Origin of the sequence: Haloterrigena salina JCM 13891 (assembly GCF_000337495.1) — an archaeon.
Taxonomy (GTDB): domain Archaea; phylum Halobacteriota; class Halobacteria; order Halobacteriales; family Natrialbaceae; genus Haloterrigena; species Haloterrigena salina.
Genome location: NZ_AOIS01000060.1, coordinates 1 through 54,920 on the forward strand (window position 1 = coordinate 1; position 54,920 = coordinate 54,920).

Annotated in this window: 60 protein-coding genes, 1 tRNA gene and 1 pseudogene; 33 read left to right on the forward strand and 29 right to left on the reverse strand. The window is 65.9% G+C overall.

Annotated elements, in window-relative coordinates; all coding sequences use genetic code 11:
* Positions 1-376 precede the first annotated feature (376 nt).
* The 4 genes and pseudogenes from C477_RS18585 (at position 377) to C477_RS18600 (ending at position 4,063) form a co-directional block, all read left to right on the forward strand.
* Positions 377-1,399, forward strand: a complete 1,023-nt coding sequence (locus C477_RS18585) for a Cdc6/Cdc18 family protein (RefSeq protein WP_008896086.1) — start codon at positions 377-379, stop codon at positions 1,397-1,399.
* Between the two features lie 220 nt (positions 1,400-1,619).
* A pseudogene (locus C477_RS24860) lies at positions 1,620-1,820 on the forward strand (ATP-binding protein); the annotation flags it as partial.
* A gap of 87 nt (positions 1,821-1,907) precedes the next feature.
* A complete protein-coding gene (locus C477_RS18595) occupies positions 1,908-2,372 on the forward strand; it encodes a response regulator (RefSeq protein ID WP_008896088.1) in 465 nt (154 codons plus the stop codon).
* Entirely contained in the window at positions 2,369-4,063 is a 1,695-nt protein-coding gene (locus C477_RS18600; RefSeq protein ID WP_008896089.1) for a bacterio-opsin activator domain-containing protein, read from the forward strand. Before C477_RS18595 ends, C477_RS18600 begins: the two co-directional genes overlap by 4 nt.
* Positions 4,064-4,153: 90 nt before the next feature.
* Here the strand turns inward: C477_RS18600 and C477_RS18605 are convergent, their stop codons facing one another.
* Entirely contained in the window at positions 4,154-4,480 is a 327-nt protein-coding gene (locus C477_RS18605) for a 2Fe-2S iron-sulfur cluster-binding protein (RefSeq protein WP_008896090.1), read from the reverse strand.
* A 32-nt stretch (positions 4,481-4,512) separates the two neighbouring features.
* Positions 4,513-5,895 (reverse strand): geranylgeranyl reductase family protein, encoded by a 1,383-nt coding sequence (locus C477_RS18610; protein WP_008896091.1) that lies wholly within the window; start codon positions 5,893-5,895, stop codon positions 4,513-4,515.
* Between the two features lie 169 nt (positions 5,896-6,064).
* On the opposite strand from C477_RS18610, the gene C477_RS18615 reads away from it, so the two are divergent.
* Together C477_RS18615 and dpsA are read left to right on the forward strand one after the other, a co-directional pair.
* The gene (locus C477_RS18615) at positions 6,065-6,850 is read left to right on the forward strand and encodes a TrmB family transcriptional regulator (protein ID WP_008896092.1); all 786 of its coding nucleotides are present in this window, start codon (positions 6,065-6,067) and stop codon (positions 6,848-6,850) included.
* Positions 6,851-7,008: 158 nt separating this feature from the next.
* The gene (gene dpsA, locus C477_RS18620) at positions 7,009-7,554 is read left to right on the forward strand and encodes a DNA starvation/stationary phase protection protein DpsA (RefSeq protein ID WP_008896093.1); all 546 of its coding nucleotides are present in this window, start codon (positions 7,009-7,011) and stop codon (positions 7,552-7,554) included.
* 24 nt (positions 7,555-7,578) lie between these two features.
* Here dpsA and C477_RS18625 read toward each other — a convergent pair whose 3' ends face one another.
* Both C477_RS18625 and C477_RS18630 read right to left on the reverse strand, forming a co-directional pair.
* Positions 7,579-7,980: a metal-dependent transcriptional regulator gene (locus C477_RS18625; RefSeq protein WP_008896094.1), complete on the reverse strand. Its 402-nt coding sequence runs from the start codon at positions 7,978-7,980 to the stop codon at positions 7,579-7,581.
* Positions 7,981-8,231: 251 nt separating this feature from the next.
* Positions 8,232-9,149: a formyltransferase family protein gene (locus tag C477_RS18630; RefSeq protein WP_049914669.1), complete on the reverse strand. Its 918-nt coding sequence runs from the start codon at positions 9,147-9,149 to the stop codon at positions 8,232-8,234.
* Between the two features lie 137 nt (positions 9,150-9,286).
* Between C477_RS18630 and C477_RS23875 the strand changes: the two genes are divergently transcribed.
* A complete protein-coding gene (locus C477_RS23875) occupies positions 9,287-9,448 on the forward strand; it encodes a hypothetical protein (RefSeq protein WP_008896096.1) in 162 nt (53 codons plus the stop codon).
* A gap of 69 nt (positions 9,449-9,517) precedes the next feature.
* Entirely contained in the window at positions 9,518-10,456 is a 939-nt protein-coding gene (locus C477_RS18635; RefSeq protein WP_008896097.1) for a 2-dehydropantoate 2-reductase, read from the forward strand.
* Positions 10,457-10,770: 314 nt separating this feature from the next.
* Here the strand turns inward: C477_RS18635 and arcS are convergent, their stop codons facing one another.
* A complete protein-coding gene (arcS, locus tag C477_RS18640) occupies positions 10,771-12,528 on the reverse strand; it encodes an archaeosine synthase subunit alpha (RefSeq protein WP_008896098.1) in 1,758 nt (585 codons plus the stop codon).
* 457 nt (positions 12,529-12,985) lie between these two features.
* Positions 12,986-13,363: a TRAM domain-containing protein gene (locus C477_RS18645; protein WP_008896100.1), complete on the reverse strand. Its 378-nt coding sequence runs from the start codon at positions 13,361-13,363 to the stop codon at positions 12,986-12,988.
* 108 nt (positions 13,364-13,471) lie between these two features.
* On the opposite strand from C477_RS18645, the gene C477_RS18650 reads away from it, so the two are divergent.
* Together C477_RS18650 and C477_RS18655 are read left to right on the forward strand one after the other, a co-directional pair.
* Complete coding sequence (locus C477_RS18650; RefSeq protein WP_008896101.1) at positions 13,472-13,945, forward strand: Lrp/AsnC family transcriptional regulator; 474 nt, start codon at positions 13,472-13,474, stop codon at positions 13,943-13,945.
* Between the two features lie 135 nt (positions 13,946-14,080).
* A complete protein-coding gene (locus C477_RS18655; protein WP_049914675.1) occupies positions 14,081-14,416 on the forward strand; it encodes a HalOD1 output domain-containing protein in 336 nt (111 codons plus the stop codon).
* A gap of 159 nt (positions 14,417-14,575) precedes the next feature.
* On the opposite strand, the gene tgtA is transcribed toward C477_RS18655, so the two are convergent.
* Positions 14,576-16,051, reverse strand: a complete 1,476-nt coding sequence (tgtA, locus tag C477_RS18660) for a tRNA guanosine(15) transglycosylase TgtA (protein WP_008896103.1) — start codon at positions 16,049-16,051, stop codon at positions 14,576-14,578.
* A gap of 2,250 nt (positions 16,052-18,301) precedes the next feature.
* Here tgtA and C477_RS18670 point away from each other — a divergent pair.
* Positions 18,302-19,360, forward strand: coding sequence for a hypothetical protein (locus C477_RS18670; RefSeq protein ID WP_008896105.1), 1,059 nt, complete (start codon positions 18,302-18,304; stop codon positions 19,358-19,360).
* A 120-nt stretch (positions 19,361-19,480) separates the two neighbouring features.
* Here C477_RS18670 and C477_RS18675 read toward each other — a convergent pair whose 3' ends face one another.
* A complete protein-coding gene (locus C477_RS18675) occupies positions 19,481-20,035 on the reverse strand; it encodes an NUDIX hydrolase (RefSeq protein ID WP_008896106.1) in 555 nt (184 codons plus the stop codon).
* A gap of 176 nt (positions 20,036-20,211) precedes the next feature.
* Here C477_RS18675 and C477_RS18680 point away from each other — a divergent pair, with 176 nt between their 5' ends.
* Positions 20,212-20,487 carry a PadR family transcriptional regulator gene (locus C477_RS18680; protein ID WP_008896107.1) on the forward strand — a complete coding sequence of 92 codons (276 nt, stop codon included), beginning with the start codon at positions 20,212-20,214 and terminating at the stop codon, positions 20,485-20,487.
* Positions 20,488-20,590: 103 nt separating this feature from the next.
* On the opposite strand, the gene C477_RS18685 is transcribed toward C477_RS18680, so the two are convergent.
* The 6 genes from C477_RS18685 to C477_RS18705 all read right to left on the reverse strand — a co-directional run bounded on the left by C477_RS18685 (position 20,591) and on the right by C477_RS18705 (position 24,377).
* Complete coding sequence (locus C477_RS18685; protein ID WP_008896108.1) at positions 20,591-20,830, reverse strand: DUF7511 domain-containing protein; 240 nt, start codon at positions 20,828-20,830, stop codon at positions 20,591-20,593.
* Positions 20,831-21,034: 204 nt separating this feature from the next.
* Positions 21,035-22,240: a DUF4397 domain-containing protein gene (locus tag C477_RS18690; RefSeq protein ID WP_008896109.1), complete on the reverse strand. Its 1,206-nt coding sequence runs from the start codon at positions 22,238-22,240 to the stop codon at positions 21,035-21,037.
* 154 nt (positions 22,241-22,394) lie between these two features.
* On the reverse strand, positions 22,395-23,126 hold the full coding sequence (locus C477_RS18695; RefSeq protein WP_008896110.1) for a hypothetical protein: 732 nt from the start codon (positions 23,124-23,126) through the stop codon (positions 22,395-22,397).
* Between the two features lie 106 nt (positions 23,127-23,232).
* Positions 23,233-23,376 carry a hypothetical protein gene (locus C477_RS24335; protein WP_008896111.1) on the reverse strand — a complete coding sequence of 48 codons (144 nt, stop codon included), beginning with the start codon at positions 23,374-23,376 and terminating at the stop codon, positions 23,233-23,235.
* Between the two features lie 292 nt (positions 23,377-23,668).
* The gene (locus C477_RS18700) at positions 23,669-23,977 is read right to left on the reverse strand and encodes a hypothetical protein (protein ID WP_008896112.1); all 309 of its coding nucleotides are present in this window, start codon (positions 23,975-23,977) and stop codon (positions 23,669-23,671) included.
* 151 nt (positions 23,978-24,128) lie between these two features.
* The gene (locus C477_RS18705) at positions 24,129-24,377 is read right to left on the reverse strand and encodes a hypothetical protein (protein ID WP_008896113.1); all 249 of its coding nucleotides are present in this window, start codon (positions 24,375-24,377) and stop codon (positions 24,129-24,131) included.
* 123 nt (positions 24,378-24,500) lie between these two features.
* Here C477_RS18705 and C477_RS18710 point away from each other — a divergent pair, with 123 nt between their 5' ends.
* Positions 24,501-24,908: a PPOX class F420-dependent oxidoreductase gene (locus C477_RS18710; RefSeq protein ID WP_008896114.1), complete on the forward strand. Its 408-nt coding sequence runs from the start codon at positions 24,501-24,503 to the stop codon at positions 24,906-24,908.
* A gap of 38 nt (positions 24,909-24,946) precedes the next feature.
* Here the strand turns inward: C477_RS18710 and C477_RS18715 are convergent, their stop codons facing one another.
* From C477_RS18715 to C477_RS18725, 3 genes are all read right to left on the reverse strand, one after another.
* A complete protein-coding gene (locus C477_RS18715; RefSeq protein WP_008896115.1) occupies positions 24,947-25,177 on the reverse strand; it encodes a hypothetical protein in 231 nt (76 codons plus the stop codon).
* Positions 25,178-25,484: 307 nt separating this feature from the next.
* Positions 25,485-25,985 (reverse strand): Lrp/AsnC family transcriptional regulator, encoded by a 501-nt coding sequence (locus tag C477_RS18720; RefSeq protein ID WP_008896116.1) that lies wholly within the window; start codon positions 25,983-25,985, stop codon positions 25,485-25,487.
* Between the two features lie 142 nt (positions 25,986-26,127).
* Entirely contained in the window at positions 26,128-27,195 is a 1,068-nt protein-coding gene (locus tag C477_RS18725; protein ID WP_152423355.1) for a hypothetical protein, read from the reverse strand.
* Between the two features lie 396 nt (positions 27,196-27,591).
* Here C477_RS18725 and C477_RS18730 point away from each other — a divergent pair, with 396 nt between their 5' ends.
* The gene (locus C477_RS18730; RefSeq protein ID WP_008896118.1) at positions 27,592-29,172 is read left to right on the forward strand and encodes an acetolactate synthase large subunit; all 1,581 of its coding nucleotides are present in this window, start codon (positions 27,592-27,594) and stop codon (positions 29,170-29,172) included.
* A gap of 136 nt (positions 29,173-29,308) precedes the next feature.
* Complete coding sequence (locus C477_RS18735; RefSeq protein ID WP_049914671.1) at positions 29,309-30,634, forward strand: glycoside hydrolase family 68 protein; 1,326 nt, start codon at positions 29,309-29,311, stop codon at positions 30,632-30,634.
* Positions 30,635-31,069: 435 nt separating this feature from the next.
* Here the strand turns inward: C477_RS18735 and C477_RS18740 are convergent.
* Both C477_RS18740 and trmY read right to left on the reverse strand, forming a co-directional pair.
* Positions 31,070-31,142, reverse strand: a tRNA-Pro gene (locus C477_RS18740).
* A gap of 90 nt (positions 31,143-31,232) precedes the next feature.
* A complete protein-coding gene (gene trmY, locus C477_RS18745; protein WP_008896120.1) occupies positions 31,233-31,832 on the reverse strand; it encodes a tRNA (pseudouridine(54)-N(1))-methyltransferase TrmY in 600 nt (199 codons plus the stop codon).
* Between the two features lie 209 nt (positions 31,833-32,041).
* On the opposite strand from trmY, the gene C477_RS18750 reads away from it, so the two are divergent.
* Complete coding sequence (locus C477_RS18750) at positions 32,042-32,227, forward strand: HVO_A0556 family zinc finger protein (RefSeq protein WP_008896121.1); 186 nt, start codon at positions 32,042-32,044, stop codon at positions 32,225-32,227.
* 150 nt (positions 32,228-32,377) lie between these two features.
* Here the strand turns inward: C477_RS18750 and C477_RS18755 are convergent, their stop codons facing one another.
* From C477_RS18755 to C477_RS18765, 3 genes are all read right to left on the reverse strand, one after another.
* On the reverse strand, positions 32,378-32,566 hold the full coding sequence (locus C477_RS18755) for a hypothetical protein (protein ID WP_008896122.1): 189 nt from the start codon (positions 32,564-32,566) through the stop codon (positions 32,378-32,380).
* Between the two features lie 9 nt (positions 32,567-32,575).
* Positions 32,576-32,767, reverse strand: a complete 192-nt coding sequence (locus tag C477_RS18760) for a DUF7511 domain-containing protein (RefSeq protein ID WP_008896123.1) — start codon at positions 32,765-32,767, stop codon at positions 32,576-32,578.
* A 287-nt stretch (positions 32,768-33,054) separates the two neighbouring features.
* The gene (locus C477_RS18765; RefSeq protein WP_008896124.1) at positions 33,055-34,170 is read right to left on the reverse strand and encodes a S1C family serine protease; all 1,116 of its coding nucleotides are present in this window, start codon (positions 34,168-34,170) and stop codon (positions 33,055-33,057) included.
* A gap of 172 nt (positions 34,171-34,342) precedes the next feature.
* Here C477_RS18765 and C477_RS18770 point away from each other — a divergent pair, with 172 nt between their 5' ends.
* The 5 genes from C477_RS18770 to C477_RS25070 all read left to right on the forward strand — a co-directional run bounded on the left by C477_RS18770 (position 34,343) and on the right by C477_RS25070 (position 38,175).
* Positions 34,343-35,716 (forward strand): tRNA pseudouridine(54/55) synthase Pus10, encoded by a 1,374-nt coding sequence (locus C477_RS18770; protein ID WP_008896125.1) that lies wholly within the window; start codon positions 34,343-34,345, stop codon positions 35,714-35,716.
* Between the two features lie 83 nt (positions 35,717-35,799).
* Positions 35,800-36,543: a ribonuclease HII gene (gene rnhB, locus C477_RS18775; protein WP_008896126.1), complete on the forward strand. Its 744-nt coding sequence runs from the start codon at positions 35,800-35,802 to the stop codon at positions 36,541-36,543.
* A 108-nt stretch (positions 36,544-36,651) separates the two neighbouring features.
* A complete protein-coding gene (locus C477_RS18780; protein WP_008896127.1) occupies positions 36,652-36,885 on the forward strand; it encodes a hypothetical protein in 234 nt (77 codons plus the stop codon).
* Positions 36,886-36,956: 71 nt separating this feature from the next.
* Positions 36,957-37,970: a sodium:calcium antiporter gene (locus tag C477_RS18785; RefSeq protein WP_049914677.1), complete on the forward strand. Its 1,014-nt coding sequence runs from the start codon at positions 36,957-36,959 to the stop codon at positions 37,968-37,970.
* Between the two features lie 97 nt (positions 37,971-38,067).
* On the forward strand, positions 38,068-38,175 hold the full coding sequence (locus tag C477_RS25070) for a DUF7563 family protein (RefSeq protein WP_449404405.1): 108 nt from the start codon (positions 38,068-38,070) through the stop codon (positions 38,173-38,175).
* A gap of 226 nt (positions 38,176-38,401) precedes the next feature.
* On the opposite strand, the gene C477_RS18790 is transcribed toward C477_RS25070, so the two are convergent.
* Together C477_RS18790 and secF are read right to left on the reverse strand one after the other, a co-directional pair.
* Positions 38,402-40,027 carry a preprotein translocase subunit SecD gene (locus C477_RS18790; RefSeq protein WP_008896129.1) on the reverse strand — a complete coding sequence of 542 codons (1,626 nt, stop codon included), beginning with the start codon at positions 40,025-40,027 and terminating at the stop codon, positions 38,402-38,404.
* Positions 40,024-40,908, reverse strand: coding sequence for a protein translocase subunit SecF (gene secF / locus C477_RS18795; RefSeq protein WP_049914672.1), 885 nt, complete (start codon positions 40,906-40,908; stop codon positions 40,024-40,026). Before secF ends, C477_RS18790 begins: the two co-directional genes overlap by 4 nt.
* Positions 40,909-41,028: 120 nt before the next feature.
* On the opposite strand from secF, the gene C477_RS18800 reads away from it, so the two are divergent.
* On the forward strand, positions 41,029-41,361 hold the full coding sequence (locus C477_RS18800; RefSeq protein WP_008896131.1) for a hypothetical protein: 333 nt from the start codon (positions 41,029-41,031) through the stop codon (positions 41,359-41,361).
* Positions 41,362-41,409: 48 nt separating this feature from the next.
* On the opposite strand, the gene C477_RS18805 is transcribed toward C477_RS18800, so the two are convergent.
* On the reverse strand, positions 41,410-41,883 hold the full coding sequence (locus C477_RS18805) for a DUF5812 family protein (protein ID WP_008896132.1): 474 nt from the start codon (positions 41,881-41,883) through the stop codon (positions 41,410-41,412).
* Between the two features lie 175 nt (positions 41,884-42,058).
* Here C477_RS18805 and C477_RS18810 point away from each other — a divergent pair, with 175 nt between their 5' ends.
* From C477_RS18810 to C477_RS18830, 5 genes are all read left to right on the forward strand, one after another.
* Entirely contained in the window at positions 42,059-42,364 is a 306-nt protein-coding gene (locus C477_RS18810) for a hypothetical protein (protein WP_008896133.1), read from the forward strand.
* Positions 42,365-42,401: 37 nt separating this feature from the next.
* Positions 42,402-42,872, forward strand: a complete 471-nt coding sequence (locus C477_RS18815) for a response regulator (RefSeq protein ID WP_008896134.1) — start codon at positions 42,402-42,404, stop codon at positions 42,870-42,872.
* A gap of 326 nt (positions 42,873-43,198) precedes the next feature.
* Positions 43,199-44,014, forward strand: a complete 816-nt coding sequence (locus C477_RS18820; protein ID WP_008896135.1) for a TrmB family transcriptional regulator — start codon at positions 43,199-43,201, stop codon at positions 44,012-44,014.
* Between the two features lie 63 nt (positions 44,015-44,077).
* Complete coding sequence (locus C477_RS18825; RefSeq protein WP_008896136.1) at positions 44,078-45,379, forward strand: hypothetical protein; 1,302 nt, start codon at positions 44,078-44,080, stop codon at positions 45,377-45,379.
* A 66-nt stretch (positions 45,380-45,445) separates the two neighbouring features.
* A complete protein-coding gene (locus C477_RS18830) occupies positions 45,446-46,570 on the forward strand; it encodes a CPBP family intramembrane glutamic endopeptidase (RefSeq protein WP_008896137.1) in 1,125 nt (374 codons plus the stop codon).
* Positions 46,571-46,600: 30 nt separating this feature from the next.
* On the opposite strand, the gene C477_RS18835 is transcribed toward C477_RS18830, so the two are convergent.
* A complete protein-coding gene (locus tag C477_RS18835) occupies positions 46,601-47,059 on the reverse strand; it encodes an NOB1 family endonuclease (protein WP_008896138.1) in 459 nt (152 codons plus the stop codon).
* A 4-nt stretch (positions 47,060-47,063) separates the two neighbouring features.
* Positions 47,064-47,309 carry a PRC-barrel domain-containing protein gene (locus tag C477_RS18840; protein ID WP_008896139.1) on the reverse strand — a complete coding sequence of 82 codons (246 nt, stop codon included), beginning with the start codon at positions 47,307-47,309 and terminating at the stop codon, positions 47,064-47,066.
* 279 nt (positions 47,310-47,588) lie between these two features.
* On the opposite strand from C477_RS18840, the gene infB reads away from it, so the two are divergent.
* Positions 47,589-49,388, forward strand: coding sequence for a translation initiation factor IF-2 (infB, locus tag C477_RS18845; protein ID WP_049914673.1), 1,800 nt, complete (start codon positions 47,589-47,591; stop codon positions 49,386-49,388).
* A gap of 84 nt (positions 49,389-49,472) precedes the next feature.
* Positions 49,473-49,664 (forward strand): hypothetical protein, encoded by a 192-nt coding sequence (locus tag C477_RS18850; protein WP_008896141.1) that lies wholly within the window; start codon positions 49,473-49,475, stop codon positions 49,662-49,664.
* Between the two features lie 9 nt (positions 49,665-49,673).
* Here the strand turns inward: C477_RS18850 and C477_RS18855 are convergent, their stop codons facing one another.
* Complete coding sequence (locus C477_RS18855) at positions 49,674-50,111, reverse strand: cyclophilin-like family protein (protein WP_008896142.1); 438 nt, start codon at positions 50,109-50,111, stop codon at positions 49,674-49,676.
* Positions 50,112-50,137: 26 nt separating this feature from the next.
* Positions 50,138-51,040, reverse strand: a complete 903-nt coding sequence (locus C477_RS18860; protein WP_008896143.1) for a PH domain-containing protein — start codon at positions 51,038-51,040, stop codon at positions 50,138-50,140.
* A gap of 241 nt (positions 51,041-51,281) precedes the next feature.
* Here C477_RS18860 and C477_RS18865 point away from each other — a divergent pair, with 241 nt between their 5' ends.
* From C477_RS18865 to C477_RS18880, 4 genes are all read left to right on the forward strand, one after another.
* Positions 51,282-51,707 carry a hypothetical protein gene (locus C477_RS18865; RefSeq protein WP_008896144.1) on the forward strand — a complete coding sequence of 142 codons (426 nt, stop codon included), beginning with the start codon at positions 51,282-51,284 and terminating at the stop codon, positions 51,705-51,707.
* 151 nt (positions 51,708-51,858) lie between these two features.
* Positions 51,859-53,553, forward strand: a complete 1,695-nt coding sequence (gene pyrG / locus C477_RS18870; protein WP_008896145.1) for a glutamine hydrolyzing CTP synthase — start codon at positions 51,859-51,861, stop codon at positions 53,551-53,553.
* The gene (gene guaA / locus C477_RS18875; protein ID WP_008896146.1) at positions 53,553-54,470 is read left to right on the forward strand and encodes a glutamine-hydrolyzing GMP synthase; all 918 of its coding nucleotides are present in this window, start codon (positions 53,553-53,555) and stop codon (positions 54,468-54,470) included. Before pyrG ends, guaA begins: the two co-directional genes overlap by 1 nt.
* Positions 54,467-54,793, forward strand: coding sequence for a DUF7126 family protein (locus C477_RS18880; RefSeq protein ID WP_008896147.1), 327 nt, complete (start codon positions 54,467-54,469; stop codon positions 54,791-54,793). The genes guaA and C477_RS18880 overlap by 4 nt, the downstream gene beginning before the upstream one ends.
* Positions 54,794-54,920: the final 127 nt, after the last annotated feature.

Consider the following 54,920-nt stretch of genomic DNA (forward strand, 5'->3'; position numbering starts at 1 on the left):
GTCGAACCGGTATCCGTCTCGAGTGATTGACGGATCGGCGACGTTCGCTGGCTCGGTCGGCCGCCGACTTCGAGCGCGTTGGACCGACCGTTTCTCGGTCGGATCGGCCGGTCGGTGATCACTGCTATCGAAGACGGGTTCACTCCGTCGGTCGACCGGACTCGAATCCGTCGAACGGCCGCGTTCGCATCCGCGAGCGACCTACCGTCCGGTAGACTTCCCAACTCGGCGTCGCTCGAGTCTGTGGCTATTGGCCCGTAACGAGCTAAAACGACCTCCATAAATCACATGCGACGATATAGAAAATCCGGTCGTTTCGGAAGTTTCGGAATCGGGACGGCATCGTTTACAACGGCCGACGTGTAACCGGGTCGGTGTGATCGTCGACGGTCGCGTCCTGCGCGAGGATTTCGTGCCCAGCGAGGTGGTTCACCGCCACGACGAGGTGAACCTCCTCTCGGAGTCCCTGGAGCCGCTGCTGTCCGATCGGCGAGCCGATCCCGCCTTCCTGTTCGGACCGACTGGCGTCGGGAAGACTTGCATCGCCAGGTACGCGCTCGGTCAATTGCGCGAGCAGGAGCCGTCGATCGACGTCGCCTACGTCAACTGCTGGCAGGAGTACACCCGATTTCGAGTGCTCTACGGCGTCCTCGAGGCGGTCGGCCGGACCGTCGACATCCACCGCTCGACGCCGAAGGACGAACTGTTCGATCGGTTGCGCGAGACGGACGCCCGGCCCGTGGTGGTTATTTTAGACGAGGTCGACCAGCTCGAGGAGACGGCCGCGCTCTACGACCTCCACCGGCTGGGGCACGTCTCGCTGGTGTTGATCGCCAACCGCGAGGAGGAGTTGTTCGCGAGCTTCGACGACCGGGTTCGCTCGCGGCTGCGGGCGGGGACCCGCGTCCGGTTCGACCGCTACGGGACCGACGAACTGGCCGGGATCCTGGCCGAACGGGCGGAGAAGGCCCTCGAGCCCGGCGCCGTGAGCGACGGCCAGCTGCGGACGATCGCCGACGCCGCGTCGGGCGACGCCCGCGTGGGGATCGGCATCCTCCGGTCGGCCGCCCGTCGGGCGAGCCGACGGGGACTCGAGTCGGTGACCGACGACGTCCTCGAGGCGGCGATTCCGGACGCGCGGACGGCGATCCGGCGCGAGACCGTCGAAGGGCTGATCGAACACCAGCGCGTGCTGTACGACGTCATCGCCGAGGCCGGCGAGATCGACCCGGGCGACCTCTACGAGGAGTACGAGCGTCGTGTCGACGACCCCAAGACCGAGCGGACGCTGCGCAACTACCTGACGAAGATGGTCCACTACGACCTGATCGAGGCCGTCGGCGAGCGCCGCGGGCGGACCTACCGACTCGTCGGCGACGACGCGGTCGGCCGCGAGTAGCGGCCGGCTTCGCGTTCGAGGACTTCGTCGCGACGACACGTCACGACCGGTGAGTGTACGCACCACATTTATACCCGGCAATCGACTTGTACTGTACTACTTGTATGGGGTGTTTCGACCAGCCGACGGGCCAGTTCCGGTCTCGCGTCCGCCGGCCGGAGACCGTCGCCGAACGCGGCCAGCGAACGCTCGAGTCGTCCGACTCCGATTCGCTTCCACTGTGGCTGTCGCCGGCGATTCGGACCGGCCCCGCCAGGCGGTCCGGTACCCGCGTGCCCACGCGAGTGCGGACGCCGGTCGGCAGACCCTACGTATATCTGTGTTCGCGGATAAACGTGGACAAGAGTGGACGATTTCAGTTCGCGATCGGGGGATCGGGATCGATCCGGCGGATACAGATCGCCGCTTTCAGGCGTTCGAGCGACTCCGCGGTGGCGAGGAGTCCGAGGAACCGGGATCGTGCCGGCGCCGTCCGAGACCGACACCGCGACTGGAACCACGACCGACCATGAGTGATTCGAGACAGTTCAAACCGGAGCCAGCACAGATCCTGTTAGTCGAGGACAATCCGGGTGACGTCCGACTGACCGAAGAAGCGTTCAAACAGGGCCGCATCGAGAACGACCTCCACGTCGTCTCGGACGGCAACGAGGCGCTGGAGTTTCTCTACCAGCGCGGCGAGTACGAGGACGCGCCGCGACCGGATCTCATCCTGCTCGACCTCAACCTCCCGCGGAAGGACGGCGAGGACGTCCTCGAGGAGCTCAAGGGGGATTCCGAACTGCGATCGATTCCGGTAATCGTCCTGACGAGTTCCCGGGCCGAGGAGGACGTCGTCAGATCCTACGAACTCCACGCCAACGCCTACCTGACGAAGCCGGTCGATCCGGACGACTTCATCGAGACGGTCCGGGCGTTCGAGAAGTTCTGGTTCTCCGTCGTCCGGCTTCCGCCGGAGGGTGAGGGCCAATGAGCGGAACGGACACGCGGGCCGACGCGGACGGAACGACCGCCGAGGTCGATACCCTGGAGATCCTGCTGATCGAGGACAACCCCGGCGACGCGCGCCTGATCCAGGAGATGCTCCGGGGGACCGAGGAGCTCGCCCAGCGGGTCAGCTCCGACGAATCGGCGGGGCGGACGCCGGAGATCAGCCGCGAGAACCGGCTCGAGGACGGCCTCGAGACGCTCGAGGGGTCGCCGGTCGACGTCGTCTTGCTGGACCTGAACCTGCCCGACAGCGAGGGGCTGCAGACGCTCGAGACGGTCCACGACGAGAGCGGGGCGACGCCCATCGTCGTGCTGACGGGCGTCCGCGACCAGCAGGTCGGCGTCCAGGCGATCCAGCGGGGCGCACAGGACTTCCTCGTCAAAGACGAGGTGACCAGCGAGCTGCTGGTGCGGACGATCCACCACGCGATCGAACGGGCCCGACAGGAGCGCGAACGCCGCCGCCAGCGCGAGCAACTCGAGGCGCTCAACCGGCTCAACCGGATCGGCCACGACATCACTCACGCGGTGATCACGACCGAAACGCGGGCCGACTTAGAACAGCAGGTTTGCGACCGGCTCGCCGAGTCCGACGCCTACCGGTTCGCGTGGATCGGCGGCGTCAACCCCGGCAGCGACCGCGTGGTTCCGAAGGCGGCGGCCGGCGTCGAGAACGGATATCTCGACGACATCGAGGTGACCGTCGACGAGGACGACGTGACCGGGCAGGGTCCGTCGGGGAAGGCGATCCGAACCGGGTCGGTGCAGGTGATGAGCGATGCGCAGTCGGACCCCGAGTTCGAGCCGTGGCGCGAGGAAGCGATCGAGCGCGGCTACCGGTCGACCGCGGCGATTCCGATCGTCCACGAGGATCTGGTCTACGGCGTATTGAACGTCTACTCCGAGTCGCCGCGGGCGTTCGAGGGGCCGGAGACGACCATCCTCGCCCGGATCGGCGACGTCATCGCCCACGCGATCACGGCGATCGAGCGCAAGGACGCGCTGGTCAGCGACGCCGTCATCGAACTCGAGTTCCGCGTCGAGGAGTTGGCCCGGCCGCTGATCCGACTCTCCTCGGAGGAGGAGTGTACGATCGCGTTCGAGCAGCTGATCCACGGGGACGAGACGCTGCTCGCGTACGGCTCGGCCCACGAGGTCGATCAGGACGCGTTTCAGGAGGCGGTCGACGAGACCGACGGCTTCGGCGACGTCCGCTTCCTCGCGGTCAGGCGCGACGCCTTCGAGTTCGAACTCGTGGCGCCGGCGGCCGTCTCGCTGTTCGAGACGATCGCGACCCACGGCGGCCGCGTCCAGTCGGCGACCATCGACGACGGCGAGTTCCGCTTCGTCGTCGAACTCCCGCGGGGTCGGGACACCCGCCAGATGATCGAACTCATCAAGGAACAGCGCGACGACGTCACCTACCTCGCCCAGCGGACCCGCGAGCGCGGCGACCGCAACGATTCCGGCTCGTCGTCGGTCCTCGAGGACGACCTCACCGAGAAGCAGCGGGCGGCCCTCGAGACGGCCTACTTTGCGGGCTACTTCGACTGGCCCCGCGAGAGCACCGGCGAGGAGATCTCCGAGCGACTCGGCATCGCGCCGGCGACGTTCAACCAGCACCTCCGGACGGCCGAACGGAAGTTCTTCGATTCGGTGCTCGGCGAGCAGTAGTCGGCCGGATCGCTCGTTCTCGGTTCAGTGTCGTCTGCGGGGTCGCCTGCTGGTCGTCGTTCGATCCGAACGGACGGCTTCCCGCTCCGATTACCCGTCGCGTTCGGCATCGTCGTCAGTCGACGCCTCGATACTCGGGGGATACTCGCCCAGTCGCAGTTCGAGGTCGGACCGCGGGCGCGCCATACAGGTCAGCGCGTAGGAATCCGCTTCCTCGGCGGTAAGCCCTCGCGCCGCGGGTTGAACGACGTCTCCGGCGACGATTTCCGCCGTACACGCGACGCACGTCCCAACTCGACACGAGTACTCCGACGCGATTCCCGCTTCCAGACACGCCTGCAGAATCGTTTCCGTTTCCGATACCTCGAGCGTGACGCCGCTGTCGACGAATTCGACCGTGTGTTTTGGGTTCGTCATCGTGATTCAACGCTCGCGTAAGTCGTTCGGGGCTAGTATTTCCGCTCGGCATCACAGATCGAGTGAAACTCGTCCATGATGGCGTCTCGACCCGTCTGCCATCGTTCGAACGCCGCCGGCGTCTCCGGGTACGACGCGTAGTGGTCGGCCAACTCCGTCGCGAGGTCCCGGACGCGGTACAGTTCGCGCAGTTCCGACCAGTAGCCGAACGTCGAGCGAAGCGTCTCGAGCTTCAGCCCGAGCCCCATCGAGGGCGTACCCGAGCCGCCGATCGCGTCCGCGAGTTGCTGGGCGGGCAGCGAGGCGACGATTCCCGACAGCGTCTCGGTGTCGTACGCCGTTCCCCAGACGTTGTACAGATCGATCACGGCGAACCGCTTGCCGAAGTCTGTCATCACGTCTCGGTTGTACTGCCAGAGGGCTCGCTCCGAGGGATCGCCCGTCGATATCGCCTCGATCGCCGCGTTCGCGGCCCAGTGTCCCGCGTTCGCTGCGCTGCCGATTCCGCCGCCGGTCACCGGATTGACGTGGGCGGCTGCGTCTCCGACCGCCAGATACCCCGGCGCGACGGCGGAATCGTACGGCCGGCGGGTCGGAAGCGCCGCACCGAGCTTGTTTTTGACCGTCGCGTTCTCGAACATCGGTCGTCGCCGGAGATCACGTCGTAACGCGTCGACGAGTTTCATCGGTTCCTCGGTCATCTGGAAGCCGAGGCCGACGTTGATTTCCGTCTCCGAGCGCGGGAAATACCAGAGGTAGCCCAGTTCGTCGGTGGGTTTGAACACGATCGCGTCGTCCCAGTCGACCGGTTCCGGGACCTCGATGATTTCCCGGTAGGCAGAACAGAACTGGGTGTACCGGACGTCCGTGTCGAAGGTCGTCCCCGAGAAATCGGCCCTGTCCTGAAGTATCGACAGCGCGCCGGCGGCGTCGACGGTTATCGGCGCCTCGTAGACGATTTCCTCGCTGTTCCGCTTCGCACGGACGCCCGTTATCCGGCCTTCCGTTTGTCGGACGTCAGTGACTACGGTATCGTATTCGATCGTCGCGCCGAGTCGCCGGGCCTCCTCGAGGAGGATTTCACCGTACCGTTTCCGATCGACGACGGCACCTCGCCCGCCGAACTCGACCTCGAGCTCCTGCTCGTGGTAGGGGTTCCGAAATACCGCACGACGGATGTTCCGGTTCGTAAACGACCCGTCCTTCAGGTAGTCGACGTCGATGACGTCGGGAAACGCGCTCGCGCCTTTGATCGCGTCACCGCAGGCGATACGGCCCGCTTCGGACTCGCTTTTCCGCTCGAGTACGACGACGTCGAGGCCGGCGTCGGCGGCCGTGGCGGCGGCGAACGTCCCGGCGGTCCCGCCGCCGACGACCACGAGATCGACGCGTCGGTGGGTGCTGGATTCGACCATCGAGTATCCGTAGCTGATCGCGCTGTTCGGTAAAATTGTTGAAATGTAGTGCCACTTTCGGTGCGTTTCTCGGTCCCGAGCGAACGCGACGAGCGTCGAGCAGACCCTGAATCGGCGATCGAACGGAAGATGTCGCAGGTATTTATACGTGGTTCGAGACCGAAATAATATGTCTGCGTTGCGCGAACTCGGCGTATCGAGCTACGAGGAGTCCGCGTATCGGACGTTGCTCGTGACCGGTCCGTCGACCGCCGCGGACGTTGCGACGGCCAGTGACGTCCCGCGAGGGCGGATCTACGACGTTTTGAACGGGCTGAGTGCCCGACGGTTAGTTCGAACGCGATCCGGCGATCCGAAGCGGTACGTCGCCGTGGAGCCGGAGACGGCGGTCGACCGACTTCTGGCGGAGCGTTGGGACGAACTGGTCACGAAGTGGACCCGCTCGCTGGAAGTCGCCGACCGGCTCCGCTCGGACCTCGTTCCGCAGCCATCGCGCGACGGACACTTCTGGCCGGGATCGCTCGGCAGCGACGGGATGCTCACGGCCCTGCGACACCACGCTCGAGCGACCGACGAGCGGGTGCGGATGATCGCCGGGATTCCGTACGAGTACGCCCGAGCGGACGCCCTCCGTTCGGAAACGGACGTCTTCTTCGAGGAACTCGCGGGGGATATCGACGTCGACCTCGTCTGCAGTGCGGGTGTCCTCGAGAAACTCGCGGATTTGATTCCGTCGGCCGCCGCCGATCACGCCGCCGACGTTCGAGTGCGAGGGGTCGCTGATCTGCCCCTCTCGTTCGACATCGTCGACGGGACGACGGCGACGATCGAGGTCCCCCATCCGCGGACGAACACCGATCGGTTCGGCGTGATCGGTCTCACCGACTCCCGGATCGTCGACCGACTCGAGCGACAGTTCCAGCGACTCTGGGACGAGGCGACGCCGGTGTTGTGATCGTTCGAGCCGCCGTCCCTGCCTTCCTCGAGACTCCGTCGATCGTGCGGCTCGCCGCGAGTTTTCGCTACTCGGCTCCCGGTCGGATTTAGGTCGTGCGAAAAATTATAAGAATATTGAAAAGTTATATGTGGGTGGGCGTTCTCTACTAGATCGTAATGAGTACGCAGAAGTCCGTTCAGCAGGAGGCCGGCACCGTCGAGGAGAACGCGCTCAGACTCGAGCCCGAGAAGGCCGAGCAGATCATCGAGGCGCTGAACCGCGACCTCGCGGATTCCTACGTCCTCTACCACCAGCTCCACAAGCACCACTGGAACGTCGAGGGCGCGGAGTTCCTCGATATCCACGTCTTCCTCCAGGAGGTCTACGAGGATGTCGAGGAGGCAGCCGACGACCTCGCCGAGCGGCTCCAAGCGCTGGGCGGCGTTCCGCACGCGAACATGACGACGCTGGCCGAGAAGGCCACCGTCGAGCCCGAGGACGAGGACGTCTACGACATCCGGACGTCGCTCGAGAACGACCTCGAGATGATGGGCGACATCATCGAGAGCAACCGCCAGCACATCGAACTCGCCGAGAACTTCGGCGACCACGCGACTGCCGAGATGCTCCGCGAGCAGCTCGTGACCATCGAGGAACACGCCCACCATATCGAGCACTACCTCGAAGACGACACGCTGGTCCTCGAGTCAGCGACGAACTAACGCAGTCGACGCGAACTCCCGCGACTACTCGACGGACGGCGGCCGTTCGTCCGCTTCCGCTTTTTCCGCGTCGAGCAGCGTTTCGGCGACCCGTTCGGTGACGACCGAACTGACGCTTCCCACGAGTTGCATCGCCTCTTGCCGCGGCTCCGGGAGTTCGAGGACGTCCCGAAAGAACGCCGACAGGACGACGTAGCGCTCGTGGAGCTCGGCGGCCGTCTCCCGCCCGCGGTCGGTGAGCGTCGCCCCCTCGTACGGCTTGTACTCGAGATAGCCCTGGGCCTCGAGCCGCTGGAGGGTCTCCGTCGCGGTCGACGGCGACCGGTCGAGTTCCTCGGCGACGTAGCCGGGCGCGATCGGTTCCTCGCCGTCCGCCTCCCGGGTCGCGCGATAGATCACCAGCAGGTACTGGGGCGCGTCGGTCATGCGCGACGGCGACGGTACTGATCGGCGGGCGGCTGGGTCCCCCTGTCGGGCGCGTCGAGCGAGCGCTCGCACGCCGGCGGGGCCGACGGTCGTCTCGGACTGCGCTTCCGAACCGGATCGCCTTCCATGCGATTTAGGCTTACCTAAAACGTTAAAGTAGTTGCGACTGGCGACCGTTCGATCCGGAACCGTCGAGGACAGGGTTTCGACGGCGTCCATCGGTTCCCGCGAGTCCCGCCACCGATGAGCAATCACTCGTTCGGTATCTCCGTCGTCGGATCGGTCCGTTCGTCCGACGACCGCACCGACTCGAGTCGGCCGGCGAGGTTCCGCAGGAGGACGCGGCTCGAGAAGCGGAGCGTCCGCCGGCGATCCCGGTAATAGAACGGCCCGAGTTCCGCGTCGGGAACCGTTCGGGGCGTGACGGTCGGATCGGACAGCTTCTCGATCCCGTCGGAGAGGAGCCGGATCTGGAGCGCCGCGAGGCGGTCGAAGACGTCCCAGAGCGTCCGGCAGTCGGCGATGCTCGTCTCTTCGTAGGCGACGACCTCGCCGCCGTCGATCGACTCGTTCAGCCGCTGGAGCGTCGTCCCGGCGCGGTCCCGCCCGTCGTGAAAGATCGCCGGCGGTCCCATCCCGCGATAGCGACGGATATCCGCCGGATGGAAGCTCACTACGCCGTGTTCCGGCGCGGTCAGGACGTCGCCGCGGAGCAGTCCGAACCCGAAGCGGACGACGACGTCGCAGCGGTCCGCGAGCCGGGAGACGATCCCCGGCGGGAGTTCGTTCCAGCCGTCTTCGGTCCGCGGCCGACACTGGACGTGATCCGCGTCGGCGAGCGCGTCGACGCTCTCGGTCGCGCGTCGGTGCCACAGCGGCCGCTCGTCGCCGAACAGCCGTCCGAGGCTTCGCTCCGCGAGGACGGCCGTCCACGCCCGCTCCTCGCGGAAGACCTCGACGAGTTCGACGACGTCCGCGAGCGAGAGGTGGTCTTTGCTCTCGTCCCACGACTCGTCCCCGACCGCCGTGCCGGCGGCGTTGTGGACGACGAGCGGAATCTCGACGTCGACGGCGGCCTCGCGGCGGAGTCGCTCGAGCGCGCGGACTTGCCACTCGTAGAGGGACGGTTCCGCCAGTACGCCGACCGCCATCTGCCCACCCCCGGACATGCGGCGGACTACCGGCGTTCTACCCTTTGTTACTCGCGCCATTCTGGCCGAATATTCGTCCGAAATCGGGACACTCCGCGGGAGGGACGGGTTTGGCGACCGAAAGGTCGAGGTGGTCGTCGGGCGTACGCTCGCCCGTGACCGACGAGACCGACGGGGTCGACGACCGCGGTGACGACGACCGCGATAGCGCCGACGTCGCCCGCGCCCGTCGCGAGTGCGACGTTTGCGGGACGTCCGTCCCCGCGGCGACCTACCGCGAGCACCTGCTCAAGGAGTGTCCGGGAGAGCCTCGCTGACCGGCCTCGAGACCGAATTCGATCTCGCGCGCCCGCAATCCCTTTCACCGATCTCTCCGTACGGTCGGTATGAAATTCGCCGTCTTCGGCGCCGGCGGTGTCGGCGGCTACCTCGGCGCGCGACTCGCCGACGCGGGCCACGAGGTCCACCTGATCGCGCGGGGCGACCACCTCGAGGCCCTTCGATCGGACGGGCTGCGACTCGAGAGCGTCGCCGGCGACGCGACCGCCGATCTCCCCGCGACCGACGATCCGGCTGACATCGGTCCGTGCGATTGCGTCCTGTTCTGCGTGAAGTCGTACGATACGCGCGACGCCGCCGGTGACCTCGAGTCGCTGCTCGGCGAGGAGACGGCGGTCGTCTCCTTTCAGAACGGCGTCGACAACGAACGGTGGCTCGCCGAGGAGATCGGCGACGAACGCGTCGTCGGCGGCGTGGCCTACATCTTCTCGACGATCGGGGAGCCGGGCGTCGTCGAGCACACCGGCGGTCCGGCGCGGTTCGTCTACGGCGAACTCGACGGGCGGCGAACGGAGCGGATCGAGGCGCTCGACGACGCGCTGTCGGAGAGCGAGGGCGTCGACGCGGTGCTGGCCGACGACGTCCGCGTCGAACTGTGGCGGAAGTTCGCCTTCATCTGCGCGCAGGCCGGAATGACCGCCGCGACCCGGCTTCCGGTCGGCGAGATTCGGGACACCGACGCCTCGTGGGCGATGTACCGGCGGCTCTTGGAGGAGGTCTGTACCGTCGCTCGGGCGGAAGGCGTCGACCTCCCGGACGGCCTCGTCGACGAGTGGCTCGAGTTCGCCCGGGGGCTGGATCCGGAGATGTCCTCCTCGCTGCAGTACGATCTGACCCACGGCAAGCCGCTGGAACTCGACGCGCTCCACGGCTCGGTCGTCCGGCACGCGGCCGACTGCGGCGTCGACGCGCCGATGAACGAGGCCGTCCACGCGATCCTCCGCCCCTGGGCCGACCGGAACCGGAAGCGCGAGAGCGACTCGTGATCGGCCGCTCGAAATCGGACGCCTCGGAAGCCCATTCGGATCGGTACGATTGCGTCATACCGACCGTTCGCGGGGCTATGGGCTCGTTCTCTCGCAGTGAAACGCAGGGAAAACCCTATCTAAATCGTCGGACTCACAGCGATCAGTGACTGGACAGCGCGGCTCTCGGATCTGGGAGTGTCCGGAGTGTGGCCGATCGGTGAACCGTTTCGTGAACGGCTGTCGGTGTCCGTCCTGTCGGGAGACCGTCGCCGAGGAGTGTGGCTGCGAGCCGGTTCTCACGACCTGACGGTGGATCTCTGCTCGAGCGCGCGCTACTTCTCTTCGACGTGGCGGACTTCGCAGGCGATCCCGCGGGAGCTCTCGCGCATCTCGCGGCCGAACATCTCCGCGCGGCCGACGGCGAAGGCGTTCGGCCCCTCGACGACGACCTCGTCGCCGACCCGGATCTCGTCGTCGGCGTCGACGACGCCCGGCGCGAGCACGCTGCCGTGGGGGACGAAGCCGTCGATCTCGACGCGCTTCGTCGGGGCGTCGCTGTCGACCCACCGTTTCGCGCCCTCGAGCGTGAAGGAGAGCGTGCCGTACTGGGGGACCATCGTCGCGAGCTGGGTCTCCTCGCTATCGCGGACCTGAATCTTCGGGTAGCGACTCGTCGTCTGGATGTCCTCGAAGAGGTCGTCGCCGGCGCCGTCGCCGAGCAGGTAGTCCGCGATGGCGCGGACGGTGTTGTGCTCGCGCTCGCGCTTGGAGTACTTCAGTTCGCCCGACAGCGCCGTCCCGAGGTTCGAGAGGGACTCGTCGTCGGTGGGGTGGCCGCCCTCGGGGACGGTGTACGTGATATCGAGGTCGAGGGCCTCCTCGACGCGGGAGACGATGTCGCGGTAGCCCTCGTCGGGGACGTGGGCGATGATCTCGGGGTAGTCGTTGCGCTCGAGGTAGCGCCGCAGGACCTCGCTCACGAACTGCTTCTCGTCTTCCGACCAGCGACCCGTGACGACGGTGTCGTAGTGCTGGGCCGGATAGGTCGTCTCGAGTTCCTGGGGCACGACGCCGATGGGGCTGGTCATCGAGACGAGGTGGGCGCGCCACTGGATGACGTCGTGGAACTGGCCGTGGCTCTGGGACTCGCTGTACGGCTTCGTCGCCGAGCAGGGGACCAACACCAGCGGGTTCCGGAAGCGGTTCCGGTAGCGCGTTGTCACGCGGTCGGCGTACCGCTGGATCTCGACGCGGCGGAGAGTGTCCGCTGTCGCGGCGGTGATCTCCGCGTCCCGGAGGATCGGCGTGCGCTCCTCTATGTAGCCCCACTCCGAGTCCAGTTCGCGCACGGCGGCGGTGAGCCACTGGTCGTGGCGGGCCTGTCCCTCGACGTAGTCTCGGAGGCGGCCGTCGCGGATGCGCCGGCGGACGATGCCGAGTTCGGCCGCGAGGGCGTTTCGGTTGTGCTCGGCGCAGTCCTCGCGGGTGAACTCCTCGCGGGGTTTCTGGCAGGCCGAACACGAGCACGGGAGTTCCTCCAAGTCCTCGAGGAAGTACGCCTCGTCGGTCGTGAGATAGCGGCCCTCGGTGCCCTTCACGACCGCGGCGGTCTCGTCGAAGAGGTCGACGCCGGCGTAGGCCAGCACGGCGACGTTGCGCGGCGTGGCGACGCCCGAGAAGTAGAGGGCGGTGTCGGTCGGAATCGCCTCGCGGACGTTCACGACGGCCTCGACCAGCGCCGCGCCGTGGCCAGTAATCGACTGGACGTCGGAAACGGCGTAGGCGTCGGTGTCCTGCTCGTCGACGCGTTCGCTCGAGACGACCGCGACGCTGGGGTAGTCGACGTCGGGCTGGTCGACCGCGAAGGACTCCCGGACTTCCTCGGCGGTGCCGCCGGGGAACGCCCGGTGGGGGAGGACGGTGAGCGTCGATTCGTCGCCCTCGGGAAGCTCCCGATCGGCGCTCCACAGCGACCCCGCGTCCTCAAGGACGTCGTCGACGAGCGCGGGGGTCGTGACGGGCGACTCGAGTCGGAGTTCGCCCACGCGAGCGGCCCCGTCGCGCTCGTGGACTTCGAAGTAGTCGGTCATACCCGATATGGACGGGGGAGCGCGAAAGAGGCTGTCGGTCCCGGCGCCGGAATCGCGACCGACTCTCCGTCTCGGCATTGAATGTAATGATTAATAGGCTCGGGAAAATTATATGAACGTCGAGGTCCTTGCCGCTATCAATGACAGAACACTACGAATGTTCGAATTGCGGCTCCGAGCTGCACTACCGAACGACGAAGCACAACGGCTGTCCGAACTGCGGCACCGTCCCGCTTCACAGCGCCGACTGAGAACCCGACCGTCGCGCGATCGATCACGCTGACTGCTGACTGATCCGCGAGTTCGGTGTGTCCGCCGATTGTCGCGGTACCCGATATTCTATTCGACGACGTATGTGAATCGATACCAACGGTCAGGAGCGCCGAGACGCCGGTTTTCTCTACCGCGGTTCTCCGGAACTGCACCGCTCTACGCGGCTCCGCGGAATCGCACCTTTCTACGCGGTTCCACGGAACCGCGCCGTCGCCGACGTGTGGCCGCGGTTGAACGAGAGCACCTCGAGTTCGATCACGTCGCCGACCGAGAGGTCGCCGGGGACCTCCTCGACGAAGACGACGAACCCCTCGATCTTGCAGACGGCCCGCCGCTCGCCGGTGTGGTGTTCCGTGAACTCGTGGACAGCGGCCTCCCTGACGTCGCCGAGATCGACCGGCGGCTCGCGCTCTTGGGCCGCCTCGTGTTTCTCGTAGGACTGCCGACGTCCCGCCGATCGACCGCCCCGGACGCGCTTGCGCAGCCACGATCCGACGACGAGAACGACGAGCACACCCGCGACGAGGGCGAACACACCGACGGGCGACGCGGCGCCGAGCATACGCGAGGGTGGCGTCGCGTTCGCCTTTGCTGTTCCGATGCCGCGCCGTCGGCGCCACGGCGACGGGCCGAACCAAAAGCGCTTGCTGCTGGCCCCGAAACTAGCGCTATGGCGTTCGAACTCGACGAGATCGACAGGGGGATCCTCCATCGGCTGCAGGGCGACGCCCGCCACACGACGGCGGCGGACATCGCCGGCGACGTCGGCGTCACGGCCAACACCGTCCGAAACCGCATCCGACGACTCGAGGAGGCGGGCGTGATCACCGGCTACGTCCCGATCATCGACTACGAGCGGACGGCGAAGTCGATACACATGGTTGTCCAGTGTACGGTACCGATCCACGAGCGCGGCGATTTAGCGGAGACCGCCCTCGGGGTCGACGGCGTGGTCGGCGTCCGCGAACTCATGACCGGACACCGGAACCTCCGGGTCGATCTCGCCGCCGAGAACAGCGAGGAGATCACGACCGCCGTCAGCCGCCTCCAGCGCGCCGGACTCGAGATCGAGGCGGAGGAACTCATCAAAGCCGAGTACCGCCAGCCGTTCGACCACTTCGGAACCGACGCCGTCGATAGCTAACTGCGAGCCCCGATTGATCTCGACCCCGATCCGAAACCGGCGATATTTTTCGGAAACCGAGATGAATGCCGATTGCATTTCGGTAGCCCCGAAATACCCGCTACCCTTTTATGGATGGGAACGGTTGAGTACGACGTGAGTAATTCATTCATCGGTTCGATCGACGACGGGTTCGACGGGGACATCAGCATCGCCGTCGTCACTGCGGTCGCGGCCGAGCGCGACGTCGAGCCGACCGAGCTACCGCCCCTCTACGAGTCGATCGACCCCGATGCCCTGGACGCCCTCTTCGAACCGACGCGAACGAGCGGTCCGCGCCGCGGTCGTCTCGAGTTCACCTACGACGGCCACGCGATCGTCGTCGAGTGTGGGTCCGACCTCGAGATCACGATCGACGGCATCCCGGCAACGGCCGAGCCGATTTCGGCCGGCCGCGCCGATCGACTCGGCGACTCCCCGACCGGCGCCTGAAGCGCCGGTCGACCGCGACGCTGCCGCAGTCTCCGCGTCAGCCGATCGCTGAATTACTGCTTTTCAATCACGTACCGCGGAGAGTCGTCGAAACCGTGTTCGCTCTCCTCGCGATTCGTCACAGCGGCCGTCGACGCCTGAACGGCTCGAGGGCGGCGATCAATCCGACGTGAGATCGATCAACTCGACGGACTCGGGAACGCGCTCGAGGACGCCGGCGGGCCAGCCGCGGTGGCCGAGCGCGAGGTCGGTGTCGGGGTTCACCTCGGCGAGTCGCGCGACGCCGTCCGCCGCGGCCGACAGGGCCGCGCGGTCGGTCCGCTCGGGAACTTCGGCCGTGAGCGGGTAGGACCGCGAGAGCGCCCGCGGGAAGGGACCGAACGGCGGTTCGACCCGCCAGGAGTCGTCGAACTCGTCGCCCCGGGCCGGCTGTCCCTCGGTGAGAAACAGCGAGTCGGGGACGGAGAGGCGCTCGAGGCGCCGGTGGTGGCGGACCACCTCCGGCCGGCGGGCGCTTTCCGACGAGACGTGGAAGAACGCGCCCTTCGAGACGGGATCCGATCGCTCGAGTTGCTCGGCGTGGTCGAGCAGCGCTCGGTAGCCGTCGAGCATCGTCGGGTGCGAGCGGGCGCGTTGCTCGACCAGTTCCAGCAGGTTGCCCGCGCGGATGGCCTGTTTGATTCGGCGGATCTCCGCGAACGTGACGTGGAGGTTGTGAGCGGCCAACTCCTCCTCGCGTTCGTCGTCAGGAAGCGCGCGGAGGTCGTCCGGCGAGTGGCTGGTGCAGACGGAACACGAACACGGCAGGTACTCGAGGTCCTCGAGCAGCCGCGTGCCCCGGACCGTGAGGTAGCGGTCGTCGCGGGCGTAGAGCGCGTAGGCGGCGGAGTCGAACAGGTCACAGCCCATCGCGACGCCGAGCGCGAACATCATGGGGTGGCCGGCGCCGAAGAGGTGGACCGGCGCGTCGGCGCCCAGGCCGCGCTTGGCGGCGGCGACGGCGTCGACCATGTCGTCGTACCGGTAGTCGTTCATCAGGGGGACGACCGCGCCGACGGGGAAGACGTCGAGGTCGGTGCCGTCGGCGTGGCGGCCGGCCGCCTCGCGGAGGTCGGGGTAGGTCGATCCCTGCACGGGCGCCGACACGAGCATCTCGCCGGTGTCGACGCCCTCGGCGATCTCGAGGCGTTCCTGGGTCGTCTCGAGTTCGCCCTCGGCGCGGTCGCGAGGGACGTCCGGCGGCGTCGGAATGTCGACGGGCGTGGCGATGTCGGAGCCGATCTCGTGTTGGAACTCGAGGATCTCCTCGGTCGTGACGTCGATGTCGCCGTATTCGGAGAGCTGAAAGGAGCCCGAATCGGTCATGATCGCGCCCGGGAAATCGAGCAGTTCGTGGAGGCCGTCCTCGAGGGCCCGCTCGCGGACGTCGTCGGTCCCGTGGATGATATACGAATTCGTGATGAGGATCTCGGCCCCGAACTCGTCGGCGAGGCGACGAGGGGCGATCGTGTCCAGATTCGGATTGATCACCGGGAGCAACGCCGGCGTTTCGACGGTGACGTCGGCCCGCGGAACGGTAAGTTCGCCGATACGTCCGCCCGCGTCGGTGTCCCGGAGTTCGAAGCACTCGCGCATCGACCGGCCCTTCGGCCGTCGGACGTAAGTCAGTGAAGGTTTGCGACCGATCAGCTGTCGGAACACTATCCGTTTCGGAAACGTCCGACCCGAACGCGCCGGTAAACGTCTCGTTCCGACCGGTCTGATATAATCCGCCATCGCCTGCAAGCACAAGTTCGATTTTACTCACCGAGGTGACAATTACCATCCGATTCGGCTCGTTCGACTCCGGACCCGTGACAGTCATCGATCGGGACAGGTGAACGCGAGATTAGGGACCGTTGCACGGTTCCAACACTGCTTTTCCCCGAGATAATCTCGAAACAGTCGCCTCGTTTTAGCCGGAAACCGGTGGTAGGAACCATCGCAATGGTTTCACGACTACAGAAGCTCGGCGTTGCGTTCGTCGCACTGATGGTCGTACTATCCGGGGGTCCTGCCCTGGCTAGTGCGTCATCGGGCGCGAACGATGACGCCGGAGACATGGGCGACGCCGGAGACGTTGGCGAGTCGAGCGCGACACTCGAGAGCGTGCAGGTCGAGACGCTCGAACTCGATAACGTCACCGTCGAGAACGCGACGATCGAGGAGCTGAACGTCGAGGAGTTCGACGCGAACGTGTCGGCGCTGCAGGAGGAGCTGGACGGAAACCAGACGAACGCCTCCGAAGACGGTAACGCGACCGGCGAAGCGAACCTCACCGACATCCAGTTCGAACAGCTCGAACTCGAGGACGTCGAACTCGAGGAGTTCGAGGAGATGAACGAGTCGGCGAACGACTCGGCGATGAACGAGAGCGAGGACAACGAGTCCGACGGTCTCGGCATCTCCGACGAGGAAGATAACGAGTCCGACACCGCTGCGGCGGTCCAGGAAGACGAGGACGACGGCATCGGTCTCGACGACAACGAGACCGAAGACAACGAGACCGAAGATAACGCGACCGAAAACGAATCCACCGGTCAGAGTCTGATCAACGAAAGCACCGAGGAGGTCACGATCCAGAACCTGACCATCGAGACGATGGACGTCGGCGAGCTGACCGTTGAGGAGCTGAACGTCGGCGAAGACGCCGGGATGAACGCGTCCGCGAACGACTCGACGATGAACGAGAGCGAGGACAACGAGTCCGACGACGGTCTCGGAATCCTCGGCGACGACGAGGAGAACAACACGTCCGACACCGCTGCGGCGATCCAGGAAGACGAGGACGACGGCATCGGTCTCGAGGACAACGAGACCGAAGACAACGCGACCGAGGACAACGAGACNACCGCTGCGGCGATCCAGGAAGACGAGGACGACGGCATCGGTCTCGAGGACAACGAGACCGAAGACAACGCGACCGAGGACAACGAGACCGAAAACGCGACGCAAGAGTTCGAGAACGTCACGATCGAACACTTCGACGTCGACGAGATCACGATCGAATCGATGAACGTCACCTCCGTCGAGGAAGCCGACGCCGGGATGAACGCGTCCGCGAACGACTCGGCGATGAACGAGAGCGAGGACAACGAGTCCGACGACGGTCTCGGAATCCTCGGCGACGACGAGGAGAACAACACGTCNACCGCTGCGGCGATCCAGGAAGACGAGGACGACGGCATCGGTCTCGAGGACAACGAGACCGAAGACAACGCGACCGAGGACAACGAGACGATGATGGACAACGAGAGCGAGGGTGAAACCATCTCCAACCTCTCCGCGTCCTCGATCACCATCGGTAACTCGACCGTCGACACGCTGACGTTCGGCGACGCGAGCGAACTCGACGAAATCGGGAGCGAGGAGCCCGAAGACAACGTGACGGCGAGCGAAGCCAACGAGACGGAAGACAACGCGACCGAGGATAACGCGACGGAAGACAACATGACGGAAGATAACGCGACCGAAGAAGACAACGCATCCGAGAACGACTCCGAGGACGACGGCGGACTGTTTGGCTGATCGGGACGAACGCCGCGCGATCGATTCCGTTCCGATTACCCTGCAATTGCGCTTTTTTTCGGCCCCCACTGATCGCGAGTGGAGACACCGCCCGTCGCCAACGGCGAGCGAACCGCGGGCGCTGTCGACACGTCCAGTCGCCGACGGACGCGGATTACCGGTCTCGACCGGCTCGAGTGCGGGACGAAACCGCCGGTCGACGCGCGAACGAAGGGCTGATTAGCGGCCGCTGGTCGCGTTCAAATGCGGCGTTTCTCCGGGAGAATTCTGTAACAGTCGCCTCGTTTTAGCCTGGCTCGACTGGTACGTCCGATCGTAATGACTTCACGAACGCATTCGGTCGGCGCGGTGTTCGTCGCGGTGGCGGTCGCGCTCGCGGGGGGTCCCGCCCTCGCGGGGGCTGCGATGGGGACGAACGCCGACGCCGGAGACACGAGCGACGCGGGCACCGCGGCGACACTCGAGAACGTGCAGGTCGCGACGCTCGAACTCGAGAACGCGACCGTCGAGAACGCGACGATTGAGGAGCTGAACGTCGACCAGCTCGACGCCGCACAGGAGGACCTCGAGCAACTCAACGAGTCGGTCGAACGGAGCGACGAGGGCGGAAACGAGAGCGGGAACGAGACCGACGCCGGGGGCGAGGACGAGAACGACACCGCAAGCGGTGTGAACATCACCGACGTCGAACTCGAGCGACTCGCGCTCGAGAACGTCTCGCTGACGGACCTCGAGTTCGACGGCGAGCAGGTGGGCAGCGCCGGCGAGAACGCGTCCACCGGGAACGAAACCGGCGAGAACGCGTCCAGCGACGGGGACGCGGTGATCAGCGACGACGCCGAGACGGTCGCCGTCCAGAACCTGACCATCGAGACGATGAACGTCCAGCAGATGACGATCGATACCATCGAAACCGAGGAGGACGGCGGGATCCTCAGTCAGGTCGGCGACTTCATCGGTGACATCTTCGGCGGCGACGACGAGTCGGAGGGCGACGCCGGTAACGCGTCGGCCGACGAGGAGATCGAGAACCTCACCATCGAACAGTTCGACGCCGAAACCGTCTCGATCGATACGCTGTCGATCCAGACCATCGAGGAGGCGGACTCGACCGCGGACGGGAATCAGACCGCGGAGGGAGACAACCAGAGCGAGGACAACGCCTCGGCGATGAACGAGACGACGTCGGACAACGAGACGGCCGATAACGAGACCGGCGAAACCGTCTCCGAGGCCTCCGCGACGTCGATCTCGATCGAGACGATGAACACTGACACCGTCACCCTCGAGGACGCGGCCGACCTCGAGGCCGCCGTGCAGGCGGGAAGCGAAGCGAACGAAACCGTTAGCGGGAACGAGGGGAACGAGACGGAGTAGCACCGGCGCGAGCGACTCGAACGCGAGCGCGTCGGGCCGATCGTCGGCGACGGACGAACGATCGGCCACCCGGCCCAGATCATTTTTGCGACCGTCGCCGGCGATCGACCGTCCTCGAGGCTACGCCTCCGCGTCGAACAGCCGGTGGTACGAGACGGCGAGGACGGTCCGCCCGTCGCGGATCTCGCCCTCGCGGACGGCCTCGAGCAGCTCCTCGACCGCCGTCGGCGCCACGCGAATGCTCTCGTTGTGGTCGAGTTGCTGTTCGGCGGTCGGCCGACAGCCGCGGGCGACGAAGACGTGCAAGACGGCGTCGGCGATGCCGTTGGCCGGTTCGACGGTCACCAGTCGCTCGAGGCTCTCGGCCTCGTGGCCGGTCTCCTCGGCCAGTTCGCGCCGGGCGGCGGCCTCGAGGTCGTCGTCGTCGGGTTCGGTGCCGCCGACGGGGAGCCCGCGGCTGACGCGGTCGACGGCCTGGCGCCACTCCTCGATGCAGACGACGTCACCGTCGGGGGTGAACGGGAGGATGCAGACGCTGGCGGGTTCCGAGAGGTAGTCGAACTCGGTTTCGGTGCCGTCGGGCAGTCGAACGCGTTCGTTAACGACGTCGAAGCCCGGACAAGTGTAGGCTATTTGGCGATCGCGGGTCTCCCAGGCGAGTGGATCCGTCGGCATACCGGGCCGTACGGCCGTGGCTCTCAAAAACGCCCCGTCACGGAAGGCGGACCGAATCCGGACGGTGATAGCGGTCGTTACTGTGTCTATGTCCGACGTTCCGCCGTGACGGCTGTCCGTACTCGCTCTATAACAAAGTCACAGATGAGAGAAGGTCGTCACTCAGAGGGTGATCCATGGATCAGCTAACTGGCTTCCAACGTGACTTGCTGTACGTGATCGCAGGGAAGGATCGGCCGTCCGGTCAGGAGATACTCGACGACATCAACACATACATCGATCAGCCGGTCACCCACGGCCGGCTGTATCCCAATCTCGACACGCTCGTCGAGAAGGAACTCGTCGAAAAGGGACAACTCGACCGGCGAACGAACTACTACGCGCTGACGCCGAAAGGACGACGAGCCCTCCGGCGTCGCCAGGAGTGGGTCGACCAGTACGTCGACGTCTAACCCCTCCTGAGCGCCTTTCATCTCGACACGCCGTCGCGGCCGTCCGTAGCGGATCGACCGTCACCGAGTAGCCGTCGCACCCGGTTCGCCGTCGTTATCTTCGTTACCGAGCGTCCTCGAGATCGACGACCGTCTCCAGATCCGCACTGAGCCACGCCGTCAGCATCGCCTCGGGCGGTTCGTCCCGCGGCACGAGCGTACAGCGATCGCTGTCGGCGCTGTAGCGGACGACGACCGCCTCGAGGCGGACGTCCCGTTCGGGGCCGTCTCGAGGGTCGTCGGTATCGGTCGTCCGCGCGCCGGCCGTGTCGGATTCCGTCCGTGGGTCGGGTATCTCGTCCATGATCGTCCGAAGCGTCAGTGACGCAACACCGTCTATAGGAGCGGCACGGACAAAACGACATCTGCTAGAAACCAGTCACGAACGACCGGTCGACGACGCGTTTCCGGGTACAGCGATCGACGGCGAAAAACGGGACGAACGGCTGCCGAGGACGCCGAAACTTCCGCGCAAAACGGATCGAACGGCGGCGAGTGCGTCCGGTTCTCAGTAGTCGCCCGTGGCGGACTCGTTCTCGGCGTGCCCGTCCGTCTGGTTCATCGCATCGTCGGTCGACTCGTTCGCTTCCGTCGCGTCGTCGGCCGTCACGCTCTCGTTTTCGCCGCTCGAGTCGTCGTCGGCTACCGTCTCGCTGCCCGGTTCGCCGTCGACGGCGGCGAGCACGCTGAACGAGCGGTCCTCGTCGTCCGTCTCGTCGGGCATCGATCCCGCCAGCTCGGCCGTTACCGTCTCGTCGTCCAGCTCCGCGAGGTAGCCGATGGCGAAGGCCGTGTACGCCGTGTCCGCCTCGAGGTCGAGTTCGACGCTGACGACGGGGTCGGGTTGGGAGATTACGTCGACCTCGCCGACGGTCTCGTCGGTCTCGTTGCTGCTGGCGCTCTCGTTACCTGTTTCGGACGTCTCCTCGCCCATCTCGGCGCTCTCGCCGGCCGGGAAGACCTCGAGCGTCTGGCTCCCGGGCTCTACCGGAACGTAGCCGGACGGCTCGGTGAAGGCGACGTCTTCGAAGACTAGCGCACCGGTCTCTCCCTCGGCGATGTCGATCGCCGGGGCGTCCGGAACCGCGTGCACGACTCGGAGCGGGGCCGTCCCCGCTTCGACGTCGTTCGACGGGGAATCGACGAGCAGCAGGACGTCGAACGTGCCCGCGTCGGTCTCGCTCTCGATGTCGCCCATCTCGCCGGTCCCGTCCGTCTCGTTGGCGAGCGCGCTGCCGCCGTCGGAGACGTTCCCCGTCTCGTTGCCGGCGGTGTCGTTGGCTGCGTCGTACGCGGAGACGTCCGTGTCGTCTCCCGCGGCGCCGGCAGACTCGCCCTCGAGTTCGCCGAGAGCGGCGGCCGTGTAGAACTCCGAGTCGACGGCGATGGTTCCCTCGTAGACGGGCTGGTCGTCACCGGCGGCCGTGATCGTGATCGAGTACGTGCCCGGAACGATCTCGAGATACGGCGTGAGGTCCCCGTAGCCGACGTCCGAGAGGATCTGCTGATCGTCGACGTAGACGTCGACGTTCGGCGCGTCCGGCGAGAAGTGGCCGACGCGGATCGCGCCGAGCTCCTCGTCGTCGACCGTCGTTTCGTCGGCCTCCCGTTCGTCGTCTCCGTGTTCGTTGATGGCCAAAGCGGTTCCAGTGATCGCCGATCCGGTACCGACGACACCGATCGCCTTGATCGTCGAACGTCGTGATAGTGTCATACTACGTCGATAAGGGGGGCGCGAAACGGGCAAAAACAGCGCAGTCAGTTTACCTGATTGTCGTCTCGTTTACTCGAGACTGGTCGCTGTAGACGGCCCGTAACGAGCGAAAGCAGCGCCTACAGCGAAGTAGCGGAACCGAACAGCAGATCGCTTACCGATCTCCGCTCAGCGACACCGTCGAGAGATCAGCCTCGAGGTCCTCGACGTGGTCGTTGAACGACTCGACGAACGCGGCCACGTCGTCGGCGAGCCGACGGACCTCGGTCGCTGGCGGGGGGCCGTACTGCGAGATGAGGTAGACGCCGTCCGACCCGCCGACCCGCAGGTAGCTCGCGGTGTCGCCGTCGAACTTGAGCTCCCAGCGACTGCCCGATACCGTCGTCGCGTAGGTGCCGTACTCGCCCTCGTAGCGGTGGAGCTCGCTCGCCATCGCGTTCCCGACGTCGCGGATTCGCTCGAGAATTCGGTCGCGTTCGGCGACCAGCTCGGCCGTCGATTCGATCTCGGGGAACTCGTCCGGAACGTCCGCGAGCAGCCCCTCGAAGGAGCGGACGTACTCGTTGTACGCGGCGACGAACGCCCCGTAGTCGGCCATCGCCGTCTCGAGCGCCTCGGGTTCGGGCGGCTGTTTGCTCGAGACGACGTAGGTCTCCTCGCCCGATTTCGGCTCGAACCGGAGGTACTGGACGTCGCCGGCCTCGTACTTGATCGTCCAGGTTCCGGCGTCGGTCTGGAACGTCTGTTGGCCGTAGTCGCCGCCCTGAAAGACGGCGAGCTCCCGCGCGATCTCGCCGGCGTGGGTCCGGACGCGGGCCGCCAGTTCGTCGCGTCGCTCGGCGACGTCCGCCATTTCCTCGACGTCCGTCTCGAGTCCCTCGGTCATCAGTCGTGAGAGGAACCGGATCCCGATACCAGTTGCGTCTCCGCTCGGTTCGGCCGTCGGACGGCCGCGGCGATCCGACCGGCGACCGGTGACCGGCGTTCCGAACCTACTCGGTCTCGGCGTACTCGGACGCGAACGTCTCCGGTCCCACGACTTCGAGGTCACCCTCGGCGACGAGCGCGTCGAGGTACGTCACCGTTTCCTCGAAGCGGTCGACCACGTCGCCCGCGAGTCCGTGGTAGCAAAGCACGGTGATCCCGCCCAGATCGGCCGTCCGCTCGAGCAGTGCTTCGGGGCCTCGGGGTCGACGGCGCGCGGGTAGCGAGCCGCATCGACGACGCAGCCCTGAACCGGCTGGCCCGCGGCGAACCCGAGGTTGGAGGTCTCGTCGACGAGGTCGAGCGAGGCGGCGTCGTACCGTCCGGCCGGATAGGAGACGAACCGGGCGCCGTCCGCGTACCCCTCGTCCTCGAGTCACTCCCGCGCGTCGGTCAGCTTAGCACGACGGTTGGCGCCCGTTGTGTCCCGTCCGGGTTCCGTTCTCAGCCCTCGTCCTCGCTCTCGTTCGTCGTCCCGCCGGTTTCGTTGTCGGTATCGTTCTCCCCGTCGTCGCTCTCGTTCGTCATCTCGCCGGTCTCGTTTTCCGTTTCGTTGTCGGTATCGTTCCCTTCCCCGTCGACCAGGCCCTCGTCTTCGTCTCGGTCCTGACCGTTCCCCGTCCCCTCTTCGGCGGCCGGTTCGTCGTCGTCGCCGCCGCCGCTCGGGCCGCCACAGCCGGCGACCAGCGCCGTCGCCGCTGTCGCACCCGTTACCCGCAACAGCCGTCGTCGCGTCCGTTGCTGTGGACTCATACCACGTGCAAGCATTCCCCGTCCGATAAGTTCTGAGCCGACACTCGCGTGTGTCGTCCCCTCGACGGCGAGGGCGAACGGCGACGGATCGACTCGAGGAGGTCGGAAGATGAGCCGACCGACGGAATCGGCTGCGCCGCAGCCCGCGGCGTTACCAGGTGCGTCGACGAGGGGACCCCCTGCCGGCGTCGAACCGCTCGACCCGAGGCCCGGGCTCGAAGAAGTCCCCGCGGTCGTCGTAGGCGACCCAGCCCTCGAGGACCATCGTTTCCAGCACGTCCCGGACGAGCCCCGGATCGTAGCCCTCGATCTCGCGGGGCCGGAGCGGGAGACCCCGGCAGACCATCCACTCGAGGGCGTCGTTCCAGATCGCGTCGCGCTCGGGATTGCGCGCGTACATGTGTTAGCTGCGGATTCCCGACGGTAGCTATCAATCTTCCGCCCGTTCCGAGCGTGGATCGACGCGAGCGTGCCTCTCAATGTAGGCAGTATACAAAAGCCGAACGCGAGCGAATCGCCGCCCGTGACAGCAATCCCCGACGCCTTTCACGACCTGTTCGAGAAGCAAACGTTCGCGCACGTCGCGACGCTGACCGGGGACACCGACCCCCACGTCACGCCGGTCTGGATCGACTACGACGCCGACGACGACCGACTCTTGATCAACACCGAACGCGGTCGCCGCAAGGAGCGCAACGTCCGCGAGGACCCGTCGGTCGGCGTCAGCATGGTCGACCCCGAGAACCCCTACCGGCGACTCTCGATCATCGGCGAGGTCGAGGAGGTCACGACCGAGGGGGCTCGAGAGCACATCGACGAACTCGCGCAGCGCTACACGGGCGAAGACGAGTACGGAACGCCCATCGAAACCGAGCGGGTTATTCTGCGGATCCGCGTCGACGAAGTCGTCGACGCACAGGACGCGAGCTGATCGCCGCCAGGTTGTCTCCGCCGTCGACTCCGTCGCCGTTACGCGTCGTCGGTTTCGGTCTCCGGTTCGCCGTCGGACGAATCGGCCGGCGTCGTCTCGTCGGCGGCCGACGGTTCCGAATACTGGCGCCGAGTCTGCTGGTTGAGCAGTTCCACCTCGTGGCTGCGCTCGGCGTGGCGGTTGAAAAACGTCTGGGCGTCCTCGAGCCCCTCGATGAGTCGTTCCGTGTTGCAGGTGTGACAGACGCACCGGTACAGATCCTCACTCATCGATCGACGCTCGTGAGGAGATGGCGGTGACTATCGGCCGGACGTGGCCAGCGACGGTCTCAGGGCGGGGTCGAGTGGCGTTCATGTAGTCAGGTTGCGCCGCGCCGGTCGGGAAACGATTCTCGCTCTCGTCGTAATCGGTGCTTCTGATCAAGGTAGTTGTGTGTGGACGGTAGCTGTATCCGGTTCGGTACGACAGTCATTGTCCACGACTTGTTCGGCAATACAAAAAACCCGTCCCTAATCTATTTGGAAGAAAAGTAGGTACTTATTCTAGTTTGGATTTTCGAAGTTATTCGGGAAGGATTTATTCTCGGAAGTCGCCGGGTCGCTGTTCTTCGCCGACATTCTCGTCGAAGAAGTCGACGGGACGACTCCGCGTCTTCCGCAACAGCCGTTCCCGTTCGATCGTCAGCGGGAGGTCGTCCAGACGGCTCGTGATCTCGTTTACCTCTTCGGTGTTGTTCGCGACCGCCAGCGCCTGAATGTTCTCCCGCGCACTCAGCATCTCGTCGACCTTGACGACCTGGGGGAGTTCGAGCGCCCGCTCGGCGACCTCCTGGCGGTCGTCGGTCGCGGCCGTACAGGAAAACTGGAGGCGGATCGGGAACCCGGCCTTCTCGTAGTCGATGATCGGTACGTAGCCCTCGATGATTCCGTCGTCCTCGAGCTGTTCGATCCGGTTGCGGATCGTCGTATCCGTCACCGGCAGCTGTTCGGCCATATCGACCGGTGTGGTCGCTCGAGCGTTCTGTTGGAGAAGATGAAGGATTCCGTAATCGATCTCGTCGAGTCCGTCGGCAGCCATACTCAGGGTATCCGAGCAGTCGCTAAAGGGTCTTCGGGTCTCGAAGCGGGTAAGCGGGGCGTACGCACGCACCAGAGTGAATCCGCGTGTCGATCGGTGGCGCGTCACAGGTGAAGCCGGAACCGGAGACGCGTCGCGCCGATTACGCGTCGTCGCGGTCGTCCGTACACTTCGTATCGGTGTCGGCCTTCTCCGTGTCGACCGCCTCGCCCTCGTAGGTGACGGTCACGGACGTCTTCCGGTCGTCGAGCACGGTCACCCAGAACGAGTCCGACCCCTTGGCGTCGACGTAGCACTTGCCGCCCTGCTCGTCGCCGTTAACGGTCCAGCCGAGCTTCACGGCCTCCTTGCCGCGATTGCGGACGCAGAACTTGGCTTCCGTCGTCTTCTCGACGCCGCCGTTACCGCCGTCGCCGGCGCCGTTCTCGGCGGTCCGCTTTCGCGTCCGGTAACAGACCGCCTCGAGGTCGATCGTGTCCGCCATCGTCGACTCCCGGCACGCCGCCGTGTCGACGCTGACCGACTCGATCCGCTTCCCGTCGTAGTAGAGTTCGACCGCCGAATCCATCGAGAGGGCGGCGGCCCGGAACGACTCGACGCCGCCCTTCGGGACCGTGACCGTCCCGTAGAGCTTGTCGAGGTCGAACTCCGCGTCCTCGAGGTCGACGCCCTTCTCCTCGGCGAGTCTCTCGAGGTCGATCGTCTGCTTGCCCAGATCGAGCGTCGTGCCGTTGAGTTCGATCCGCTTCCCCTCGAGACGCTCGAGATCGTCGGCGTCGACGTTCATCCCCTGGGATCGGGCGTAGGCCTCGAGCGCGGCCGTATCGTTCTCGTCGAAGTCGTCCGGATCCAGCTCCTCGAGGGCAGCCATGTCGAGGGCGCCGAGCTCGAGCCCGTCGACATCGACCTTCCAGCTGAGCGTTGCTTCCGCCGAGCGCTCGTTCCGGACACGGACCGTCGCCTCGCCGCTCTCGTGGCAGACGACCTCGAGGTCGAGGCCGGCTTTCGTCGCCGCCTCGTCGTCCTGATCGGCGTCGTCTTTTTTGTCGTCGTCGCCGGCTGCCAGTTTCTTCCCGTCGGTCTTTTTCTCGGCCGTCTCGTCGCCGTCGAAGACGCCCGAAACGCCGACGGCGGTTCCGCTGATGGCCGTCCCCACAGCGCCGATTCCGAGCAGACTCTGTCGCCGTGAAAGTAGATCGTCCTCTGACATCGTTGAACTCCCGCAACCCGATGGTCGCGGCTACCGAACACTCGCAGAGAGTCGACTATTGTTATAGCGCGACTGTAGTGTCGAGCGCGCGACGGCTCTCGACGATCGGTTTCGACCGCTGAGCGCGCCGTCGATCGAGTTGTATTCGACCGCGCCTCCCGGAAGAAATCGGTTGCTATCGTCCGTAACGTCCTCCTTCAATTTCGAACCGCTAGTAGGGGAACCGCTCCCCTGCAACATCCCGGACGCGACGACCGGACGCCGCGTTGCCTCTCGGCAGTCCCTACTCGCCGGCGGGCGAGTGGTCCGCCGCTGTAGCAAGCGGTTTTCGTTCGCCCCGCCGACGCCGTGTGTGCAGGGCGGGCGATTAATGACGGCGCCGTGGACGGGACGTCCATGGCGACCACAGCCGAGTTGCTCGTCGACTGTCTCGAGGCGGAAGGCGTCGAGCGCGTCTTCGGCGTGCCGGGCGAAGAGATCGAGGATCTGCTGTTCGCGCTGCGCGAGTCGTCGATCCGCTTTCACCCGACGCGCCACGAACAGGGGGCGGCGTTCATGGCCGACGTCCACGGGCGGCTGACCGGCGAGGCCGGCGTCTGCCTGTCGACGCTCGGCCCCGGCGCGACGAACCTCATGACCGGCGTCGCCGACGCCCAACTGGACAAGAGCCCGGTCGTCGCCATCACCGGCCAGGGGGGCCGCGAACGACTGCACAAGGAGAGCCACCAGGCGCTAGACGTCGTCGACGTCTTCGAGCCGATCGTCGCCTGGAACACCAGGATCGGCGAGTCCGAAATCGCGCCCGAGTCGGTCCGCAAGGCGTTCAAACTCGCCGAGTACGAGAAGCCCGGCGCGACCCACCTCGAGTTCCCCGAGGACGTTGCCGCCGAGGAGATCGATGCGACGCCGATCGAGACGCGCGACCCCGTGCGCCGACCGGACCCGGACGACGAGTCGGCCGAGCGCGCGGCGCGGCTGCTCGAGGAGGCCGAGCGCCCGATCCTGCTGGCGGGCAACGGCGCCGTGCGGACGCGCGCGTCCCAGACCATTCGGTCGCTGGTCGACCGCATCGGGATTCCCGTCGTCGAAACTTACATGGGAAAGGGGGCGATCTCGGACCGCGAGGCGGCCTCGCTGATGACGCTGGATTCGGGGCCGGACGAGGAGGCCGCGCGGGCGATCGACCGCGCCGACTGCGTGATCGCGGTCGGCTACGACATCGCCGAGCACGATCCGGCGGGCTGGAACCCCGACCTCGAGAAGACCATCGTCCACGTCGACTACGAACCCGCGGAGGTCTACCGCCACTACAACCCCGACGTGGAGATCGTCGCCGACGTCGGCGCCGCGCTGGCGGCCATCGACGAGCGCCTGCCCGACGCGGCCTGTTCGCTGTGGTGTGACGACCTCCACGAGCAGTTGCTCGAGTCGGTGACCGAGCCGCCGGCCGCCGGCGATCCGATCACCGTCCGGAACTGCCTGCCGCTGTTGCGCGAGGCCATGGCCGATTCGGACGTGCTCGTCTCCGACGTCGGCAGCCACAAGATGGCGATCGCCCAGTCGTTCCCGACCTACGAGCCCAACACCTGCGTGATCTCGAACGGCCTGGCCAGCATGGGGATCGCCGTCCCCGGCGCTCTGGCGGCCGATCTGACGACGGATGCGAACGTGGTGGCCGGGACCGGCGACGGCGGGTTCATGATGAATGCGGCGGAACTCGAGACCGCCTCGAGACTGGACTGTGGCTTCACGACGGTCGTGTTCAACGACGACGACTACGGTCTGATCTCGGAGAAGCAGGAGGGCCACCGGGGCGAGCACACCGGGACCGAACTGTCGAATCCGGATCTGGTGGCGTTCGCGGAGAGCTTCGGCATCGAAGCGTATCGGCCGGAGGGATGGGACGAGGTGGAGGCGGTGTTTAGCGACGCTGTGCCGTCGGACGAGTTGGCGTTGATCGAGATCGGACTCGAGTGAGGGGAGTGGCACACCGTTACCGACCGCCGGCGAACGAGTGAAGTTTTGATTGTTCAAGATATGATTAAACTATCTTCAACAAGAAATAAAACTGATCGAAGTTACTATTATTTAGTGAGTAAATATTTGGAGTGTAATGTCCGACGAGACTAGTTCAACTACGTTGAACAGGCGAAACGTTCTAAAAACGGCCGGTGCGATCGGCGCGGCCGGGCTCGGGCTCTCGTTCGGTACCGGTTCCGTCGCCGCCGTCGAACCCGGCGACGCGAGCGAGTGGACGGCGGAACACGCGTCGAATATCGAACGCACGGACGCGACCACCGCACCGGTGATCGACGACGGACCGGAGCCGATTTCGGACGACTACTGGATCTGGGACACGTGGCCGCTCCGACATCGCGACGGTTCGATCGCGAAGATCGACGGCTGGCAGATCGTCTTCTCGCTCACGGCGTCGAAAGACCTCGTGCCCGGCGATCGCCACAACGAGGCGACCATCCGCTATTTCTACTCCCGGAACGGCCACAGTTGGCGGGAAGGGGGTACGGCCTTCGAGAACCCGCTCGGCCACCACCAGTGGGCCGGCTCCGCGATGTACGACGAGAGCGAGGACCAGATCTACCACTTCTATACGGCTACCAGCCCGGAACCGGAGTTCCGACAGCGACTCGCACTCGCCAAGGGGGCCTCGTTCGAAACGGGGCCGCGCGGGGTCGAACTGACCGGTACGCAAGCGCACACCATCATCGGTGCGGCCGACGGCGAGCTGTACCAGACGCTGGAACAATCCCGGGAGCAAGGCATCGTCTACGCGTTCCGCGACCCGTGGTATTTCCAGCACCCCGAGACCGGCGAAGACCTGCTCGTCTTCGAAGGGAACACGCCGACGGGAAGCGACAGCCCGTCTGATCCACGAAGCTACAACGGGAACGTCGGCGTGATGCGAGCGACGAACGACTCGCTCACCGAGTGGGAACTCCTCCCGCCGAACCTCGAGGCGATCGAGGTCAATCAGCAACTGGAGCGACCGCACTACGTGTTCAACGACGGGAAGTGGTACCTGTTCGTCCTCAGCCACGAGTTCACGTTCGCGCCCGGCCTCCAGGGCCCCGACGCGCTGTACGGGTTCGTGAGCGATTCGCTCTACGGTGACTACGAACCGCTCAACGGCAGCGGTCTCGTCGTCGCGAACCCCGAGTCGGCGCCCTTCCAAGCGTACTCGTGGCTGGCGATGCCCCACGGGAACGACGTGCTGGTCGAAAGCTTCGAAAACTTCCGCGGGCTCGACGACACGTCGCGGGGCGAGATCAGCCTCGACGAGGTCGGCCACCTCCCCCCGGAGGAACAGAAGGACCTGTTCGGCGGCACGCTCGCGCCGAGCCTGAAGGTGCAACTCCAGGGTAACGAGACGCGCGTCGTGAACGAACTCAAGGACGGTCACTTCATCCCCTCGGGGAACTAACGACCCAGGGACCCCCGATCGTCGCCGAGTCGGCGATGCCGCCCTCGCGTTGCAGAATTGAATCGCGTGTTGAAAGGCAGCCACCGCTTCGGTCACGGGGTTCGTTATTCGCCGTCTCGGTACACTACTGCGCCACGCTTCGCTCCTCGTGTTGTGATGCGGGAAAAGTGGGCCGGCGCAGATTCGAACAGCGCAAACCTCGCTTCGCTCGGTTTGCTGGCTCGAATCGTTGCGGCTGCGTTTCTGCCCGCTCACGAACACGACTCGCTTCGCACGTCGGTTAGAATTCGCGGGCAGATGTGGGCCGGCGCAGATTCGAACCACGGTCGGAGCGACGCTCCTCCCTGATTCGAATCTACGCGCCGTCATCGACTCCTACACTCGGTTACCTCGAGTCGCGTACGCGTCGCTTGAGGTTGTGAAATGCGGGAGAAGTGGGCCGGCGCAGATTCGAACTGCGGTTACGGCCACCCGAAGGCCGAAGGATACCAAGCTACCCCACCGGCCCGCATTTGTGAGTGAGAGTCCCCGATTGTTTAACGCTTCCGAAAGTGTCTATCGCTTCGCTCGGTAGCGATTCGCACACTCGAGTCCCGAGCTAAAACCGCTCGTAGCCCTCGGTGTCCAGATAGTGGTGCGCGACGGTGATCGCCTGATCGGCGTGTAACAGCTCCGGACCCAGCCGCAGGCGCCGATCGACGACGTCCTCGAGCACCTGCTCTTCCTCATCAGTAAAGTCCCGATGGTCGGACAATACGAACACGGGGTCCTCGAGGCCGTCGACGCCGACGTCGACGACGGCGTCACCGTCCTCGTGTAGCTGCACCACGGTCCCGTCGGCGAGTTCCTCGAGCGTTTCCTCGAACCCGCGCCGGTACACTTCGATGCCGGGACTGGGCTCGGCTGGAAGCGCACCGATGGCCTCGTCGCGGTGCTCGAGGGCGGTCCGCACCAGCGCCGCGGTGCTTCGCTCGTCGGGGTTGAGCCGGCGGAGTTCGCTCCCGTCGAAGGTGATCGTGAGCTCGTCCTGGACGACGAGGTGCGTCCGGACGTCCTCGCGGATCCCGTGGGAGGTGACGAACGAGGCGGTGATCGATCGACAGAGCGCGTCGAGGCGGCCGGCCCCGCCCGCGAGGTCGTCCAGCGAGAAGTCGGAGTCGGTCGGGACGTCGTGGCCGATGCAGACGAACTGGCGCATACCGGTACGCGGCGGGCCGCGGGGATAGCCGCCACGGTTCGCCGCGACCGGTCGCCGTCGACCGCTCGTCTCGGATCGAGAGCACAGCCGTCGCAGCTGTAGCCTCCGAATACCGTCGATCCACGCCGCCGTCGTGCGGTGTCACTCCCGTCGTACACTGCATAGGCATGGCCAACCGTTTCCCTCCTCTCGGGAGAGCTATGGTACATATGGCGAAATCACAGTCGTCAGCGACCGACGGCGAAGATCCGCAGTTGATCGCGATCCTCGAAGGCAGACCGTGTCCGTACTGCTCGGACGGCGAACTCGAGCGCGGACGCTACAAGGACAAACAGGCGGCGGTCTGCGACAGCTGCGACACGCCCCACGCCCAGCTGTGGCAGCCGGGCGAGTAAGCGATCAACGCGTCCGCGAGAACCTGCGAGCGATCCGGATACCTGCACTATTTTTGCCGAGTCACGCGACGCACGGACGGTCGAATCGACCGCGCGAATGCATCGAACAGCCGGTATCGAAGTCGTCCCGACGGACGTCACTTCGGCCCGTCACCGCGATCGCGATCCGGAGTAATCGTGGCCGATGATCAGCGCGAGGGCGTGGATCGCGAGGAGGCCGACGACCAGCGAGAGGGAGCCGGCGGAGTCGACGCCGGAGAGAAAGACCGGCAGGTAGGCGACCGGCAGCAGGGTGCCGATCCAGAACCCGGCGGCGGTGACGGAGTTTCCGAGGTGCATCGTCGGGACCTAGCGCATCGATTCGAGCGAGACGAACCCGTCGTCGTAGGCGACGATCCAGGCGGCGTCCAGTTTCTCGTCGCTCGCCTCCCGCGGGAAGATCGCACACTCGTCGGGAGCGTCGTCGTTCTCGATCGTGACGTGATCGAGGTCGGTCAGCGGTGCGTCGGTCGGACGGGCGGTGTCAGCGTCGGGAGTCATACGTGACAGGCGATGGGTGATCGCGCTACCGATAGCTACCGGAGTCTCACCTATTGTTATCGACCTGCTAAACCCCACTGCCTGTTGATTACGGCCGATTGACTCCCAATTCAACCCAGTCGTTCACGAATTTGGGACAGAAACGAAATCTGACTTGTACGGGGCGTCTACACCGGGTTATCGTCTCGACACCGTCGATTACGCTCGGCTAGGCGGTCGTTTCAAACAGTTTTGATCGGTTCATCGTCCCGACGGAACCGGTCGCTGGCGCCCGGCTCTCGCTCGCCTCAGTTGGCCGGGGGTCGCTCCCCGAGCGTCAGCGAGATCGCGGTCTCGTCGCCGTAGCGCCAGCACTCGAGTTCGATCGTGTCTCCCGGGCTGGTCCGCAAGGCGAGGTGGCTCGAGAGCGCGTGGCGGTCGGGGATCGGCTCGCCGTCGATGGCGTAGATGACGTCGCCCCCGACGGGGATCGAGTCGCGCGGGCGGGGCGTTGCGGCCCGGAGGACGCCGTCGGCCGGGTCGCCCGACTCGACGCCGGTGACGATGACGCCGGTCGCCTCGGGGAGGTCGTTGGCCTCGGCGATGTACCGGTCGACGGTCGCGAGGGTGATCCCCATGTAGGAGTGATCGTAGGTTCCGGTCTCGATCAGCGAGGGGACGACTCGACTCGCGACCGCCGACGGGATCGCGAAGCCGATGTTGTCCCCGCCGCCGGCGGTGATGACGCCGGCGACCTCGCCGTCTAGGTTGACCAGCGGCCCGCCGCTGTTGCCGGGGTTGACCGCGGCGTCGGTCTGGATCGCGTTCGAAAACGAGAACGTTCGGTCCGGCATGTCGAGCGTGCGATTGACGCCGCTGACGATTCCCTTCGACATGGAGCCCTCGAACCCGTAGGGGTTGCCGATCGCGAGCACCTCCTGACCGACGACGGAGCGCTCGGCGGCCAGTTCGAGGGGCGTCGCCTCGTCGGGGACGTGATCGACCTTGAGGACGGCCAGGTCGCTGTAGAAGTCGGCGCCGACGATTTTGGTGGCCGACCAGTCGCCGTTGATGTACTGGAGGTCGACGCTGTCGGCGCCGGCGACGACGTGCTCGTTCGTGACGAGGTGGGAGTCGTCGACGAGAAAGCCCGAGCCCTGGCCGCCGCTCCCGTCGCCACCGTACGGGCTTCCGGCGCCCATCGCCCGCACCTGTGCGACCGAGTTGATGACCGCCTCGTAGACGTCGGTGTACGTCGAGCCGTCCGCGCGCTTGTCCGGATCGATCTCCCGCGAAACCGAGTGCGAGGACGAGCCCTCCATCGAGTCGCTCGAGGTGGGTTGGGCGCAGCCGGCGACGGCGCCGACGAGGCCGGTACCGGCGAGCGCGAGGAACTCGCGACGGTCCGGGGTGTGTCCGTTCATAGGCGAGGCTAGCACTCGATCTATTTGAACGTCCGGGCCACTTGAGAGTCCGTTTATCAATACACTATCTCGAGAGGAAATGACGTGCCGGCTGCGAGAGCGATCCGAGCGACGCCGTCCCCGACGGGCCGAAGGGAAAACGTGTTACCCGCGGCCGCCCGATTCCCGTGATATGATCACGGAAGACGCCCGCGCGCTGCTCGAGACGGGGCCGGTCTGTGACTCCTGTCTCGGTCGCCCCTTCGCCGAGCGGAGCTTCGGACTGACCAACGCCGAGCGCGGCCGGGCGCTGCGGACGACGATCGCGATGGAAGACGACGCCGACTTCGAGCCCGACGAGCCCGCCGACTGCTGGGTCTGCGAGGGGTACTCGGGCACCGTCGACGCGATCGCCGAGACCGTCGTCGACGCCCTCGAGGACGCCGACTTCGCGACCTACCAGGTCGGAAGCCGCGTCCCGCCGCTGGTCGAGGAAAACGACCGGCTCCTCCGGGAGGACGCCGGCCTCGAGCCGGACGTCGGCGAGTCGTTCAAGCGCGAGGTCAACCGCGAGGTCGGCCGTCGCGTCGGCGCGAAGACCGGCACCGACGTCGACTTCGACCGCCCCGACGTCCTCGCGATCGTCGACCTCGCGGCGTTCGATCCTCTCGAGGCCCTCGAGTCGGAATCGGTCACGGGCCACGCGGTCGACGTTCAGCTCAACCCCGCCTTCGTCTACGGCCGGTACCGCAAACTCGAGCGGGACATTCCCCAGACAGAGTGGCCGTGCCGGGAGTGTGGCGGCAGCGGAACCCAGTTGAGCGACGACGGCGAGGAACCCTGCGACTACTGCGGCGGCTCGGGCTACATGTACGATACCAGCGTCGAACAGGTCGTCCGTCCCCACGTCGTCGACGCCATGGACGGCGACGAGGGGACCTTCCACGGCGCCGGCCGCGAGGACGTCGACGCCCGGATGCTCGAGGAGGGCCGTCCGTTCGTCCTCGAGGTCAAACGGCCCAAGATTCGCGACCCGGACCCGAAGACCCTCGAGCGCGAGATCAACGCGGCCGCCGAAGGGAGCGTCGAGGTCGAGGGGCTCCGACTCGCGACCTACGAGATGGTCGAGCGCGTCAAGGAACACGACGCGAGCAAGCGCTACCGCGCCGACGTCGAGTTCGCCGAGCCGGTCGACGAGGCCGACTTCGAGGCCGCCCTCGAGGAACTGACGGGAACGACCGTTCAGCAGGATACGCCCCAGCGCGTCGACCACCGGCGGGCCGACCTCACCCGCGAGCGGACCGTCTACGACATCGACGGCGAGTTGGCGTCGCCGACCGAGGCCGAGGTCCGCCTCCACGGCGAAGGCGGCCTCTACGTGAAGGAGCTGATCAGCAGCGACGACGGCCGCACGGAACCGAGTCTGGCCGGCCTGCTCGAGACCGACGCCGAGGTCACGGCGCTGGACGTCTTCGGCGTCGAGGGTGAGGAGGAACCGTTCGAACTCGAGGAGTACTTCCTCGACGAGCCGCGGGACGACGGCGAGGCGGCCGCGACGGACGTCTGACGGGAGCGGACCAACAACGATTTTTCTTCGCGTCGCGACCGAACAGCGCAACGGTTTAGCCGTCGGCGACGGATCTGCGGGGTATGCCATTCGGCGTCGACGAAGCCGGTAAGGGACCCGCGCTCGGGTCGATGTTCGCCGCGGCGGTCCACTGCGAGGACCCCGCGGCGCTCCCCGACGGAATCGCGGACTCCAAACGACTCGCGCCCGAGCGCCGCGAGGAACTGGCGGCGACGATCCGCGAGGACGACCGCGTTCGCGTCGGCGTCGCGGAGATCTCGCCCGCGCGCATCGACGACCCGGAGACGGACATGAACTCGCTTGCCGTCACAGCCCACGCCGAGGCGATTGGGGACGCGCTCGCGGGGCTCGACTTCGAACCGGGCGGATCCGACGCCGACACGCTCGAGGCCGACGCCGTCGAGTCGGCTCCGATCACCGGACTCTGCGACGCCTGCGACACCGACGAGGACCGCTTCGCTCGCCGCGTCAGGGAGGCCTGTACGTCCCTCCCGTCGACGCCGGACTCGCTTTCGGACGCCCTCGAGATCGAGGCCCGCCACGGCGCCGACGACGAGTCGCCGATCGTCGGCGCGGCCAGCGTCGTCGCCAAGGTCGAACGCGACGCCCACGTCGCCGCCCTCGCGGACCGCATCGACGAGTACGAGTCCGTCGGCAGCGGCTACCCGAGCGATCCGAACACCCGCGAGTTCCTCGCGTCCTACGTCGACGAGCGCGGCGAGCTCCCCCCGTTCGCGCGGGAGTCGTGGTCGACCTGCGAGGACCTGCTCGCCGAGGCCCAGCAGACGGGACTCGGCGAGTTCTGAGCGCCGAGCCGTGCCGCTCGAGACGATCGCTGGTGATCGGTCCGGGCCGGAGAAATCTACCGTTCCATATTCGTAACTATTTAATTCACCAGGTATGATATAATCGCCGTGTTTCGATCGATCATCGTCGGGATTGGGGACGTACTGCTCGGACGACTGCTCGTCGTTCTCATGTTGGGCGTGCCGGTGTTCGGCGTCGCGTTCGTGTTGGCGTTCGGAACGGACGCTCTCGTATCGCTCGGCCTCTCGAGAGGAGTCGCCGGCACGATCACTGCGACGATAGCCACTGTGGGAAGTATCGCCGGATTGGCTGCGTTCGCCCACTATCTGATCGACTGGTAGCGACGCCTCTCGTTTGGGGACGTCGCCGACCTGTCGACCGTTTTATGCGCGACGGCTACGCAGCATCGAGCATGCTCGACGTGGTCGGCCTGCTCGCGCTCGCCGCCGTCGGAACGGCCGTCGTCTGGAAGGGAAGCACGTGGCTCGAGACGTCCGCGAACCGCCTCGCGACGGGCTACGGCGTGCCGGCGGTCGTCCAGGGGGCGATCATCGCTGCCGCGGGCTCGAGCATGCCAGAACTGGTGAGCGTGCTCGTCTCGACGCTGTTACACGGCGAGTTCGAGATCGGTATCGGGACGATCGTCGGTTCCGCGGTGTTTAATCTGCTGGCGATCCCGGCCGTGTCGGTCCTCGCGGCCGACGGCGACGGGATGTCGACGGGTCGGGAGCTGGTGTACAAGGAGGCGCTGTTCTACATGCTCGCGGTCGCCTCCCTGCTGTTGACGTTCTCGCTGGCGGTCATCTACTATCCGGCCGCGGGCGCGGGGCTCCAGGGGAATGTCACGCGGCCGCTCGCGCTGTTTCCGCTGGTCCTGTACGGACTCTACGTCTTCACCCAGTACCTGGACACCACCGAGGACGAGACGGCGGCGGACACCGACGTCGCCATCGGGCGGGCCTGGCTCTGGTTCGGGCTCGGGCTGGTACTGATCATCGTCGGCGTCGAGGGGCTGGTCCGGGCCGCGGTCGGGCTGGGCGACGCCTTCGGCACCCCCGCGTTCCTCTGGGGGATGACCGTCGTCGCCGCTGGCTCGAGCGTCCCCGACGCGTTCGTCAGCGTCGCCGCCGCCCGGTCAGGGCGGTCCGCGGTCAGCCTCGCGAACGTGCTGGGGAGCAACGTCTTCGACTTGCTCGTCGCGGTGCCGGCGGGCGTGCTGGTCGCCGGCACCCTGTCGATCACCTTCACGCATATCGTCCCGATGATGGGCTTTCTGATCCTCGCGACGATCGTCTTTTTCACCATTATCCGAACCGATATGCTGCTCTCGGAACGCGAGGCGCAGTTGTTGCTCGGTCTCTATGGCCTGTTCGTCGTCTGGCTGGTCCTCGAGAGCGTCGGCGTGACGACCGTCGTCCCGACGTGAGACGTGGGAGGTGACTCGACGAGAGCCCCGCCGACGTCCCGCTGCATTTGCAGGCGCCCCGCTCTTGCCGTTGGCCGGATCAATTGCAGTGTTCGATATGCCAGTCTGTACTAACTGCGAGAACCCCGTTTCTCTCGACTTCGAGCGCGCCTACGGCGACGACGGAACGGTCGAGTGGTGTCCGCGGTGTCGAGACCGAGCGTGAACGCGGGCGACCTGTTCCTGCCAACACCACAACTGCTTCTCGTCGGTGTCAAGCGAAGCATCGGCTAGCCGGTTCGCGTCTCGAGTGAGCTGCACAGGACACAGTCTTTCACCGCACGTCTCTACGTCAGGAGTCGAAGGTCCTCGAGTGGTACCGATACCCGTTGAAAGCCGATAGCCGCTGAAAACCGACCTCCGTTAAAAAGACCGCTGCGTGTCTGTCTGCGCTACTTGTCCGTCAGCAGCCGCTGGAGGATGTCCCCGTAGGCGGGCCGGGTGATGAGCACGCCGACGAGCACGCCGAGGATGGTGATGATGGCGAACCCGCGCAGATCCCCGAGGCTCAGGACGGCCAGTGGCGACATGGCGATGATCGTCGTCGCCGCGGCGGCGCCGATGACCCAGAACGCCTTCCGGAAGCGGGATTCGAACACCCGCCTCGAGCTGACGTCGCCTTGCTCCATCACCTCGTCGGCGATGATGACGAGGTCGTCTACCCCGGTCCCGACCACGGCGATGAAGCCGGCGACGTGGGAGAGATCGAGCGGCATGCGTATCAGCGCCGCGAAGCCGAGCAGGATGAACACCTCAGACATCGCGGTGACGATCATCGGCGCGGCGACCCGCGGGTTTCGGTAGCGCAGGAAGACGACGCCGCTGACGGTGATCACCGCCAGCGCCCCGATCACCAGCGAGTAGAGCTTGAACTGTTCGGCCAGCGCCGGCGACAGCGAGTAGGTCTGGGCCTCGCCGAAGTCCAGCGGCGCGGGCAACGAACCGGACTGGAGGTTCACCGAGAGCGCCTGACCCTGCTGGGCGTTCTGTGCGCCCATCTGGAACGTGGGGTCGTTCTCCCAGGAGCCGGCGCTCATCGAATTCGCGAGACGGGGACCCATGGAGTGGGCGTCGACGACTTCGCCGTCGATGACCGTGAGCAGACAGTACCGCTCTCCCTCGTGGTCGAAGTTGATGCTCTCGCCGTCGCCGCGGAGCCCACATTGCTGGACGCCGACGTTCGGGTCAGTGAAGCCGAGTTCGTTCAACCGCGACTGGAACTCCGGCGCGGCGTTGCTGTCAACCTGAACGGGAACGACTGTTTCCCCGGTTTCCTGATTGATTTCCGGCGGATCGACCTTTGCAATATCGTCCCCGCTCAGGACCGTTTCGTTCGTGTGGTTGCCGTCCCCGGTCGGGTAGTAGGCCTGCACTTCGACGATCCCTCGCTCGGCGAGCAGTTCTCGAAGCTCGTCGGCGCCCATGTCCGGCGCCTCGGTGACGATGTAGTAGCCGCCGCCGAGCCTGGCCGATTCGTAGACGTTGCCGCCGGAGAGCCCCGCCGCGTTGATCCGCGACTGGATCGTATCGACCATCTGCTGGCGCGTCTCCGCCGTCACGCCCTCGCGGATGTCCTCGTCGGGATCGACCTCGACGCCGGCTTCGGCGAGCGCGGCGGCGAACTCTTCCTCGCTCACGTTCTCGGTGAACAGCTCGGCGTGGGCGTTTCCGTCGTCGTCGACGCTGACGCGGACGTTCCCCGTCTCGAGGCCGGTTTCGTCGTACAGCGTGCGCTCGATTTCGGTCAGCCGTGCCTGATCGACGCTGCCGTTATCCCTGACGGCGCCGGCGTCGATGTCCTCGGCGGTCATCCCGGTGACGGGGGCGCTGATCCGCGTCCCGCCCTCGAGGTCGAGCCCGTACTCGAGGTTCGTCGCCCCGCTGTCTTGGGTCTCGACGTAGTCGTTGCCCCCCATGACGCCGCCGGGGACGAACAGGGAGACCATCGAACCGGTGATGAAGACGACCAACAGCAGTAGCCGCCAGTGTTCCTTGACGAACGCGACCGGACCGGTCATGATCGGATCCCCTCGAACTTGTACCAGCGAAGCAGACTCAGATTGAGCATGTAGGTGTTCATCAGGTCGGCCGCGAGCCCGACGAAGAGGACGATCCCGATCGACGAGAGCAACTTGACGCCGAACAGTCCCGCGGCGACGCCCATGACGAGCATCGCCGCCATCGACGTTACCGTCATCGTGATCCCGGTGCGCATCGCGCGGTGGGTGCTCTCGTAGAAGTCACCCTGGCGACGCAGGATGTGGTTGTTCAACAGGATGTCGGAGTCGACCGAGTACCCGATCAACATCAGCAAGGCGGCGACGGTCCCCAGCGACAGCGAGATGTCGGCGACCGTCATGAACGCAAGCGGGATCACCAGGTCCGAAAACGCGGAGAGGACGATGGCGATCGACGGCACGAACGTCCGGAACAGCAGGAAGGTAATGACGCTCATCCCGACGAAGGCCACGGCGACGCCCAGCAGCGCCGTCCGCTGGGTCCGTTCCCCGAAGCTCCCCGACACCGTCGACTCGAGTTGGACGATGTCCGCGTCGCCGTCCTGTTCCAAGTTCTGCTCGGCCTGCTGGCTCAGCGACTCGAGGTCGGTCGAGGTGAACTGGACGACGTACTGGTTCTGGGAGTCGGGCGCGGAAACCGACTGAATCGACTCGGGTTCCTCGTCGAAGGCGTTCGCGATCTCCTCCTGGGAGGAGGTCGTCTGAATAGTCAGTTCGGAACCGCCGGCGAAGTCCATCCCCAGCGGCACCGGCGCGCCCGTCATGAGGAACGTGCCGGTGAGAACGAGCAATGCAACCGCGAGTACCGCAAGCGGCACCGCCGCGAGTTGGCGGTTGCTGTACCGGGTGTAGGAACGGTCCGGTACGTCGAAATACCCCATATACTTGATCACTGGCGGGCCCCTGAGGTAAGCCTTCTCAATTTATGCAGCATTTTCAACCGTATCGGGGGTGAGAAATACCGTAGGCTGAAGCCGCTCGAGGCCCTTCGGTCGGGTATCATGACCGAGTCCGACCAGCGGTCCGGAGTCGCGGACGACCGGTCCGGTCGCTCCGACGCGACCGGCGCCGAACGCATCGTGGTCTCGTACCCGGCCGCCCTCTCGGAGGCTGGCCGCCGGCAACTCGAGAAGCGATCGTTTCGATCGTACCTCCACAAAACCCACGACGAGGCCCGAGCGGGCGACGTCTGGGAGGAGTTCGTCGGCGTCGGCTGCGGGACCACGCGCGACGTGTCGCTGCGGATCGAACGCGTCGACGGTGGTGCCGAAGTCACCGACGAAACGACGATTGGCTACGCGCCTCGCGACGACGGCGAACTCGAGGATCGGTGACGTTCAGGATCGAACTGCGCGAACCGAGAGCGTGGCCAAGCGAGCGCTTCAGTCGGGCAGGTACCGCACGCTCAACACGCCGTCGTCGGCCGACCGGCGGACCTCGACGCGGACCGCCTCGAGTCGGGCCGCCCGAGCGATGGTCTCCTCGTCCTCGAGGATGTCCTGGGCCGCCGACTCCACTTCGGCTTCGGGAACGCGGAAGACGTGGATCTCGCCGGTGCCGGCTCGCTCCTCTTGAATCAGGTCGCCGACGTCGGCGTCGGCGGCCAACTCCGTCGCGTGCTGGGTCGGCGCGAGGTCGCTGTCGACCAGTTCGATCGACCGTCGGTCGGCGACGTCGACCACCTGCCAGGTGACCTCCAGTGGCGGCTCGGGGGCGACGGTCGCCTCGATGACGTCGTGGACCTCGAGGCCGGGGTTCGAGCCGAGCGTGTGGACCTGTGCGGTCTCGACGTCGCGGACGACGGCCGACTCGCTCTCGGCGTGGGTGACGACGAACGTGCTCGTCTGTTCGGTCATGGACTGCCGTAGGCGGGGGTCGGGTTTCGGGGTTTCGGCTTTCGACCGAGACGGGCGACGGGCGCCACTCGCCGACTGCAGCGCTCGCGACGGATCCATTCACTCAGTTCATCAAAACTCAGATGTACGTGAAAATGACGTGAAGTCAACCGTATCCGTCCCCAATTGCCACCGTATGAAAGCGATACGAAATCGGTTATTCGACGCGCTGTCGAGCGGGCAACGACGACGGATTCTGTTTACACTTCTCGAACGGGAGGATCTAGTCAATATCGACTCGCCGCCGGACGGCGTCGAGGATCGGCACGGCGCGGCGGTCGACCGACGACACGTTCATCTCCCCAAACTGGTGGATTACGGCTTCATCGAGTGGGATCGACAGGCGAACGCCGTCACGAGAGGATCGCAGTTCGCGGAGATCGAACCGATGTTGCGAGTGGTAGCCGACAACCGGGAGTTGCTACCCGTCACGCTGGAGTGACGAATGATTGCTGCCCGGAACGAACTCGAGAGATTCGATGTCCCCGTTTATCCATCAGACCGGCGTCGACGAACCGATCGACGTCCTGCTCGTCGAAGACGACCCTCGCGACGTCGGCCTGCTACGGGAAGCCTTCGAGAAAGCGAAGACGAACCGTGAGATCTGGCTGCACGCGGTCGCCAGCGGTAGCGACGCGCTGTCGTACCTCTGTCAGTCGGTCGAATCGGACTCGGGTCCCCCGCCGAACTTCGTCCTTCTGGATTTGGACCTCCCGACCCGCGACGGGGTCGAGATTCTCGAGGCGATCGTCGACGACCCGAAACTGCGACGGCTCTCGGTCGTCATTCTCACTGAATCGGATCGATCCGACGATATCGTGCGCTGCTACGAGGCCCGGGCCAACGCGTATCTGACGAAGCCGACCGATCTGAGCGGCTACGTCTCGCTCGTCGGCGGAATCGAATGGTTCTGGCTCGAGCAGGCCAAACTTCCCTCGATTTCGGCGTAACTACTGACCAGGCCTGATCCGATGTCGGTCCCGGCCGGTCCGCGAGTGCGTATCGACTGTGTTCCGCTGAGCCGTAGCTACCGGAATCACGGGCAGTCGTATTTCAGAGAAATGACAGGACCCATCGTGGTTGGGCCTGAATGGGACCTGCCACTACCCTCTATCGAACGTATCCCCAAGTAGCTTGTGTGATAATCTGAGTGAACAACTAATTCCAGACGTACCGGAGAGAATCAAACCACTAACCGGCCGTTCTCGAACGCGAATTCTTTTCCATACGGGTGCCCTATTTCGGGTGTTCGGTTATCCGAATTCGTGGTTGGGCCATGACACAGGACGAAACAACGGTAGAAGCGATTAGTCTGTTACAGGACCTCGGTCTGCAGGAGTACGAGGCACGCTGCTTTATCGCGTTGAACAAACTCCCCAACGGGACCGCAAAGGAGATCCACGAGATCTCCGAGGTTCCTCGAACGCGGGTGTACGACGCCATTCGCGTCCTCGAGTCGCAGGGACTGGTCGAAGTCCAGCACTCGAGCCCTCAGCGGTACCGCGCCGTCGGGATCACCGAGGCGACGCGGATTCTGCGCGAGAAGTACAACGATCGGATCGACACGCTCGAGACGTATCTCGAGGAGACGGACGTCGAGGAGCCCGGAGACGACGAGCACGTCCAGGAGATCTGGTCGCTGAGCGGCCACGAGGCGATCGAGTCCCGGACACTCGAACTGATCGGGAACGCGGAGTCAGAGATCGCGCTGCTCGTCGTCGACGACGACGTCCTCTCCGAGGCGCTGTTCGACGGCGTCGAGCAGGCGACCGAGCGGGGCCTCACCGTCGTTCTCGGCGGCCAGACACCGGAGACGACGGCGACGCTGGAGGCTCGACTCCCAGAGACGCGCGTGTTCGAAACCGAGATGGAGTGGCTCACCGGGAGCGAACTGGACGCCGAGGTCGCGATCAGCCGGATCCTGCTCGTCGACCGGGAGACGCTGCTGATCGGAACCTACTATCCCGACGCCGACAGTGGCAAATCGAAAGAGCAGGCCGTGTTCGCCAAGGGACTCCAGAATGGGGTCGTGGTGCTCCTGCGCAGACTCGTGACCGCCGGCCTGTCCGCGATCGAGGATCCGGGGACGTGACGTCCGCGTCGGCGCCCGATCGCTGACGGAACGCCTTTATCGAAGGCGGTTGCCTTCTCGCGTATGAACGTCGATATCGGTAACGCGCTCGCGTCGGTCGCGTCGCCGGGCGCCTCGAGGGAGTCCCTCGAGCGCCTGGACGAGCAGGTCGCGGACGCCCACGAGCGCATCGTCGTGGGAATGGAAAATTCGGAGCACGGCTACGAGGCCCTCAACCTCCCGGAGCGAACCGACCCGGACGAGATCCGGGCGGCCGTCGAGCCGGTCGTCGACGCCGAGGCGCTGATCACCGTCGGCATCGGCGGCAGCGCGCTCGGCGCGGCGACGATCACGGACGCGCTCGCCGACGAGAGCGACACCGACGCCGTCTACCTCGACAACGTCGACCCCGAGTGGGTGTCGAACCACCTCGAGGGACTGCCCCTCGAGGAGACGGCGATCAACGTGGTCTCGCGGTCGGGAACGACGGCGGAGACGCTGGCGAACTTCCTCGTCGTCCGCGACGCCTTCGAGGCCGCGGGCGTCGACTGGACCGAGCGGACGATCGTGACGACCGGCGAGTCCGGCCCGCTCCGGAACCTCGCGGACCGGCACGACCTCCCGTCGCTGAAGGTCCCCGACGGCGTTCCGGGCCGCTTCTCGGCGCTGTCGGCGGTCGGCATGGTCGCGGCGGCCGTCTGCGGCCACGATCTCGAGGCCTTACTCGAGGGCGCCGCCGCCGAGCGCGAGAGCCTGACCGGCTCGCTGTTCGACTGCCCGGCCTACGCCTACGGAGCGACGGCCTACGCGCTCGACCAGCGCGGCGCCGCCGTCAACGCCATGGTCCCCTACGCGGAGTCGCTCGAGACGTTCGCCGAGTGGTTCGCCCAGCTGTGGGCCGAGAGCCTCGGCAAGGACGACCTCGGGCAGACGCCGGCGCGGGCGCTCGGCGTGACCGACCAGCACTCGCAGTTGCAACTCTACCGAGCGGGCCCGCGGGACAAACTCGTCACCTTCGTCTCGCCGGGCGAGACCGACGACCGATCGATCCCCGATACCGATGTCGACGAACTGGCGTACCTCGGCGACGCGACGCTCGGCGAACTGCTCGAGGCTGAGTTCGAGGCCACCGAGGCCAGCCTCGCGGCGGCCGGCCGGCCGAACGTCCGGCTCGAACTCGAGACCGTCGACGAGTACGAACTCGGCGGCCTCCTCTACGGGATGGAGGCGGCCTGCGTCCTCGCGGGCGAACTGTACGGCGTCAACACGTTCGAACAGCCGGCCGTCGAGTGGGCCAAGAAGGCCACCCGCGGCCTGCTCGGCGGCGGAGAGTTTGAGGAGGCCGACGCCGTCGCTGAGAAGACCGAGCTTCGTATCGAGCGGTAGCCGGATTCAGTTCCGGACCCGACCGCGTTGCGGTGCGCCTATGGGTTCGCGCTCGAAGATTCACGTATGAGCGATCTCACCCGGACCGCCGACGGCGACGGTGACGCCGGCTCGGCCGCGTCCGACGTCGTCCCGACCGTCGGAACCGTCCTCTCGGCCGTCGTTCTCGTCGCGCTCTTGTTACCGGTCCGCCGCGGCGTCGACGCCCCCGCAGTCTGGCTCGCGGCGGTCGGCGCCCTCGTCGCCACGGGCGCGTTCGTCGGTCGCCGCCACGGCCTGCTCGAGCGACGCGTCGCCGGGCCGGCCGCTGCCGGAGGGAGCCTCCTCGTCGTCGCCCTGTCGGGGTACGCGATCACCCAGGGCGTCCTGGGTTCGGTCGTCGTCCCGGGCCTCGAGGGATCGGTCTCGCTGCTGTTCGTCGCATTGGTCGCCGCAATCGGTGCGGTCGGGGTCGGGATCGCCGATCGCGGCGGCGTCTCGGGTCCGGGTTTGTACCGCCGGCTCGCACGGACGGTCGAGATGTGCATACTCGCCGTCGTCGGCCTGTTCAGCCTCTCGATCGCGGCGGTATTCCTCTCGCTGCCCGTGACCACCCTCGTCGGCGAACTCACGCCGCTCCAGCAGTCGCTGGTCGAGTACCCCGCCTACGCGGTCGGCCTCGGCGGGGTCGCGGCGGGCTACCTAGCCTACCGCGGCCGCGACCTGTCGTTCATCGACCTCGAGCGGCCGACGCTCCGGACGGTCGGCTGGATCGTCCTCGGACTCGTCTTGCTCTTCGCCGTGAATATCGGGATCTCGCAGGTCATGACGGCGCTGGGCATCGACGCCTCGGACCACACCACCACCCAGCGGCTGGCCGAGAACCCCGAACTGGCGATGGTCGCCGTCCCGTCGATGCTCCTGTTCGTCGGGCCGTTCGAGGAGCTGTTCTACCGGAACGTGATCCAGAAGAGCCTCTACGAACACTTCTCCCGGGCCGGCGCCGTCCTCGTCGGGAGCCTCGTCTTCATGATCGTCCACCTGTTCGCCTATGCGACCGCGGGACCGGGCGCGATGCTCGCGAGTCTCGCGCTGGTGTTCGCGCTCGGGTTGATCCTCGGGACGATCTACGAACGGACGGACAACCTGCTGGTGCCCGCGCTGGTCCACGGCTGTTACAACGCGTTGCTGTTCGTCGAATATCTCGTGTGAGAAAGCCGGGTGCCGACGGCGGTTGCCCAATTACGACGGGTTCTTCCGGGCGAGTTCCGAGCCACAGATCGGACAGCGGTCCTTCTGTTCGTCGAACTCGCGACCGCAGCCCTGACACTGGTAGCGCCAGTGGCGCTGTTCGTCGATGCCCTCGCGGGCGATCACTTCCACGTCGACGTTTAACTTCTCCGCGACGTTTTGCATCGCGTAGTCGTCGGTGACGAGCGTTCCGTCGAGTTCGAAACTCGCCGCGACGAGGCGAACGTCGGTGTCGGAGAGGACGTCGAGATCGCCCGATTCGCGGGCCGCGCGCTGGACTTTCTCGGTGGTGTCGTCGTTCGGAATGTGGATGTGCATCCCCGAGCCCTCCATCGCGTCGTAGCGATAGGCGCTCTCGTCCTCGAGTTCTTCGCGGACGAGGGGGATAGTTGCAGTCTGTTCTGTCGTGTGAAAGTCGTGGATAAACGCCGAGGAGTCGAGAACGTACATACCGTTAGCGCTGGACGACAATGTAGTCTTTGACCGCCTGAACGCGGTTGACGGGGACGAGGAATCGGCCCGCGTCGTCGACGTCGAAGTCGACCGTTCGCGGGGAGATTTCGTCGTCGGGATCGATAACGAGGTCGTGGAGCTTGCCGGATTTGAGATCCATTGTGATGTTATAGAGCAATCCGAGCTCGGTGCCGTCGGAACCCATGACGGACTTCCCCGAGAGATTTTCAGCGAGTATATCGCTCATGCATACCCGTACTTACTAATCGGTATTAAAGTCCACGGGGTAGATAGCGAGGCGTCGTACCCGCCGTCGTCGCGTCGCTCGAGTCGATTCGGACTCCCTCGAAGCGACACGGATCCGGTCCAATAGCGGCCGCTCGAGGGGCGGCCGATCGGCGCCGGTTCGGACGGACTCAGTTTCGCGTCGAGCGACCAGTCAGACCGGCGAGAACAGCGCGGATGACGATGGGTTTAACTACCGCTCTACCGACCCCTTAGATAAGACCTTCTCGGGTGGTTCACCATGTCGAATACGGATACGCACGACCCCACATCTCTCAGAACTCCGATCGTGGCCGTCCTCGGCCACGTCGATCACGGCAAGACCAGTCTCCTCGACAAGATACGCGGCTCCGCGGTGATCGAGGGCGAAGCGGGCGCCATCACCCAGCACATCGGCGCGACGGCGGTCCCGCTCGACATCATCTCCTCGATCGCGGGCGACCTCGTCGACCCCGACGACTTCGACCTGCCCGGCCTGCTCTTTATCGACACGCCGGGCCACCACTCCTTTACGACGCTGCGCTCGCGGGGCGGCGCGCTCGCTGACATCGCTATCCTCGTCGTCGACGTCAACGACGGCTTCCAGCCCCAGACGCTCGAGGCGCTTGACATCCTCAAGCGCTCCCAGACGCCCTTCATCGTCGCGGCGAACAAGATCGACACCGTCCCCGGCTGGGACCCCAACGAGGACGCGCCGATCAACGACACCTACGAGTCCCAGTCCGAGCGTGTCCGCCAGCGACTCGACGAGAGCCTCTACGAGATCATCGGCAATCTGAGCGACGAGGGGTTTTCCGCCGACCTCTACTGGCGCGTCCAGAACTTCCAGCGCAACGTCGGCGTCGTCCCCGTCTCGGCGATGACCGGCGAGGGCGTCCCGGACCTACTGACCGTGATGATGGGCCTCTCCCAGCGGTACATGAAAGAGGAGATGGAGATCGACGTCTCCGGCCCCGGTGTCGGCACCGTCCTCGAGGTCAAAGAGGAGAAAGGGTTCGGGAAGACGGTCGACATCGTCCTCTACGACGGGACGATCAAGGAAGACGACACGATCGTCGTTGGCGGACAGAACGACCCGATCGTCACCGAGGTTCGCGCGCTGCTCCAGCCCCGTCCGCTCGCGGAGATCCGAACCGAGAGCCGCTTCGAGAACGTCGACGAGGTCGGCGCCGCGGCCGGGATCAAGGTCGCCGCGCCAGAACTCGGCGACGCGATGGCCGGCGCGCCCGTCCGGGTCGTCCGCGACCGGGACCTCGATGACGTCATCGAGGAAGTCCAGGCCGAACTCGCCTCGATAGCGGTCGACACCGCCGAAGAGGGCGTCGTCGTCAAGGCCGACACGCTGGGAAGCCTCGAGGCGATGGCCGACGCCTTAGACGAGGCGGAGGTGCCGATCGTCCGCGCGGAGGTCGGCGACGTCGCGCCGCGTGACATCTCGGTCGCGTCGACCGCCGAGGACCCGAAACAGCAGGTCATCCTCGGGTTCAACGTCGACGTCCTCTCAGACGCCGAACACCGAGCCGAGACCGACGACGTGACGATCTTCACGGACGAGGTCATCTACCAGCTCGTTGAGGAGTACGACGAGTACGTCGAGGGGATCGAACAGGCCCAGCAGGACACCATCCTCGAGAACATCTCGCGGCCCGCCCGGTTCCGCATCCTGCCGGACCACACGTTCCGCCAGAACGATCCCGCGGTCGTCGGGGTCGAGGTCAACTCCGGGACCGTCCAGAACAACGCCACCGTCGTGAAGTTCGAGGGCAACGAGCCCGAACGCGTCGGCCAGATCAAGGGCATCCAGGAGCAAGGCGAGGACGTCGACGAAGCCCGGGCCGGCAACCGGGTCTCCGTCGCCATCGACGGCCCGACCGTCGGCCGCCAGATCGAGGAAGACGACGAGCTCTGGATTCAGATTCCCGAGAAACACGCGAAGATCTTAGAGCAGGAACTCGCCGACGAGATCCCCGCCGACGAACTCGAGGCGCTGAACATGTACCTCGACAAGCAGCGCAGCCGGGATCCGTTCTGGGGCAAGTAGCGCCGACCGCGGTTCCGGTCGGCCCGCTGAAACCGCTCTCTGACCGGCCGCTATCCTTATCGTGATAGTAATATTATAACTCTCATGAATCGTATAGTCTGGCTACTCGCCACCTCGTACGTCGCGCTCGGGACCGCGCTCTTCTACGGGCTCGCGATCGACTCGGCGACGGTCGTTCTCGGCGCCGCCGCGTTGCTCGCGCTGCTGGGCGTTCCCCAGTGGCTGCTCCTCTCGAGGGGCGGCAGACGAACGCGGACGCCGCGGAATCGCACCTGAGGACGGAACTCACGCCGCGCGCTCGAGTCGCAGTCGCGCTCCGCCCTCGAGATCGGCCAGCGCGGCGCAGTCCCTGACTCGAGCGACGACGGTAACGGGCGCGGCGGCGCGCGGTTTGCCGTTCTGGCTCGCGGTTCCGTCGTCACCGCTCGCCATATCGAGGTCTTCGCTCCGCTCAGACCTCGCACGGCTCGCGGGCGTCTCGCCCCAGAACAGACACAGTTTCTCGCCGGCCGGCCAGTAGGCGATCGCGCCCTCGGGAACGACCTCGCGGGCGTTTTCGGGTGGAACATCGAGCGAAACGTCGAAGTAGAGTTCGTTACCCCAGCGGACGGCGTCGCCGGCGACCGGCAGGGCCGCCTCGAGCGCCGCGCTCGTCTCGGGGGCGTCATCGGTCCAGACGGCCGCGAGCGTTCGGTCGCCGACGGTAACGGTGAGATCGGTCATGCGAGAGGCCACGGACGGATGTGCCTTCAACCCGCGAGGTCCGGTTGCCGCGTCGCGTCCGCTCGCCCGCGGGCGCGTTGGATTCCCTCGACGGTCGCCTCGGGGTCGTCGATCGCCGCGCGGTCGCAGCGCAGGTCGAACCACCGGCGCTCGAAGACGAGTTCGTCGTCGGTCAGCCGCACGTCTGCGATGTCGTCCCACGAGACGAACGTGCTCGAGACGGAGCGCTCGACGACGAGTCCGGCCTCGTGGGCGCGGATCGTCGGCGGAGTTCCCTGTTCGTTCCGGTCGAAATTGTGCCAGTCGCCGCCGATACCGTACCACTGGAGGAGAATGATGAACCCGTAGAAGACCATGAACGGACCGACGCTTAGCCCCCACGCGATCGTGCTGTAGAGGCCGCCGCCGATCGTGATCACCAGACAGGCGCCGAACACGATCTCGCCGGAGGTGAGGCCGGTCTGTCGCCACGTCCAGACCGCCGCGGGCTCGTCGGCGGTGAGCGCGTCGATGTACCGGTTGCGGGCCATCCGATCGACGCCGTAGGCTGTGACGCCGGTGACGAGCGTCACGACGAGCGTCACGACGACGAACCGGCCGGTCGCCTCGATCGATATGACGAGGGGGAGTGCCAGCGTCGCCGCGAACGCGATCGGCGGCGCGTAGCAGGCCAGTCGGCGCCACCGGCTCCGACCGATCCGCTCGGGCAGGCCGCGAGCCCGCCGCGTGAGGATGTGACCGGCGATCGCGACCGCCGTCACCATCGACGGCAGGACGCCGAGCAACGTCGCGGTGGTTACCCCGGCCAGGAGCCCCGCGGTCGCCGCGACGCCGGCCGCGACGAGGCCGACGTAGAACCCGAATCCGGCCTGAAAGCCGGTGTCCGGCTCGTCGAACTCGAGGGCGGGTCGTCGTTCGTGAGATGCCACTGTACCTCGGTGTACGAACGCACGGTATAAAATAAATGGGGAACTGGGAGCGATCCGACATCTCCGCTCGACGATTGACGGCCTCGAGGCGCACGTCGTGCACTCGACGATGAAATCGCGCTCAGCACGCTCGAGACGGTAATCGCGCGGCGGTTTCGACCGGCGACTCACCGCGGGCACTCATGAATTGGTTGAGCCTTCCACTACAAGCATTAACTGGTTAGTGCTGGTGGCCAGTATCATGCTCGTTCATCTCCGGCAGTACAAGCACGAGGAGGTCCAGTTCGACGATAACAGAACGACGGGCGAGTCCCAGACCGAAGACTCGGTCAACCCGGACGCGGAGGACTACTTCGGCAAAGACATGGACGAGTTCGACATCGAGACGTGGGACACGGTCGAGTACGAGGGCGACCCGATCGAGCGTCGCTCCGTCACGATCGAGGGGGTCACCGCCGTCTCCGTCCCGCAAGAGCCGACCGATGAGGACGATCCGGACCTTCCGGGGCAGACGCTCCAGCTGCGCATGGGCGGCGGCATCGAGTTCATGAAGCAGGCCGAAATCGTCGAAGTGCAGGACATGGAGGTCACGGAGTCGGAGGCCGAGGGCAAGGTGTCCAAGGAAGACGATCCGCAGGGGAAGGCGTCCATGGACGAGGAGCCCTAGTCGTCGATAGTCGCCGACAGTCGCCCTTCTTTCCGGTCGCGGTTTCGGGCGAACCGGCCGCGGCCGAATCTATCATCGTTCGGGATGACAACGCCTGTCGGAGACGGTGCGGTCCCGAAATCGTTTTCAACCGGTCGCGCGCACACTCGGTATGCCGACGGAATCGGACACTCATTATGACCCCTCGCTGGGGAACAAGTTCATCTTCGTCACCGGCGGCGTCATGTCGGGACTCGGCAAGGGGATTACGGCCGCGAGCACCGGCCGTCTCCTCAAAAACGCCGGGTTCGACGTCACCGCGGTGAAGATCGATCCGTACCTGAACGTCGACGCGGGGACGATGAATCCCTACCAACACGGGGAGGTGTACGTCTTGGAGGACGGCGGCGAGGTCGACCTCGATCTGGGGAACTACGAGCGGTTCCTCGATATCGACATGACCTCGGACCACAACATCACTACGGGGAAAACCTACCAGCACGTCATCGAGCAGGAGCGCGCTGGTGACTACCTGGGCAAGACGGTCCAGATCATCCCCCACATCACCGACGACATCAAGCGTCGCATCCGCGAGGCCGCGGAAGGCACCGACGTCTGTATCATCGAAGTCGGCGGCACCGTGGGGGACATCGAGGGGATGCCCTACCTCGAGGCGCTGCGCCAGTTCGCCCACGAGGAACCCGAGGAGAACGTCCTCTTCACCCACGTCACGCTCGTCCCGTACTCGAAGAACGGCGAGCAGAAGACCAAGCCGACCCAGCACTCGGTCAAGGAGGTCCGCTCGATCGGCCTCCAGCCCGACATCATCGTCGGCCGCTGCGAGGACCGACTCGACCCCGAGACCAAGGAGAAGATCGCGCTGTTCTGTGACATTCCCACGGACGCAGTGTTCTCGAACCCCGACGTCGAGGACGTCTACCACGTCCCGCTGATGGTCGAAGAGGAAGGCCTCGACCAGTACGTCTTGGAGCACTTCGGGATGGCCGACGAGGCCCTGCCCGTCGGCGAACGCGCCAACGAGTGGCGCGAGATCGTCACGACCGAGAAGGAGGGGACGGTCGACATCGCGCTGGTCGGCAAGTACGATCTCGAGGACGCGTACATGTCGATCCACGAGTCGCTGAAACACGCCGGCTTCGAGGTCGGCGTCGACGTCGACGTCCACTGGGTCCCGGCCGACGAACTGGCCGACGGCCACCAGGGCCAACTCGAGGGCATGGACGGCGTCATCGTCCCCGGTGGCTTCGGGATGCGGGGCTCCGAGGGGAAGATCGAGGCCGTCCGCTACGCCCGCGAGAACGACGTGCCGTTCCTCGGGCTCTGTCTCGGCTTCCAGATGGCCGTCGTCGAGTACGCCCGGAACGTGCTGGGCCTCGAGGACGCCCACTCTGCCGAGATGGTCGAGGACACGCCCCACCCGGTCATCGACATCCTGCCGGAGCAGTACGAGGTCGAGGACATGGGCGGCACGATGCGCCTCGGCGAGCACACGACCGTCATCGAACCCGAGACGCTCGCCTACGACCTCTACGGCGACACCTCCTGTTCGGAGCGACACCGCCACCGATACGAGGTCAACCCCGAGTACTTCGACGCCTTCGAGGACGAACCGCTCGTCTTCTCCGGGACCGCGGGCAACCGGATGGAGATCCTCGAACTCGAGACCCACCCCTACTTCGTCGGGACGCAGTTCCACCCCGAGTACACGTCCCGTCCCGGCCAGCCGAGCCCGCCGTTCCTGGGACTGGTCGAGGCCGTCCTCGAGCAGTCCGACGCGGCGGGGACCGAACCTGCAGACGCGGATGCCGACGCCGACACCGACGCGGAAACGGAGGTAACCCACTGATGGTAGACACCGACACGTTCGTTCCGGAAGCAGTTGCAGAGATCGGCGACGAAATCGGCGACGAAAACGCCGTCATCGCACTCTCGGGCGGAGTCGACTCGTCGGTCGCCGCCGCCCTGGCCTACGAGGCCATCGGCGACCGGCTGACCCCGGTGTACGTCGACACCGGCCTGATGCGGAAAGGCGAGACCGACCAGATCCGCGAGACCTTCGACTACATGGAGTCGCTGCGGATCGTCGACGCCAAGGATCGGTTCCTCGAGGCCCTCGCGGGCGTCACCGACCCCGAGGAGAAACGGGAGATCATCGGCGAGCAGTTCATCCGGGAATTCGAGCGCGAGGCGAAAGACGCCGACGCGGACTACCTCGTTCAGGGGACGATCTACCCCGACCGCATCGAGAGCGAGGGGGGAATCAAGTCCCACCACAACGTGGGCGGCCTGCCGGAGGTCGTCGACTTCGAGGGGATCGTCGAACCCGTTCGCGACCTCTACAAGGACGAGGTTCGCGAGGTCGCGCGCCACCTCGGCCTCGACGAGATCGTCGCCGAACGGATGCCGTTCCCCGGTCCCGGACTCGCCGTCCGCGTCATCGGCGAGGTCACCGAGGAGAAACTCGAGGTCGCCCGCCACGCCTGCCACGTCGTCGAGGAGGAACTCGAGGAGTACGAGCCCTGGCAAGCGCTCGCAGCCGTCATCGGCAAGGCGACGGGCGTGAAAGGCGACAACCGCGTCCACGGCTGGGTCGTCTCCGTCCGCTCGGTCGAGTCCCGCGACGGGATGACCGCCCGCGCACAGGAGATCGACTGGGATACCCTCCAGCGCATCCAGTCGCGAATCACCGGCCAGAACGACAACGTCGCCCGCGTCGTCTACGACGTGACCCACAAACCGCCAGCGACAATCGAGTACGAATGAGCACGGACGCAATCGTCGCCGGCCCCGACGAGGACGACATCGCCGCCGCCCTCGAGGCGGAGGGCGCTACCGTCGCCCGCCTCAACGGCGTCATCTCCCGGCCCGCCCTCGAGGAGGCCGGGATCGTCGACGCCGATCTGTACGTCCTGACCGACATTGGGCAGGCGACGACGATCCCGATCGTCTGCGACCTCTCCGAGGACGTTCGGACGGTCGTCTACGCCCGGGACACGGTCCCGGAGTTCGTCAAGGGCCAGCTCGACCTCGCCGTCGATCCGCAGCTGATGGACGCCGCGATCGTCGCCGACGAACTGACCAGCTAGCCGCTCGCGGTAGCTTCCCTTTTGTGCGGATCGTCGCCGTTCGCCTCGACTTCGAACCGACGCGTCCCGACGTTCACGAATAACTGTACGTTGAGACGGGGTGTGGCAGTATAAACCGTCACACGGC

Coding starts and splice junctions, on each gene's coding strand:
- C477_RS18595 (WP_008896088.1), top strand. CDS start 1,908: ATGAGTGATTCGAGACAGTTCAAACCGGAGCCAGCACAGATCCTGTTA.
- C477_RS18600 (WP_008896089.1), top strand. CDS start 2,369: ATGAGCGGAACGGACACGCGGGCCGACGCGGACGGAACGACCGCCGAG.
- C477_RS18605 (WP_008896090.1), bottom strand. CDS start 4,480: ATGACGAACCCAAAACACACGGTCGAATTCGTCGACAGCGGCGTCACG.
- C477_RS18610 (WP_008896091.1), bottom strand. CDS start 5,895: ATGGTCGAATCCAGCACCCACCGACGCGTCGATCTCGTGGTCGTCGGC.
- C477_RS18615 (WP_008896092.1), top strand. CDS start 6,065: ATGTCTGCGTTGCGCGAACTCGGCGTATCGAGCTACGAGGAGTCCGCG.
- dpsA (WP_008896093.1), top strand. CDS start 7,009: ATGAGTACGCAGAAGTCCGTTCAGCAGGAGGCCGGCACCGTCGAGGAG.
- C477_RS18625 (WP_008896094.1), bottom strand. CDS start 7,980: ATGACCGACGCGCCCCAGTACCTGCTGGTGATCTATCGCGCGACCCGG.
- C477_RS18630 (WP_049914669.1), bottom strand. CDS start 9,149: ATGTCCGGGGGTGGGCAGATGGCGGTCGGCGTACTGGCGGAACCGTCC.
- C477_RS18635 (WP_008896097.1), top strand. CDS start 9,518: ATGAAATTCGCCGTCTTCGGCGCCGGCGGTGTCGGCGGCTACCTCGGC.
- arcS (WP_008896098.1), bottom strand. CDS start 12,528: ATGACCGACTACTTCGAAGTCCACGAGCGCGACGGGGCCGCTCGCGTG.
- C477_RS18645 (WP_008896100.1), bottom strand. CDS start 13,363: ATGCTCGGCGCCGCGTCGCCCGTCGGTGTGTTCGCCCTCGTCGCGGGT.
- C477_RS18650 (WP_008896101.1), top strand. CDS start 13,472: ATGGCGTTCGAACTCGACGAGATCGACAGGGGGATCCTCCATCGGCTG.
- tgtA (WP_008896103.1), bottom strand. CDS start 16,051: ATGCGCGAGTGCTTCGAACTCCGGGACACCGACGCGGGCGGACGTATC.
- C477_RS18670 (WP_008896105.1), top strand. CDS start 18,302: ATGACTTCACGAACGCATTCGGTCGGCGCGGTGTTCGTCGCGGTGGCG.
- C477_RS18675 (WP_008896106.1), bottom strand. CDS start 20,035: ATGCCGACGGATCCACTCGCCTGGGAGACCCGCGATCGCCAAATAGCC.
- C477_RS18680 (WP_008896107.1), top strand. CDS start 20,212: ATGGATCAGCTAACTGGCTTCCAACGTGACTTGCTGTACGTGATCGCA.
- C477_RS18685 (WP_008896108.1), bottom strand. CDS start 20,830: ATGGACGAGATACCCGACCCACGGACGGAATCCGACACGGCCGGCGCG.
- C477_RS18690 (WP_008896109.1), bottom strand. CDS start 22,240: ATGACACTATCACGACGTTCGACGATCAAGGCGATCGGTGTCGTCGGT.
- C477_RS18695 (WP_008896110.1), bottom strand. CDS start 23,126: ATGACCGAGGGACTCGAGACGGACGTCGAGGAAATGGCGGACGTCGCC.
- C477_RS18700 (WP_008896112.1), bottom strand. CDS start 23,977: ATGAGTCCACAGCAACGGACGCGACGACGGCTGTTGCGGGTAACGGGT.
- C477_RS18705 (WP_008896113.1), bottom strand. CDS start 24,377: ATGTACGCGCGCAATCCCGAGCGCGACGCGATCTGGAACGACGCCCTC.
- C477_RS18715 (WP_008896115.1), bottom strand. CDS start 25,177: ATGAGTGAGGATCTGTACCGGTGCGTCTGTCACACCTGCAACACGGAA.
- C477_RS18720 (WP_008896116.1), bottom strand. CDS start 25,985: ATGGCTGCCGACGGACTCGACGAGATCGATTACGGAATCCTTCATCTT.
- C477_RS18725 (WP_152423355.1), bottom strand. CDS start 27,195: ATGTCAGAGGACGATCTACTTTCACGGCGACAGAGTCTGCTCGGAATC.
- C477_RS18730 (WP_008896118.1), top strand. CDS start 27,592: ATGGCGACCACAGCCGAGTTGCTCGTCGACTGTCTCGAGGCGGAAGGC.
- C477_RS18735 (WP_049914671.1), top strand. CDS start 29,309: ATGTCCGACGAGACTAGTTCAACTACGTTGAACAGGCGAAACGTTCTA.
- trmY (WP_008896120.1), bottom strand. CDS start 31,832: ATGCGCCAGTTCGTCTGCATCGGCCACGACGTCCCGACCGACTCCGAC.
- C477_RS18750 (WP_008896121.1), top strand. CDS start 32,042: ATGGCGAAATCACAGTCGTCAGCGACCGACGGCGAAGATCCGCAGTTG.
- C477_RS18755 (WP_008896122.1), bottom strand. CDS start 32,566: ATGCACCTCGGAAACTCCGTCACCGCCGCCGGGTTCTGGATCGGCACC.
- C477_RS18760 (WP_008896123.1), bottom strand. CDS start 32,767: ATGACTCCCGACGCTGACACCGCCCGTCCGACCGACGCACCGCTGACC.
- C477_RS18765 (WP_008896124.1), bottom strand. CDS start 34,170: ATGAACGGACACACCCCGGACCGTCGCGAGTTCCTCGCGCTCGCCGGT.
- C477_RS18770 (WP_008896125.1), top strand. CDS start 34,343: ATGATCACGGAAGACGCCCGCGCGCTGCTCGAGACGGGGCCGGTCTGT.
- rnhB (WP_008896126.1), top strand. CDS start 35,800: ATGCCATTCGGCGTCGACGAAGCCGGTAAGGGACCCGCGCTCGGGTCG.
- C477_RS18785 (WP_049914677.1), top strand. CDS start 36,957: ATGCTCGACGTGGTCGGCCTGCTCGCGCTCGCCGCCGTCGGAACGGCC.
- C477_RS25070 (WP_449404405.1), top strand. CDS start 38,068: ATGCCAGTCTGTACTAACTGCGAGAACCCCGTTTCTCTCGACTTCGAG.
- C477_RS18790 (WP_008896129.1), bottom strand. CDS start 40,027: ATGACCGGTCCGGTCGCGTTCGTCAAGGAACACTGGCGGCTACTGCTG.
- secF (WP_049914672.1), bottom strand. CDS start 40,908: ATGGGGTATTTCGACGTACCGGACCGTTCCTACACCCGGTACAGCAAC.
- C477_RS18800 (WP_008896131.1), top strand. CDS start 41,029: ATGACCGAGTCCGACCAGCGGTCCGGAGTCGCGGACGACCGGTCCGGT.
- C477_RS18805 (WP_008896132.1), bottom strand. CDS start 41,883: ATGACCGAACAGACGAGCACGTTCGTCGTCACCCACGCCGAGAGCGAG.
- C477_RS18810 (WP_008896133.1), top strand. CDS start 42,059: ATGAAAGCGATACGAAATCGGTTATTCGACGCGCTGTCGAGCGGGCAA.
- C477_RS18815 (WP_008896134.1), top strand. CDS start 42,402: ATGTCCCCGTTTATCCATCAGACCGGCGTCGACGAACCGATCGACGTC.
- C477_RS18820 (WP_008896135.1), top strand. CDS start 43,199: ATGACACAGGACGAAACAACGGTAGAAGCGATTAGTCTGTTACAGGAC.
- C477_RS18825 (WP_008896136.1), top strand. CDS start 44,078: ATGAACGTCGATATCGGTAACGCGCTCGCGTCGGTCGCGTCGCCGGGC.
- C477_RS18830 (WP_008896137.1), top strand. CDS start 45,446: ATGAGCGATCTCACCCGGACCGCCGACGGCGACGGTGACGCCGGCTCG.
- C477_RS18835 (WP_008896138.1), bottom strand. CDS start 47,059: ATGTACGTTCTCGACTCCTCGGCGTTTATCCACGACTTTCACACGACA.
- C477_RS18840 (WP_008896139.1), bottom strand. CDS start 47,309: ATGAGCGATATACTCGCTGAAAATCTCTCGGGGAAGTCCGTCATGGGT.
- infB (WP_049914673.1), top strand. CDS start 47,589: ATGTCGAATACGGATACGCACGACCCCACATCTCTCAGAACTCCGATC.
- C477_RS18850 (WP_008896141.1), top strand. CDS start 49,473: ATGAATCGTATAGTCTGGCTACTCGCCACCTCGTACGTCGCGCTCGGG.
- C477_RS18855 (WP_008896142.1), bottom strand. CDS start 50,111: ATGACCGATCTCACCGTTACCGTCGGCGACCGAACGCTCGCGGCCGTC.
- C477_RS18865 (WP_008896144.1), top strand. CDS start 51,282: ATGCTCGTTCATCTCCGGCAGTACAAGCACGAGGAGGTCCAGTTCGAC.
- pyrG (WP_008896145.1), top strand. CDS start 51,859: ATGCCGACGGAATCGGACACTCATTATGACCCCTCGCTGGGGAACAAG.
- guaA (WP_008896146.1), top strand. CDS start 53,553: ATGGTAGACACCGACACGTTCGTTCCGGAAGCAGTTGCAGAGATCGGC.
- C477_RS18880 (WP_008896147.1), top strand. CDS start 54,467: ATGAGCACGGACGCAATCGTCGCCGGCCCCGACGAGGACGACATCGCC.